This window comes from Kribbella sp. NBC_01510 (assembly GCF_045040325.1).
GTDB lineage: Bacteria > Actinomycetota > Actinomycetes > Propionibacteriales > Kribbellaceae > Kribbella.
In genome coordinates this window covers 5543843-5600155 of the sequence record NZ_CP109418.1, presented here as the reverse complement: position 1 = coordinate 5600155, position 56313 = coordinate 5543843, and the positions used below count along the sequence as shown (strand labels likewise).

General features: G+C 68.9%; 54 protein-coding genes (2 of these 54 only partly in view). 19 read left to right on the top strand and 35 right to left on the bottom strand.

Annotation, left to right across the window (positions count from 1 at the left end):
* Nucleotides 1–449: the end of a class I SAM-dependent methyltransferase gene (locus OG558_RS28060; RefSeq protein ID WP_405065678.1), read on the top strand. It extends 832 nt beyond the left edge of the window; 449 of the gene's 1281 nt are visible here — the last part of the coding sequence; its start codon lies off the left edge, out of view; the stop codon is at nt 447–449.
* Nucleotides 450–462: 13 nt separating this feature from the next.
* Complete coding sequence (locus tag OG558_RS28055; protein ID WP_405065677.1) at nt 463–894, top strand: GNAT family N-acetyltransferase; 432 nt, start codon at nt 463–465, stop codon at nt 892–894.
* 4 nt (nt 895–898) lie between these two features.
* On the opposite strand, the gene OG558_RS28050 is transcribed toward OG558_RS28055, so the two are convergent.
* Nucleotides 899–1366: an RDD family protein gene (locus OG558_RS28050; protein WP_405065676.1), complete on the bottom strand. Its 468-nt coding sequence runs from the start codon at nt 1364–1366 to the stop codon at nt 899–901.
* 189 nt (nt 1367–1555) lie between these two features.
* Here OG558_RS28050 and glnA (OG558_RS28045) point away from each other — a divergent pair, with 189 nt between their 5' ends.
* On the top strand, nt 1556–2980 hold the full coding sequence (glnA, locus tag OG558_RS28045) for a type I glutamate--ammonia ligase (protein WP_329475592.1): 1425 nt from the start codon (nt 1556–1558) through the stop codon (nt 2978–2980).
* Between the two features lie 55 nt (nt 2981–3035).
* Here glnA (OG558_RS28045) and OG558_RS28040 read toward each other — a convergent pair whose 3' ends face one another.
* The 3 genes from OG558_RS28040 to OG558_RS28030 form a co-directional block, all read right to left on the bottom strand.
* Complete coding sequence (locus OG558_RS28040; protein WP_405065675.1) at nt 3036–4034, bottom strand: RNA polymerase subunit sigma-70; 999 nt, start codon at nt 4032–4034, stop codon at nt 3036–3038.
* A gap of 46 nt (nt 4035–4080) precedes the next feature.
* Nucleotides 4081–5073, bottom strand: coding sequence for a zinc-binding dehydrogenase (locus OG558_RS28035; protein WP_405065674.1), 993 nt, complete (start codon nt 5071–5073; stop codon nt 4081–4083).
* A gap of 132 nt (nt 5074–5205) precedes the next feature.
* Nucleotides 5206–6174, bottom strand: a complete 969-nt coding sequence (locus OG558_RS28030; RefSeq protein ID WP_405065673.1) for an aldo/keto reductase — start codon at nt 6172–6174, stop codon at nt 5206–5208.
* Between the two features lie 214 nt (nt 6175–6388).
* Here OG558_RS28030 and OG558_RS28025 point away from each other — a divergent pair, with 214 nt between their 5' ends.
* On the top strand, nt 6389–7444 hold the full coding sequence (locus OG558_RS28025) for an LLM class flavin-dependent oxidoreductase (protein ID WP_405065672.1): 1056 nt from the start codon (nt 6389–6391) through the stop codon (nt 7442–7444).
* 352 nt (nt 7445–7796) lie between these two features.
* On the opposite strand, the gene OG558_RS28020 is transcribed toward OG558_RS28025, so the two are convergent.
* Nucleotides 7797–9692, bottom strand: coding sequence for a glycoside hydrolase family 76 protein (locus tag OG558_RS28020; protein ID WP_405065671.1), 1896 nt, complete (start codon nt 9690–9692; stop codon nt 7797–7799).
* 242 nt (nt 9693–9934) lie between these two features.
* On the opposite strand from OG558_RS28020, the gene OG558_RS28015 reads away from it, so the two are divergent.
* Complete coding sequence (locus OG558_RS28015; protein WP_405065670.1) at nt 9935–10708, top strand: peptidoglycan recognition family protein; 774 nt, start codon at nt 9935–9937, stop codon at nt 10706–10708.
* Nucleotides 10709–10783: 75 nt separating this feature from the next.
* Entirely contained in the window at nt 10784–11089 is a 306-nt protein-coding gene (locus OG558_RS28010) for a pyrophosphatase (RefSeq protein WP_405065669.1), read from the top strand.
* A gap of 699 nt (nt 11090–11788) precedes the next feature.
* Here OG558_RS28010 and OG558_RS28005 read toward each other — a convergent pair.
* The 4 genes from OG558_RS28005 to OG558_RS27990 form a co-directional block, all read right to left on the bottom strand.
* Nucleotides 11789–13996 (bottom strand): MMPL family transporter, encoded by a 2208-nt coding sequence (locus tag OG558_RS28005; RefSeq protein ID WP_405065668.1) that lies wholly within the window; start codon nt 13994–13996, stop codon nt 11789–11791.
* A 565-nt stretch (nt 13997–14561) separates the two neighbouring features.
* Nucleotides 14562–16151, bottom strand: coding sequence for a DUF6297 family protein (locus OG558_RS28000; RefSeq protein WP_405065667.1), 1590 nt, complete (start codon nt 16149–16151; stop codon nt 14562–14564).
* On the bottom strand, nt 16148–16801 hold the full coding sequence (locus tag OG558_RS27995) for an ATP-binding cassette domain-containing protein (RefSeq protein WP_405065666.1): 654 nt from the start codon (nt 16799–16801) through the stop codon (nt 16148–16150). The genes OG558_RS28000 and OG558_RS27995 overlap by 4 nt, the downstream gene beginning before the upstream one ends.
* The gene (locus OG558_RS27990; RefSeq protein ID WP_329475578.1) at nt 16798–17415 is read right to left on the bottom strand and encodes a class I SAM-dependent methyltransferase; all 618 of its coding nucleotides are present in this window, start codon (nt 17413–17415) and stop codon (nt 16798–16800) included. The genes OG558_RS27995 and OG558_RS27990 overlap by 4 nt, the downstream gene beginning before the upstream one ends.
* Before the next feature lie 112 nt (nt 17416–17527).
* On the opposite strand from OG558_RS27990, the gene OG558_RS27985 reads away from it, so the two are divergent.
* On the top strand, nt 17528–18505 hold the full coding sequence (locus OG558_RS27985; protein WP_405065665.1) for a carbohydrate kinase family protein: 978 nt from the start codon (nt 17528–17530) through the stop codon (nt 18503–18505).
* On the opposite strand, the gene OG558_RS27980 is transcribed toward OG558_RS27985, so the two are convergent.
* Complete coding sequence (locus OG558_RS27980; protein WP_405065664.1) at nt 18495–18950, bottom strand: ester cyclase; 456 nt, start codon at nt 18948–18950, stop codon at nt 18495–18497. The genes OG558_RS27985 and OG558_RS27980 overlap by 11 nt on opposite strands.
* A 79-nt stretch (nt 18951–19029) precedes the next feature.
* Here OG558_RS27980 and OG558_RS27975 point away from each other — a divergent pair, with 79 nt between their 5' ends.
* The gene (locus OG558_RS27975) at nt 19030–19623 is read left to right on the top strand and encodes a TetR/AcrR family transcriptional regulator (RefSeq protein WP_405065663.1); all 594 of its coding nucleotides are present in this window, start codon (nt 19030–19032) and stop codon (nt 19621–19623) included.
* Here OG558_RS27975 and OG558_RS27970 read toward each other — a convergent pair.
* The 10 genes from OG558_RS27970 to OG558_RS27925 all read right to left on the bottom strand — a co-directional run bounded on the left by OG558_RS27970 (nt 19611) and on the right by OG558_RS27925 (nt 32910).
* Nucleotides 19611–20327, bottom strand: coding sequence for a GntR family transcriptional regulator (locus tag OG558_RS27970; RefSeq protein WP_405065662.1), 717 nt, complete (start codon nt 20325–20327; stop codon nt 19611–19613). The two genes, OG558_RS27975 and OG558_RS27970, sit on opposite strands and share 13 nt — an antisense overlap.
* 52 nt (nt 20328–20379) lie before the next feature.
* Entirely contained in the window at nt 20380–21657 is a 1278-nt protein-coding gene (locus OG558_RS27965) for an alpha/beta fold hydrolase (RefSeq protein ID WP_405065661.1), read from the bottom strand.
* Entirely contained in the window at nt 21654–22478 is an 825-nt protein-coding gene (locus OG558_RS27960) for an ATP-binding cassette domain-containing protein (protein ID WP_329475572.1), read from the bottom strand. The genes OG558_RS27965 and OG558_RS27960 overlap by 4 nt, the downstream gene beginning before the upstream one ends.
* Entirely contained in the window at nt 22475–23281 is an 807-nt protein-coding gene (locus OG558_RS27955; protein ID WP_405065660.1) for an ABC transporter ATP-binding protein, read from the bottom strand. The genes OG558_RS27960 and OG558_RS27955 overlap by 4 nt, the downstream gene beginning before the upstream one ends.
* Nucleotides 23278–24261 carry an ABC transporter permease gene (locus OG558_RS27950; protein WP_329475570.1) on the bottom strand — a complete coding sequence of 328 codons (984 nt, stop codon included), beginning with the start codon at nt 24259–24261 and terminating at the stop codon, nt 23278–23280. The genes OG558_RS27955 and OG558_RS27950 overlap by 4 nt, the downstream gene beginning before the upstream one ends.
* Complete coding sequence (locus tag OG558_RS27945) at nt 24258–25226, bottom strand: ABC transporter permease (RefSeq protein WP_405065659.1); 969 nt, start codon at nt 25224–25226, stop codon at nt 24258–24260. The genes OG558_RS27950 and OG558_RS27945 overlap by 4 nt, the downstream gene beginning before the upstream one ends.
* 3 nt (nt 25227–25229) lie before the next feature.
* Nucleotides 25230–26924 (bottom strand): ABC transporter substrate-binding protein, encoded by a 1695-nt coding sequence (locus OG558_RS27940; protein ID WP_405065658.1) that lies wholly within the window; start codon nt 26922–26924, stop codon nt 25230–25232.
* A 10-nt stretch (nt 26925–26934) separates the two neighbouring features.
* The gene (locus tag OG558_RS27935) at nt 26935–28821 is read right to left on the bottom strand and encodes a glycoside hydrolase family 127 protein (RefSeq protein ID WP_405065657.1); all 1887 of its coding nucleotides are present in this window, start codon (nt 28819–28821) and stop codon (nt 26935–26937) included.
* 156 nt (nt 28822–28977) lie between these two features.
* A complete protein-coding gene (locus OG558_RS27930; RefSeq protein WP_405065656.1) occupies nt 28978–31503 on the bottom strand; it encodes a polynucleotide kinase-phosphatase in 2526 nt (841 codons plus the stop codon).
* Nucleotides 31504–31518: 15 nt separating this feature from the next.
* Nucleotides 31519–32910, bottom strand: a complete 1392-nt coding sequence (locus tag OG558_RS27925; protein ID WP_405065655.1) for a 3' terminal RNA ribose 2'-O-methyltransferase Hen1 — start codon at nt 32908–32910, stop codon at nt 31519–31521.
* 305 nt (nt 32911–33215) lie between these two features.
* On the opposite strand from OG558_RS27925, the gene OG558_RS27920 reads away from it, so the two are divergent.
* Nucleotides 33216–33542, top strand: coding sequence for a hypothetical protein (locus OG558_RS27920; RefSeq protein WP_329475564.1), 327 nt, complete (start codon nt 33216–33218; stop codon nt 33540–33542).
* Nucleotides 33543–33597: 55 nt separating this feature from the next.
* Here the strand turns inward: OG558_RS27920 and folE are convergent, their stop codons facing one another.
* On the bottom strand, nt 33598–34209 hold the full coding sequence (folE, locus tag OG558_RS27915) for a GTP cyclohydrolase I FolE (protein WP_329475563.1): 612 nt from the start codon (nt 34207–34209) through the stop codon (nt 33598–33600).
* 76 nt (nt 34210–34285) lie between these two features.
* Between folE and OG558_RS27910 the strand changes: the two genes are divergently transcribed.
* Together OG558_RS27910 and ybaK are read left to right on the top strand one after the other, a co-directional pair.
* On the top strand, nt 34286–34966 hold the full coding sequence (locus OG558_RS27910; RefSeq protein ID WP_405065654.1) for a helix-turn-helix transcriptional regulator: 681 nt from the start codon (nt 34286–34288) through the stop codon (nt 34964–34966).
* Entirely contained in the window at nt 34959–35447 is a 489-nt protein-coding gene (gene ybaK, locus OG558_RS27905) for a Cys-tRNA(Pro) deacylase (RefSeq protein WP_405065653.1), read from the top strand. Before OG558_RS27910 ends, ybaK begins: the two co-directional genes overlap by 8 nt.
* A gap of 64 nt (nt 35448–35511) precedes the next feature.
* On the opposite strand, the gene OG558_RS27900 is transcribed toward ybaK, so the two are convergent.
* Nucleotides 35512–37587 (bottom strand): phosphocholine-specific phospholipase C, encoded by a 2076-nt coding sequence (locus OG558_RS27900; RefSeq protein ID WP_405065652.1) that lies wholly within the window; start codon nt 37585–37587, stop codon nt 35512–35514.
* A 53-nt stretch (nt 37588–37640) separates the two neighbouring features.
* On the bottom strand, nt 37641–38720 hold the full coding sequence (locus OG558_RS27895) for a 3-deoxy-7-phosphoheptulonate synthase (RefSeq protein WP_405065651.1): 1080 nt from the start codon (nt 38718–38720) through the stop codon (nt 37641–37643).
* Between the two features lie 254 nt (nt 38721–38974).
* Between OG558_RS27895 and OG558_RS27890 the strand changes: the two genes are divergently transcribed.
* From OG558_RS27890 to OG558_RS27875, 4 genes are all read left to right on the top strand, one after another.
* A complete protein-coding gene (locus OG558_RS27890; RefSeq protein ID WP_405065650.1) occupies nt 38975–39490 on the top strand; it encodes a GNAT family N-acetyltransferase in 516 nt (171 codons plus the stop codon).
* A 66-nt stretch (nt 39491–39556) separates the two neighbouring features.
* Nucleotides 39557–39898 carry a hypothetical protein gene (locus tag OG558_RS27885; RefSeq protein WP_405072226.1) on the top strand — a complete coding sequence of 114 codons (342 nt, stop codon included), beginning with the start codon at nt 39557–39559 and terminating at the stop codon, nt 39896–39898.
* A gap of 9 nt (nt 39899–39907) precedes the next feature.
* Entirely contained in the window at nt 39908–40462 is a 555-nt protein-coding gene (locus tag OG558_RS27880; RefSeq protein WP_405065649.1) for a histidine phosphatase family protein, read from the top strand.
* 221 nt (nt 40463–40683) lie between these two features.
* On the top strand, nt 40684–40977 hold the full coding sequence (locus OG558_RS27875; protein ID WP_131350551.1) for a WhiB family transcriptional regulator: 294 nt from the start codon (nt 40684–40686) through the stop codon (nt 40975–40977).
* Nucleotides 40978–41047: 70 nt separating this feature from the next.
* Here the strand turns inward: OG558_RS27875 and OG558_RS27870 are convergent, their stop codons facing one another.
* The 5 genes from OG558_RS27870 to OG558_RS27850 form a co-directional block, all read right to left on the bottom strand.
* A complete protein-coding gene (locus tag OG558_RS27870; RefSeq protein ID WP_329475555.1) occupies nt 41048–41479 on the bottom strand; it encodes a PLD nuclease N-terminal domain-containing protein in 432 nt (143 codons plus the stop codon).
* Between the two features lie 83 nt (nt 41480–41562).
* Nucleotides 41563–42441, bottom strand: a complete 879-nt coding sequence (locus OG558_RS27865) for an ABC transporter permease (protein WP_405065648.1) — start codon at nt 42439–42441, stop codon at nt 41563–41565.
* The gene (locus OG558_RS27860) at nt 42428–43225 is read right to left on the bottom strand and encodes an ABC transporter ATP-binding protein (protein ID WP_329475553.1); all 798 of its coding nucleotides are present in this window, start codon (nt 43223–43225) and stop codon (nt 42428–42430) included. The genes OG558_RS27865 and OG558_RS27860 overlap by 14 nt, the downstream gene beginning before the upstream one ends.
* A gap of 26 nt (nt 43226–43251) precedes the next feature.
* A complete protein-coding gene (locus OG558_RS27855) occupies nt 43252–44334 on the bottom strand; it encodes an ABC transporter substrate-binding protein (protein ID WP_405065647.1) in 1083 nt (360 codons plus the stop codon).
* A 98-nt stretch (nt 44335–44432) separates the two neighbouring features.
* A complete protein-coding gene (locus tag OG558_RS27850) occupies nt 44433–44519 on the bottom strand; it encodes a putative leader peptide (RefSeq protein WP_363818422.1) in 87 nt (28 codons plus the stop codon).
* Nucleotides 44520–44706: 187 nt separating this feature from the next.
* Here OG558_RS27850 and OG558_RS27845 point away from each other — a divergent pair, with 187 nt between their 5' ends.
* Nucleotides 44707–47337, top strand: a complete 2631-nt coding sequence (locus OG558_RS27845; RefSeq protein ID WP_405065646.1) for a family 78 glycoside hydrolase catalytic domain — start codon at nt 44707–44709, stop codon at nt 47335–47337.
* Here the strand turns inward: OG558_RS27845 and trmB are convergent.
* Together trmB and OG558_RS27835 are read right to left on the bottom strand one after the other, a co-directional pair.
* Complete coding sequence (gene trmB / locus OG558_RS27840) at nt 47318–48028, bottom strand: tRNA (guanosine(46)-N7)-methyltransferase TrmB (protein WP_329475550.1); 711 nt, start codon at nt 48026–48028, stop codon at nt 47318–47320. The genes OG558_RS27845 and trmB overlap by 20 nt on opposite strands.
* A 131-nt stretch (nt 48029–48159) precedes the next feature.
* On the bottom strand, nt 48160–51159 hold the full coding sequence (locus tag OG558_RS27835) for a bifunctional [glutamine synthetase] adenylyltransferase/[glutamine synthetase]-adenylyl-L-tyrosine phosphorylase (protein ID WP_405065645.1): 3000 nt from the start codon (nt 51157–51159) through the stop codon (nt 48160–48162).
* 190 nt (nt 51160–51349) lie between these two features.
* Here OG558_RS27835 and OG558_RS27830 point away from each other — a divergent pair, with 190 nt between their 5' ends.
* Nucleotides 51350–51844: a hypothetical protein gene (locus tag OG558_RS27830; protein ID WP_405065644.1), complete on the top strand. Its 495-nt coding sequence runs from the start codon at nt 51350–51352 to the stop codon at nt 51842–51844.
* 92 nt (nt 51845–51936) lie between these two features.
* Here OG558_RS27830 and OG558_RS27825 read toward each other — a convergent pair whose 3' ends face one another.
* Together OG558_RS27825 and glnA (OG558_RS27820) are read right to left on the bottom strand one after the other, a co-directional pair.
* Nucleotides 51937–52158 carry a hypothetical protein gene (locus tag OG558_RS27825; protein ID WP_405065643.1) on the bottom strand — a complete coding sequence of 74 codons (222 nt, stop codon included), beginning with the start codon at nt 52156–52158 and terminating at the stop codon, nt 51937–51939.
* A gap of 41 nt (nt 52159–52199) precedes the next feature.
* Nucleotides 52200–53540: a type I glutamate--ammonia ligase gene (glnA, locus tag OG558_RS27820; protein WP_328522078.1), complete on the bottom strand. Its 1341-nt coding sequence runs from the start codon at nt 53538–53540 to the stop codon at nt 52200–52202.
* Between the two features lie 109 nt (nt 53541–53649).
* Here glnA (OG558_RS27820) and OG558_RS27815 point away from each other — a divergent pair, with 109 nt between their 5' ends.
* A complete protein-coding gene (locus tag OG558_RS27815) occupies nt 53650–54063 on the top strand; it encodes a hypothetical protein (protein ID WP_329475547.1) in 414 nt (137 codons plus the stop codon).
* On the opposite strand, the gene OG558_RS27810 is transcribed toward OG558_RS27815, so the two are convergent.
* Together OG558_RS27810 and OG558_RS27805 are read right to left on the bottom strand one after the other, a co-directional pair.
* The gene (locus tag OG558_RS27810; protein ID WP_405065642.1) at nt 53995–54936 is read right to left on the bottom strand and encodes a hypothetical protein; all 942 of its coding nucleotides are present in this window, start codon (nt 54934–54936) and stop codon (nt 53995–53997) included. The genes OG558_RS27815 and OG558_RS27810 overlap by 69 nt on opposite strands.
* Nucleotides 54933–55403, bottom strand: coding sequence for a hypothetical protein (locus OG558_RS27805; protein WP_405065641.1), 471 nt, complete (start codon nt 55401–55403; stop codon nt 54933–54935). Before OG558_RS27805 ends, OG558_RS27810 begins: the two co-directional genes overlap by 4 nt.
* 91 nt (nt 55404–55494) lie before the next feature.
* On the opposite strand from OG558_RS27805, the gene OG558_RS27800 reads away from it, so the two are divergent.
* Complete coding sequence (locus OG558_RS27800) at nt 55495–56133, top strand: peptidoglycan recognition family protein (RefSeq protein WP_405065640.1); 639 nt, start codon at nt 55495–55497, stop codon at nt 56131–56133.
* On the opposite strand, the gene OG558_RS27795 is transcribed toward OG558_RS27800, so the two are convergent.
* On the bottom strand, nt 56079–56313 hold the end of the coding sequence (locus tag OG558_RS27795) for a DUF418 domain-containing protein (protein WP_405065639.1). 941 nt of this gene lie beyond the right edge of the window; 235 of the gene's 1176 nt are visible here — the last part of the coding sequence; its start codon lies off the right edge, out of view — the gene reads right to left on this strand; its stop codon occupies nt 56079–56081. The two genes, OG558_RS27800 and OG558_RS27795, sit on opposite strands and share 55 nt — an antisense overlap.

Sequence of the window (56313 nt, the reverse complement as noted above, 5' to 3'; positions counted from 1 at the left end):
TACTGAGTGTGGAGATGATCGAGGCGGTCGGCGAGAAGTACTGGCCGGTCTACTTCGATGCGATCGAGCGGCGGCTGGCTCCGGGCGGGATCGGCGTGGTGCAGGCGATCGTGATGCCGCACGCGCGGATGCTCGCGACCCGGAACACGTTCACCTGGGTGCAGAAGTACATCTTCCCCGGCGGCCTGATCCCGTCGATCAAGGTGATCGACGACATCACCGCCCAGCACACCGGCCTGCGCACCGAGGTGATCCGCCACCTGGGCGCGGACTACGCCCGGACGCTGCGGATCTGGCGCAACCGCTTCATCGACCGGTGGCCGGCCATCGCCGACCTCGGCTTCGACCACACCTTCCGCCGCATGTGGGAGTTCTACCTGGCCTACTCCGAGGCCGGCTTCCGCACCGGCTACCTGGACGACGTCCAGCTCCGCCTGACCCGCCGCTGACCACAATGGGCGGATGCCGGAGATCGCCGTACTGACATCCGTCGAACCAGCCCGGTTGCCGGACCTGCTGCACCTCTTCGCCACTGCCTGGTGGATGAGCGACCGCACCCTCGACGAGACCGTGCGCATTCTGGCCGAGTCCGACCTTGTGCTCACGCTTCAAGACCAGGACACCGATCGCCTGGTCGGCTTCGCTCGCATCCTGACCGACTACGCCCACGTCGCCCTGGTGCTCGACGTGGTGGTCGCTGCCGAGCACCGCGGAGCCGGGTTGGGCGCCGCCCTGATGGACGCTGTCGTCTCGCATCCGAGGCTCGCTGATGTCCGGAGTATCGAGCTGGTCTGCCAGCCGGAGCTCGTGCCGTTCTACCGGCGGTGGGGATTCACCGACGAAGTCGGTCGCTCGCTGCTGATGCGTCGTACGGCGGATGCTCGGCTGGGGTGACCGGTCAGCGGCGTACGACGACTGTGTTGGCTGCGCGGTCGTGGAGGCCGCGGCGGTCGCGGTCGTAGACGACGGCGGGGATCAGGAGGCAGATCAGGAGGGCCCGGATGACGCCGCCGAGGGGGCCGACCTGGGCGGCGTAGCCGGTCTGGCCGCGGGCGTTGAGGTTGAGCACGCGGAGGCCGAGGACGCGGTGGCCGATCGTGCCGCCGGCCAGGCCGGTCAGGATCGCGGTCATGCCGAAGAAGGTGATCAGCTGGGCGGTGTTGAAGTCGTTCCCACCGGCCCAGATCGGTTTCGAGGTGACCGCGGACGCGATCAGGGCGGCGATCAGCCAGTCCAGGAGCAGTGCGAGGATCCGCCGGCCCCAGCTCGCGACCGAGCCCGGACCGTGCTCCGGCAGGCCGAGCCGGTTCCCCGGAAAGCGGAATTCTTCGGAGGGTCCTGTGCCCTGCCGCGCCGATGATGCCATGATGGCTAGCCTACGGACGCTGCCACGCCCCGCTCACAGCGGACCTGGAGATCTCAGGCCGTAGCCGACGTACACCAGTGGGTCAGCGCGGACACGCTGGGCGTAACATCCGCGAAACACCAGGGTCACGACCGAGTAATCCCGAGGCCCTACGTTCAGATCAATCTCTGAGCCACCCTAGGAGTACGTATGTTTTCCAGCGCTGAGGAGCTGCTCGCCTACGTCAAGGACGAGGGCGTCGAGATCATCGATGTCCGGTTCTCCGACCTGCCGGGCATCATGCAGCACTTCACCGTCCCGGTGTCGTCGTTCGGGCCCGAGGTCTTCGAAGAGGGCCTGATGTTCGACGGTTCGTCGGTCCGCGGGTTCCAGCAGATCCACGAATCGGACATGAAGCTGCTGCCCGACCCGACCACGGCCTTCCTCGACACGTTCCGCGGGACGAAGACGCTGGCCATCAACTTCTTCGTGCACGACCCGCTCACCGGCGAGGCCTACAGCCGCGACCCGCGCAACATCGCCCGGAAGGCGCAGGAGTACCTGAAGTCGACCGGCATCGCGGACACCGCGTTCTTCGCGCCGGAGGCCGAGTTCTACGTCTTCGACGACGTCCGGTTCGAGACCAAGCAGAACTCCGGCTACTACTCGATCGACTCGGTCGCCGGCGCCTGGAACACCGGCCGGGTCGAGGACGGCGGCAACCGTGGGTACAAGGTCCGCTACAAGGGCGGGTACTTCCCGGTCGCGCCGACCGACCACTTCGGCGACCTGCGGGACCAGATCACGCTGAACCTGGAGAAGGCCGGGCTGGTCGTCGAGCGCGCCCACCACGAGGTCGGCACCGCGGGCCAGGCGGAGATCAACTTCCGCTTCGACGAACTGCTGAAGACCGCGGACAACCTGCAGAAGTTCAAGTACATCGTCAAGAACACCGCCTGGGCGGCCGGCAAGACCGCGACCTTCATGCCGAAGCCGATCTTCGGTGACAACGGTTCGGGTATGCACGTGCACCAGTCGCTGTTCTCCGGCGGCGACGCGCTGTTCTACGACGAGTCCGGGTACGGCGGCCTGTCCGACATCGCCCGCTGGTACATCGGCGGCCTGCTCAAGCACGCCCCGTCACTGCTGGCCTTCACCAACCCGACGGTGAACTCCTACCACCGCCTGGTGCCGGGCTTCGAGGCGCCGGTCAACCTGGTCTACTCGCAGCGCAACCGCTCCGCCTGCATCCGGATCCCGATCACCGGCTCGAACCCGAAGGCGAAGCGGATCGAGTTCCGCTGCCCGGACCCGTCCGCCAACCCGTACCTGGCCTTCTCGGCCCAGCTGCTGGCCGGCCTGGACGGCATCCGCAACAAGATCGAGCCGGCCGACCCGGTCGACAAGGACCTCTACGAGCTGCCGCCGGAGGAGCACGCGGGCATCCCGCAGGTTCCCACCTCGCTGCCGGCCGTGATCGACTCGCTCGAGGCCGACCACGCCTTCCTGCTCGAGGGCGACGTCTTCACCTCCGACCTGATCGAGACCTGGGTCGACCTCAAGCGCGAGCAGGAGATCGCCCCGATCCAGCTCCGCCCCCACCCGCACGAGTTCGAGCTGTACTACGACGTGTGAGTCTGCTCACCTGATCGAGGCCCCCATCCGCTCCGGCGGGTGGGGGCCTCGGTCGTCAGGACGGGTACACATCCGGGAAGCCGAACAGCTCCACAAGGGCGGGCTGGTGGTGGAACGCGACCACCCGTGAGACGCCGGTGGCGGTGGTGGCCAGCACGACGGCACCGTTCGCCCGGAGCACGCCGTCCGGGGCCCGGTGGTACACGACGGCCGCGGGTTGGCCGTTGGCGGTGGTCGCGAGCATCCGCCAGTCGCCCGGGGTGCCCAGCACGTAGGCGTCGAGCACGTGGATGCACATCGCCCGGCCTGCCTGCCAGTCGCGGAATGGCGTCGCCTCCAGCGTGGCGTCCGTTCGCAACACCTTCTCCAGCAGGGCAGCGTCGGACCGCTCGAAGGCGGCGATGTACCCGTCCAGCAGCGCGCGTGCCCGCTGATCGGTCGGTTCGAGCAGCTCCGCGGGCTCCGTCTCCAGTTCGTTCAGCCGGGCGCGGGCGCGCTGCAGGCCGCTCTTCACCGCGGCAGTAGTGGTGTCGAGGACTTCCGCGGTCTCGGCCGCGGAGAAGGCCAGCACCTCGCGCAGGATGAGGATCGCGCGCTGACGGGCGGGCAGGTGCTGCAAGCTCGCGATGAGCGCCAGCCGCAGCGACTCCCGCGCGACCACCACCGCGGCCGGATCATCCAGGGGTGGGGCGATCCACGCGTCGGGGAACGGCTCCAGCCATGAGACCTCGCCCGGCGCATCAGGACTCGGCCCACGGTCGGGGTCGTCGCACGGGCCGGCCAGTCCCGACGGCAGGACCCGGATACGGCGCGGCTCCAACGCCGTCAGGCAGACGTTGGTGGCGATCTTGTACAGCCAGGATCGGATCGACGCACGGCGCTCGAATCCGGCGTACGACCGCCACGCCCGCAGGTACGTCTCCTGCACCAGGTCCTCGGCGTCGTACGCCGAACCCACCATGCGGTAGCAATGCGCCAACAGCTCCCGCCGAAACCGCTCCGTCTCGGCCGAGAACCGATCCTGATCCGGTGTCGCCCGCAACCGCGCCGTCATGCGGCGAGCTTAGGCCGACGATCCGCCAACCGCTCGATAGCCCGACTCACGGCAGCAAGGCCAGCTTGCCGATGGTGGCCCTGGCTTCCAGTTCCGCGAGCACTTTCGGGCCGTCGGCCAAGTCGTACGTGCTGGGCCGGCCGGGGGTGAGCACGCCGGCAGCGATCAGCGCGGACAACTCGGCCATGAGCTCACCGAAGACCTGCGGTGCGGCCTGGATCAGTACGCCGATGTTGAGGCCGATGATGTGGATCTGGTGCCTGTACACCAGTTCCCAGTTGGTGATCGTGGCTTCGCCGCCTGCTAGGCCGTAGACGACGACCCGCCCGGTCACCCGTTTGGCCGCGGCCAGGCTGGCCTCGAAGGTGGTTCCGCCTGCCGACTCCAGCACCAGGTCGGCACCGGCGCCGCTGGTCAGCCGCAGTACCTCGGCGACCAGGTCGCCGCCGACCGAGTCGAGCACGTGGTCAGCGCCGAGCGCGAGCACTGTCTCGTGCTTGCCCGCAGAGGCGGTGGCGATGACCGTGGCGCCGTAGTGCTTGGCCATTCTCACCGCGGCCTGACCGGTCGCGCCCGCCGCGGCGTGGATCAGCACGGTCTGCCCGGCGGCGATGCCGCCCAGAGGCTTGAGTGCGGCCAGCGCGGTGGGCCAGTTCACGACCAGGCCCAGCGTCTCCGGCTCCGTCCAGCCCGCGGGCACCGGTACCGCCGCGGCCGCAGGCAACACCATGTACTCGGCGAAAGCACCGTTCCCGACGCCGACGATGCGAGTCCCCGGGCACGGGCCGGTCACCTCCTTGCCGACCGCGACGACCTCGCCGGCTGCCTCGAAACCGGCCAGGTACGGCGGCCTGGGGCCATCCAGGAACGTGCCGTGAGCCTTCGAGATGTCGGCGAAGTTGATCCCGGCGGCGGCGACCCGGATCAGAACCTCCGCGCGGCCAGGGACCGGCACCGGCGCGTCGGTGATGAGACGCAGGTCCTGCGGACCATTGAGCGATGTCTGCTGCAGGGCGCGCATGGTGGCGGGGATGCTCATGGCGATCACCGTTCCTTCCTCGGCATGATCGAGACCGGCCCGTTCAGGGGGCCGGCCCTTCTACCAGGTAGACCCCCGCCACCGCGCAAAGGAATCGGCTGCCGCGGGGAAGCCGCGCGTTCGACCGAGCTGTTACCGAGTAAGGATCGTGCTCACCTCGGCGAGTTGGCCGGAGGTCAGCGGGCCGTGCGCCAAGGCGCCGGCGTTCTCCTCGACCTGGGCGACGGTCTTGAAGCCGGGGATCGGGATGAAGGCTTCGCTGCGGGCCCAGAGCCAGGCGAGGGCGCCCTGAGCCAGGGTGCGGCCGTCGGACGTCAGTACGTCGCGGACGGCGTCGAGGCGACGGAGCGACTCGGCCTGGTCGCCGGTGCGGAAGTTCCAGCCGTGCCGTACGTCGTCCGCCGGCAGACTGCTGTCCTGGTCGAACTTCCCGGTCAGCAACCCCATCCCGAGCGGACCGCGGACGATGCTCGCGAGTCCGTTTCGTTCACAGAGCTCCAGCACCTCGTCGTTGCCGCCGAACACGTTGAAGTGCTGCTGGATCGCCTTGCAGTGCTCACTCTTCGCGAACACCGCCGCCCGCTCCGGGCTGTCCGTGCTCCACCCGATCGCCCGGACCTTGCCTGCGGCAACGAGTTCCTCGAACGCCGCGAGTACGTCGTCCGCCTTCGCCAGGTCGTAGCCGCCCAGGTGGAACTGGTACAGGTCGATGTGATCCGTCCCGAGCCGCCGTAGCGATTCGTCGCACGCCCACCGGATGTAGTCGGGGTCGCCGTTCTCCCCCGGCGCCTCCCGGGTCTCCTCGACGTACGTGTAACCCGCCTTGGAGGCGATCACGATCTCGTCCCGGACGTCACCGAGCGCGGCCGCGATCAGCTTCTCGCTGTGCCCGCAGCCGTAGACGTCGGCGGTGTCGAAGAACGTGACCCCTAGGTCGTACGCGCGCCGCAGCGCCCGCTTCGACTCCGTGTCGTCGATCACCCCCCAGCCGACCGGACTCCCCTGCCGCGCGTGCGGGCCGCCGATCGCCCAGCACCCCATCCCGAGCGCGCTGACCACCGGTCCACCGTCGCCGAGCGAACGTTGTGCTGCCTTCGTCATCCGGTCCTCCGAACCGTAGCGGGAACGTTTCCAGCATCCTCATCACGTTCCCCTGTGTCCGTCCAACACGGAAACAAACTGACCTTCACAACTCGCAGTACTGAGTCAGACGCCGGGCTGCGCCTGCACGCGGCCGGTGGTGACGGCATCGGCAAGTGACCAGACCGCGAGACGATCGAAAGTCGACTAATCACGTAAACATAAACTGCTTTGCATGACCTTTCTCTGGTACATCCCGAACCAGGTCGCTCCCGGCCATCGCGGGGACGACACCGTCCAGGGACACAACAGCCTCGAGCGGTTGACCGAGCTGGCCCGGCTCGCCGAGGATCACGGCTGGGCCGGTGCGCTCCTCGGCACCGGGTGGGGCCGGCCGGACACGTTCACGGTCGCCACCGCGTTGGCCGCGCGTACGACGACCTTCCAGCCGCTGGTCGCGATCCGGCCGGGCTACTGGCAGCCCGCGCACTTCGCATCGGCGGCGGGGACGCTCGACCAGCTGAGCGGCGGGCGCCTGCTGATCAACATCGTGTCCGGTCAGGACAACCTGGCCGCGTACGGCGACTCCGAGGGCGACCAGGCCCAGCGGTACGCGCGGACCCGTGAGTTCCTGCAGTTGGTACGGCGCTTGTGGACCGAGGAGGACGTCACGTTCACCGGCGACCACTTCTCGGTCACCGGGTCGACGGTCGCGACGCGTCCCGTCGTACGCGAAGGCAGGCCGCATCCGCGGCTGTACTTCGGCGGTGCGTCAGAGGCAGCGCAGCGAGTGGCTGCGACGGACGCCGACGTGCAGCTGTTCTGGGGCGAGCCGCTGGACGGGATCGCCGAGCGGATCAGCCGACTGCGGGCGCTGGAGTCCGAGCTCGGTCGCGAGCACCCACCGCTCGAGTTCGGGCTGCGGATCACCACGCTCGTCCGCGACACCACCGAGGAGGCCTGGACGGACGCGGAGGCCAAGGTGGCGAGGATGGCCGAGGCCCAGGGCTCTCGCGATCGCCGGTGGTTCAAGGCGGTCGGCCAGCAGCGGCTGCTCGAACTCGCCGAGCGCGGCGAGGTCCTCGACGACAACCTCTACACCGCTCCCGGCAAGTACGGCGGAGGCGGCGCCGGTACGACGTGGCTCGTCGGGTCGGCCGACGACGTCGCCAAGTCCCTCCGCAAGTACCAGGACCTCGGACTCACCCACTTCATCCTGTCCGACACGCCGTACCGCGAGGAAACCGTCCGCGTCGGCGACCAGCTCCTCCCACTGCTGAAGACCGCTTAGGCGTACTCCGGCAGCAGGGTTGGCGGACGACAGCTCGGGGGCCGACCTGCCCGAGGTCAGGAGTACCGGTGGTGGGGCCCGACAGGGCAAGGTGCCGTGGCCTTGGACAGGAACCGGTCGGCAGACACACGTTATTTCCTGTCCAAGGCCACCAAGCAGGTGCCCCGCCCCCAGAGGAGTCGGCCAACTGCCCGCCGGCCAACTCTCGACCCGCGCCACAGAACCCAGAGTCGCTTTCCGGAACATCCCGGTCGCGTGGCGCCCTTTTGTTTCCGGAGATCGTCTGCGACGCCCGCCCCGGACAACCGGGACGGGCGCCTCACCCTGCCACGCGACAGGAAGTCACTCCATATCAGCTGTAGGCGGCGCTGACGTGGTAGACGCGGCCGCCCCAGCCGTCGGTCGGGAAGGAGTCAGAGACCCGGACATAGGCGGCCTTGTCCGGGCCGAGGTAGGGGGTCAGGTCGATGGTCTGGTCCGCCTTGTTCTCGCCGTCGTGGAGCTGGCGGGTCTCGGTCAGGACTGTGGTCCAGTTCTGACCGTCACCGCTGACCTGAACGACATACTCGTTGTCGATCGTCAGCACCGCGTGCGCCGCGGCGGTGTCGGCCGGGAACGGGAAGCGGTAGACGAAGTACGAGTTGCCGTCGGCGAACCGGTTCTGTACGCCGTTGCTCTGTGAGCCGTCGGCGTCCCACAACCAAGGCGTCTCGGCCGCCGTACCGGTGTCGAAGTCGACGGTGCGCGCAACCAGGATGTCGGCCTGCGCACTGAACGCCAGCCGGTCACCGGATGTCGCCGTCGCGGTCACCGCGTAGTGCCCGTCGGTCGCGCCCGCGGGAATCGTCACGTCCAGCTGGACACTCGATCGAGCGGGAACGGCGTTCCCGCGCGGATAGAGCGTGGTCGTCGCACGCGCCGGCGTCACGGCCCACCCCGCTGGCGCTGCCGCCTGCACCTCGACCTTGAGGGCACCAGCCGGCGCAGTCGCCTGTAGATCGACCTTGAGCTTGACATGGGTCGGGCCACCGCTAGCCGGCATCACCACCGGCTGGGCCGGACTCAGCGTCGCGGACAGCGATTGGTCAGGAGTCTGCTTCGGTACGGCGGCGATCAGGGCACTCAGCGCACTGGCCTGCGTGCGCCAGTCGAAAGCGTTCGGGTGAGCGGCACTGGTCAGACCCGACCAGCGCTCCCCCAGTCGGTTGGACGCGTCGCGGTCGTGGTCCCACACCCTGCTGGCTTGCTGCTGGACGAAGGCGACGTACCGCGCGTCGTGGGTGGTGTCGGCGAGATCCATCCAGTACCGCTGGAAGATGCCCTTGAACTGCTTGCCGTTGTCATCGCACTGCCGGTCCGGAGCATCGCAGTACTCGGTCAGTACGCCGTCCGACACCAGTCCGCCGGATCCGATCGACGCGTCCGCCAGCCGCCGTACGGTGGTCAGCAAGCCTGGGTCGCGGGTCGCCCGCCACAGCTCCAGGCCGGCGCCGATCGCCAGCCCCTGGTTGTAGCTCCACACCGTGCCGCCGTTGTTCTCGCAGCTGCTGTTCAGACCGTCGTTGACCAGACCGTCGGAGTTGATCATGCCGCTGCTATTGAGCCAGTTCCAGCCATCCTGCGCCCGGCCGAGCCAGCGGTGGTCGCCAGGCAGCCGATTGTGGAGCTCGGCCGTGAGCCGGATCCAGAGTCCATTGGTGACGGCGTTCTTGTACGTCCGCTCCCCGTCCCACCAGACGCCACCACCGCACGTGCTGGGATCCCAATACCCCTCGACGTACTCGGCGATCGTGACCGCCATGTCGAGGTACTTGCGATTCTTGGTGAGGTCGTAGGCCTGCACCCAGGTCAGACCCCACCACTCGGAATCGTCGATCGCGCGACTGGTGAAGTTGCCGAGCAGCGGATCGCCCGAGAGATATCCGGCCGGGAACGCTCCCTTGTCCTTCTCGAACGTGTTGTCCAGCTGGGACAGATAGCGCCGGTCGCCGGTGCGCTGCATGTAGTCGCCGATCGTCTGCAGCGCGACCGCCGAGTTCCACCAGCTCGACGGGAACCACGCCTTCACCGGCTCGTACGAACTCATCAGCACGTCGGCCGCGACCCAGGCCCGCGCGACGGCGGTCGAGCCCTCGGCGTCCCGGCCCGGATCGGCTCCGGCCGGCTGTGCCGAGGCCAACCCGAGGCCCAGCGCGACGGCTCCGGCCAGGACGGCGCGCAGGGCGCGCGCCGGACGATTCACGACCATGATCGATCTCCTCGAGTACCTCGGGCGGTGAGAATTGGAAACGTTTCACTGATTCCTGCGCGGAAGCTCATCAAGCCCAGACAACGATGTCAAGACCTCGACGCCACGCCCTCGACGTACTACTGCGCCCTCGCACTGAAAGGATGGCGTCACCGCTTGACGACCGCGCGCCCAGTGTGATCGGTTGATTACCGAGCGCCAGCGTTGGGTATGCGGTGCTGTGAGGCATGTGAGGAGCACTGATGGTCGAATATCTGCCCCGATCCGCGTGGAACGCGCGACCGCCGACCGCCGGACCGGGCAACCTGACCGTGTCCCGGGTCGAGGGCGCGGTCATCCACTGGCCCGGCACCGGGTCGACGAGCGTCATCCACACCAAGGCGGCAGTCGCCTCGGCGTTGCGCGGGTGGCAGGACTACCACATGGACACCCGCGGCTGGTCGGACATCGCGTACCAGGTCGCCGTCGACCAGTCCGGCCGGGCCTGGACGCTGCGCGGCCTGCGCACCCAGTCCGCCGCCAACGGCAACAACGACGTGAACGAGCGGTACGGCGCGATCCTGCTGGTGCTCGTGACCGGCGAGCAACCGACCGCGGCGATGAAGGCGACCACCAGGGCGGTGATCGCGGACTTCCGCCGGCTCTATCCCCGCGGCACGGCGATCAAGCCGCACTCCGCGGTCCGCCCCGACCCGACCGACTGCCCCGGTCCAGCAGCGCGGGCGGCGATCGCTCGCGGCGATTTCACCCCAGGCCACGTGGAGGACGACTTGCCGTACACACAAGCTCAGCTCAGGGCCATGATGCAGGCCGAGATCGAGGAGTACATGAGGCGGTTCTGGGCCGCACCCACCGGCACCGGCACCGCGCTCCGCCAACAGTTGAACCGCATCGAGGCCGCCGTCACCCACGCGGCGATCAGCGAGGACGCCGGTCTCGACCAGCCCCTCGTCCCCGATGCACCACCAGCACCCGATCCGGAGCAGCCGGCGGATCAGGAGCCCGCGACGCAGTAGGCGGTCCAGCGCCCTGCGGCCCGCAGCATCCGCAGGGCGCTGACGATTGTCGCTGGGACGTGGTTGGGTGCTCGCGTGGATCTCACGGAGTTGTCGGAGCGGTTGGAGAAACTGTCGGTCCGGTACGGCGAGACGCTCGGGTTCGAGCGCGATCCGGACTGGTTCCTGCTGAAGTTCCAGGAGGAAGCCGGCGAGTTGACCCAGGCCTACCTCCAGCACACCGGCCGAGCCCGGGCCAAAGGGCTTACGGCCGACGAGATCCGGGCCGGCTTCCACCAGGAGTTCGCCGACGTCTTCTGCCAGCTCCTCCTGTTCGCCCGCCAGCACGACGTCGACCTACCCCACGAGATCAACCAGAAATGGCTGGCGCGCGAGGTCTGATCCGCGTCAAGGAACGTTGGGGTCGAACTGTGCCGGGCTGACCGGTTCGGCGGTGCCAGCCGGCACGTGCGCCCTCCGAGGGTACTGCCGACCGCCGCCTCCCCTTTGAGGCCGTCCTGCTCGATGTGTGGGTGATCGTCGGCCGCGTGTGCTGGTCGGGATCGGGGGCGGTGCCAGGGTGGGCACAGTGGCGGGTGTGCCGAGGTTGGCTCGGGCGGTCCCGACGGGCATGTTGTCCGCGGATCGGTCCACGTCTGGTGACCTGGGACAGGTCATGGTGGGCCGAGACAGGCAATTCCTTGTCCCAGCCCACCGCTTCCGGTCCCTGCCCACCGCTTCCGGTCCCCGCCCGGCGCTGTGTGTCGGCGTACACAGGTCCCGACCGACCCATTCGGTGGGGTGACGTCCGAGATGGTGGGTTGGCGCCCCGGAATCCGATACGGCAACCCGCCGAATGGGACGTCAACCCACCACATGCGCAAGCAGGCCGCTGACCGCCAGGCCACCGCGTGCACCAGTTCAAGGCCCGTCACATCACCCACACATCAAGCAGAAGAGCCCCTACGTTGTTTGACGCCGAGCCAGTTGGCGCCCTGAGGTCACTGCGGCCGATCGTCGAAGCCGCCGACTTCGACGGTCCGGTCGGACGGCTGACGGGGCTCCGGTTGTTGCCGGAGCCCCGTTGCGGTACGCCGTACGTCAGTTCTTCGCCGAGGGTTCGAGCTCCCGGGCGTCGACGGTCTCCACGTCCGGGGGCGACTTCCGGTCCTGATGGCCTGGCCACCAGGCGGCGTGGCCGATCAGTGCGGTCAGACTCGGGGTGAAGAACATCGCCATCACGAACGCGGCGACGACGATGCCGAAGGAGACGGCGAATCCCATCTCGGTCAGCAGCGAGTTGCCTGCCAACATCAAGGTGGCGAAGGTGGCCGCCAGGATGAACCCGGCCGCGGCCACGGTCGGACCGGCGTGCCGCACCGCCCTGCTGGCGGCCTCGCGCGGATCGCGGCCCTCCCGCGCCTCCTCACGCAGCCGGGAGATCATCAGGATGTTGTAGTCCGTGCCGATGGCGACCACGAACAGGTACATGATCACCGGGAGCATGAACATCAGCCCCGAGTGTCCCTGACCCTTCTGGAAGATGAGCACCGTCGCACCGAGCGTGGCGCCGAAGCCCAGCCCGACCGAGGCCATCAGGTACCAGGGCGCCACCACGCTGCGCAGCAGCAGGCCGAGGATGATCATGATCAGCAGCGCGGCGAGTGGGAACACCGTGCGGTAGTCGTGGTTCACCGCGGCGTTGATGTCCTTGTAGATCGACGACATGCCGCCGACGAGCGCCTTCGTGCCGGGCGGTGCGTCGGCGTGTGCGACGTCGCGGACGTCGCCGACCGCGCTGATCGCCTGGTCGGTGGCCGACCCATACTTCAGCGTGACCGTGATGTTTGCGGTCCGGCCGTCCTTGCTGATCGCGGCGGGCTGGACGTCGGCGACACCCTGGACCGCGCTGAGCTTGCGCTCGTACGCGGGCAGCGCAGCCGTGTCGAGCCGGCCGTCGCCGGTCGAGGTGACCAGGACCGAGGTCGGTTCGGCGGCGCCGGCCGAATAGGCGTTCTGCATCTCGGTCTGGACGACCATCGACTCCTGGGTTTTCGGCATCGACCCGGACGCCAGGTCGAACGTCGCCTTGAAACCGAGCGTGCCCAGCGCCAGCGCGATCATCACCACGCCCGAGACGACCGCGAACAGGGCCGGGCGCCGCTGGACACCGCGGCCGAGTGCCGCGAACCGCGCGTTCGAGGGCTCCTTGAGCCACGCCTTCGACGGCCAGAACAGGGCGCGCGGCGGGATCAGCGAGCAGATCGCCGGGAACAGCGTCAGCGCGGCCAGCAGCGTCACCGCGACGGTGATGGCGAGCGCCGGGCCCATCTGCTTGAGGAAGCCGAGCGTCGACAGGAGGAGCGCGAGGAAGGAGATCATCACCGCACCGGCCGCCGAGGCGATCGCCTCACCGACCCGGCCAACCGCGTTGACCATCGCCACCTTCGGCTCGTCGCCGGCCCGCAACCGTTCGCGGTAGCGGAACATCAAGAACAGGTAGTAGTCGGTGCCGACCCCCAGCAGTACGACGATCAGCAGCGCCGAGGTCGAACTGTTCGCCTGCAGCCCGAAGAGCTTGCCGGCGTCGGCGATCAGCGCGTTGGCCGTCGAGAACACCAGCGCGATCAAGACGACCAGCGGCAACACCGCGAGGATCGGCGAGCGGAAGATGATCAGCAGCGTGATCAGGATGATCGCGAAGGTGCCGACGAACGTCAGCGTGTTGGCACGGCTGGAAGAGTCCTGCTGGTCGAGCCCCTGCGCCGCCGAACCACCGAGCTTGGCGTCGAGTTGCGTGCCCTTGGTGAGCTCTTTGGCGTCCGAACGCAACGTCTTCGCGGCGTCCAGCTGCGTCGGCTGACCAGCGTTCTTGGTGTCCATCGACACCAGCCCCAGCACATAGCGACCGTCCTTCGACGGCGGCCCGGGAACGACCTGCTGGACCTGGTCGATCTTCTTCGCACCCAACTCGCCGGTGATCCGCGCCGCGTCCTTCAGATCGTCCGGCGTCAGCTTGCCGCCGTCCGAACGCTGGTACAGCACGATCGCGGACGGCGTGAAGGCACTCGGGAACGCACTCTGCTGCAGATCCGCAGCCTGGATCGACTCATAACTCTTGGGCAAGAAGCTGCTCTGGTCGCTGTTGGACGGCAGGCTGGGTGCGGTGGCAACAATGCCGGCCGCGACGAAAATCCACGCCACAATCGTCCAGACGGGGTGACGGACGACAATGCGCCCGATCCGGTGAAACATGTCGATCTGCCTCCGGGCAGTGATGTGTAAAAGGTCAAGCCCACGCTGACCCACCTCCCTGACGCCACCCAGTCACCCCCCTGACACCACCCCTGACACGCCGCCCCGAAGCACCCATCCAGGCCCACCCCACCCACACCAACAGCCGCCCCGCGGCCGATCCCTCGAGCCACTCAGCCCGTCTTCTCGGACCCCACCCCGGCTACACCCCAAGCCCCACCCGCCGACAACCCCGGTGCCAACCACACCAGCCCGCGCACGTCGCCCAGGCGACACCAACAGCCGCCACCGAAGGCGGCCTCCTTTAGCCACTCCCCACGCCTGTTGGATCCCGACCACACGCCAGTCCCCCGCTGCCCACAGCCCTCACCGCCACCCACACCAGCCCGCGCCACCCGTTCGCGCGCGCCGCCGCGAAGCGCCGCGCCCCCTTCGTCGAGTCGTGGAACAGGGCTGCGGACACCAAGCAGTTCACAACCACAATCCGCGACTCGAGGTTTCGCTGCGCAGCCGTACGCCACGACTCGATGGGGGCTGTGGACCAGTGGGATAGCGAGGTGGGGACCCGGGAGCTGTCCTGGGCGCACCCAACCAACTGGGTGCAGTAAGCGGGTGAGGGTTACTCGGTTTTGGGACGTACGGCGAACATGATCATGAGCACGATGGAGGGGATGATCAGGACCCAGGTTGAGCTGATTCCCAGGAGGACCGGGGCCAGGCAGACCAGCAGCAGGTCGAAGCCGCGCATCGGTTGGGAGAACAGTCCCGGCGGGATGGCACCCATCGGCGAGGCGACCAGAGGCCCGGAGTACGACGGGGGCCGGGCAGACGCCTGACGTACGGCGCCGGCGAGCATGCCGGCCGCAACCGCGAAAGTGGCCGGCCCGTTCCCGATCGCCGGCGACGCCAGCAGCGACCACAGCGCCGCGAAGCCGGCCGGGACCACCGCCATGATGACGCGGAGATCGCGCAGGTCCATCCCCAACGCGCGCACCAACCCGGTCGAGCGGCACACCGACCGCAACCCGTCCATCAACGGACGGACGGCGACGAACCCGGCAAACCCCGCAGCGACAGGCACGAGTACGTCGAAGCCCGCGCCGGAAACCGCATACGGTACGACGAGCAGCGCGAAGCCGATCACGAGTCGCCGCGGCCACCTGAGGATCCGCAAGAACTCCCGATGTATCAGAGCCGACCCTCGCGACCCACGGCCGCGCCGCGAATGCACCCGCCCCTTCAACCGCCAGTGCCGACCGGACACCACGTCGGCCAGCATGCTGATATCCAGACTGCTCGCCGCTCCGGCGAGACCGGCCAGCAACTCCCCGCCCGCGATCACACTCGTTCGACTGAGCTTGTCGAGCGTCTGCGAGGTGACGACGACGAGCGCCACACACAGCACCAGCGCGACCGCACAGATCACCAACAGCCACGTCTGAGGCGAGCCGAGCAACAGCGCCGGCCCGGACGACGTCCAGTCGCCGCTGATCGGGGGAGAGCTGGAGCCGGTGAAGGTCGAGACGACGATGAGGTTCTCGAAGGTGTCCTGTTGGGAGCGAGGTTGCAGCGCGAGCGCCACCGCCGGAACCACCGCAGCAATCAGCAGAAGATCCGCGATCCGCAGCGCCCAGCGCGACCGCTGGGCGGTCTGCTGCGCCCAGACCGTCACCGTCCCGATGCAGACGAGCAGGGCCGCCATCAACGCAGACACCTCGGTCACGTCGGCGAACCTCGATCCCAGCAGCGCCCAGATGATCGCCGAGGCAACGAAACCGACCACCGCCACCACGCCCATCACCAGCCGGTACGTCGGCCGCAACAAGGACGCCCGATTCACCGGAGTGGCAAGCAGCCAGAAGCCGGTCGCCTGCGACGCGGAGACGGGACCCACGCTCAGCAGCACCCGGAGCGTGGTTGCCAGGAGCAACGGCACCACGATCCACGGCGTCCAGTGCGACAACTCACCACAGGTGAACGACCGGCAGCTGGCGGCGTTGGAGTTGAGGTGGTGGACCACGTTGCCGCCGGTCGCGCCGAGCATGGCCAGGGTGAAGATGACCAGGTAGGCGTCCTCGAACACCTGCCAGAACGACCGGTCCGCGTGCCGCCGCCGGGTGGTACGCATCCATTGGCGCAGTGCGCGGGATGTCGGGATCGCCCCGAAGTCGTTCGGGTCGAAGACGACCGGGCCTTCTGCTGAGCTCATGGCAGCGGGGTGAGGGTGACGACGGAGTCGGCGACGGCCTCCACCAGGGCCGGGTCGTGGCTGGCGAACAGGATCGACGTGCCGGACTTCTTCTCCTCGATCAGGCGGTCCGACAGCCACTGGACGCCGTTGGTGTCGAGGCGCGCCTCGGGCTCGTCGAGGACCATCAGCTTCCGGGGGCGAACCAGCGCCGTCGCCAGGGCGAGGCGGCGGCGCTGACCGGAGGACAACGAGCCGGGCAGCTGGTCGGCGGCGGGGAGCAGGCCGATGTCGTCGAGGAGCGTGTCGACCAGGTCTTCCGGCTCCGGGTTGCCGTGCGCGCGGGCGAGCAGGTCCAGGTGTTCGGCCGCGGTCAGGTCCGGGAAGAAGTCCAGGTCGTCGAGCAGTGTGGCGACATCACGCCGTACCGTCTCGGCTCGCTCGTCGATCGGCAGGCCGTCGAGCAGGATCTTGCCGGCCGCGGGCTCCGCCGAGCCGACGATGCACTTGAGCACGGTCGTCTTGCCAGCGCCGTTCGGACCGACCAGCGCGATCGCCTGGCCCGCGGACAGGGTGAACGTGAGTCCCTCGATCACCGGCCGGTCGCCGTACTTGTGCTGCAGATCCGTCACTGCCAGTCGCGCCGCGGCCCTGCTCCCCGCCTTGCTCACTTCTTGCGGACCAGGGTGAGTCCGTCGCCGATGCCGAGCATGACCACGTCGACCCGGTCGTCCTTGGCGATGTGCGCGTTGAACTCCTTGCGGTCCGCCGGGCCGTCCGCGTCGGCCACCCGGCCACCGGCCAGCGTGTTGTCGAACAGCAGCAACCCGTTCGCCCGGACCCGCGGCAGCACGGCCTCGAAGTACTGGATGTACCAGTCCTTGTCGGCGTCCACGAAGGCCAGGTCGAACTCGCCGTCCAGCTTGGTGACCGACTCGTGCGCGTCACCGATGCGCAGGTCGATCTTGTCCGCCACGCCGGCCCGCTCCCAGTACTTACGGCCGATCGACGTCCAGTCCTCGTCCACGTCCAGGCAGATCAGCTCGCCGTCGGCCGGCAGACCGCGCGAGATGGCCAGCGCGGAGAAACCGGTGAAGGTCCCGATCTCGACCGCCCGGCGGGCCGAGATCAGCCGCGTCAGCGTGGTCAGGAGCGCGGCCTGGTCGGGCGTGGTCAGCATCCGCGCGGGGCCGCCGAGCGCCTCGGTCTCGGCCACCAGCTCGGTCGCGATCTCGTCCAGCGGCATCCCGTGCGCGACCATGTAGTCGTGCAGTTCCTCGGTCACAGGTACCTGATGGCCCATGAATTCCCGCCCTCCATGTATTAGATCGGTCGCCTGTAGTCTCTATGGGTTGTCCGCACGTCGCACACCCACCCCACCTGAGGGAGCACCCCGTATGCGCATCGCCGTCGCCGGATCGATCGCGACCGACATCCTGATGACGTTCCCGGGCCGGTTCAAGGACCAGTTCCTCGAGGAACAGATGCACAAGGTCTCCCTCTCGTTCCTGGTCGACGAGCTGGTCGTCCACCGCGGCGGCGTCGCGGCGAACATCTGCTACGGGATGGCCCAGCTCGGGCAGCCGTCGCTGCTGGTCGGTTCGGTCGGTGCCGATTTCGCGGAGTACGGCGCGGTGCTGACGACCGCCGGCGTGGACGTCTCGCACGTGCGCGTCTGTGAGAACGTACACACCGCCCGGTTCACCTGTACGACGGACCTCGACGCGAACCAGATCGCCTCGTTCTACACCGGCGCGATGGCGCAGGCGCGGGAGCTGGACCTGGGCGCGATCCACGCGAAGTCCGGCGGGATCGACCTGGTGCTCATCGGTGCGGACGACCCCGACGGCATGCTCAAGCACACCGAATTGGCCAAGCAGCACGGGATCGCCGTGGCGGCGGACCCGTCGCAGCAGATGGCGCGGATGGACGGCGCCGATATCCGCCGACTCATCGACGGGGCGGCGTACCTGTTCAGCAACGAGTACGAAGCCGGCCTGATGGTGCAGAAGACCGGCTGGAGCCATGGCGAGATCCTGGAGCGCGTGGGCGTCCGGGTCACCACCCACGGCGGCGACGGCGTCGTGATCGAGGACACCAGCGGGATCCTGGCCAAGGTTCCGGCCGTCCCGGCGCCGGGTCTCGTGGACCCGACCGGCGGCGGCGACGCCTTCCGGGCCGGCTACCTGACCGGCCGCGCGGCCGGCCTCGACCACGAGGCGTCCGCCCACCTCGGCTGCACGCTGGCGACCACGGTCCTGGAGACGGTCGGCACCCAGGAGTACACGCTCGACCACCCCACCTTCCTGGACCGCCTGACCGCCACCTACGGCTCCCCCGCCGCCGCAACCGCCGCCGGAGCGCTTACGAAGTAAGCCGAGCAAGCCCACCCGTCTGGGCGAGCAGGGCAAACCGGTCCGGGCAGCCCCAGTGCTCGACGATGCGACCGTCGACGACGCGCGCCAGCTCGAAGATGGCGATGTCGATCGGCGCGTTGCTGGGCGGCCCGAAGAATCCGCCCGTCGCGGTGCCGCGTGCTCGTCCGCGCGCCCAGACCAGGTCGCCGACGACGACCGAGTCCTCCAGCGTGTAGACGATGTCCGGCATCATCGCGTGCACGTCCCGGATCGCCGCCTTCACCTGCTCGCGCGCCTGCTCACCCGTCCCCGCCAGCCCGAACTGATGCTCGACCAGGTCCGGCGCGCACACCTCGTCCACGATGCCGTCGTCCCCGGTCGCGAACCCCTCGTGCAGGATCCGCTCCAGCACCGCGAGCGGCCCAGCGTTCGTCGTACCGGCCAGCGCCTCGGAAGTAGCCATGTCCATCCCCCTCAGATAGTGCATTAGCAGTGCACTCGATGCAGTGTCACTGCACTGAACACAGTGATAGTGTGCCCACATGCCCGAGGCTGTCAAGTCCTATCGCCAGGTCCAGGCCGAGGAGACCCGGATCCGGATCGCGCAGGCCGGCCGCCGGCTCTTCGCCGCGCAGGGGTACGGCGCGACCAGCATCGACGCGATCGCGAAGGACGCCGGCGTGGCCACCCGGACCGTCTACTCGGCCTTCGGCACCAAGCGGGAGATCCTGTCGCTGATCTGCGACCTGTGGTTGACCGAGGCCGGGGCGATCGAGCGGGCGCAGCAGGTGCTGGCGATCGAGGACCCGGTCGAGCGGCTGCACGGCGCCGCGGCCTGGCTGACGAACCTGTACTCGGCGGGCTTCGACGTCGTGCTGATCTTCGAGGCCGCCACCGACGAGAGCGCCGAGACCAAGGCGTTGCTGCGCTCCAAGCTCCAAGGCCGCAACGAGGTGATGGACGCGATCATCGCGTCACTCGAGACCGAACTACGCATCCCACTGAAGCAGGCGCAGGCCGTCTACCGCGCGCTGGCCGCGCCCGGTGTCTACCAGGAACTGGTCGACGAGTCGGGCTGGACGCCGGCGGAGTTCGAGCAGTTCGTCGCCGACTCGCTCCAGCGTCAGCTGCTTTGAGACCCTGCCCACAGGCCCCGGACGTGGCCGATGTGGCGGCGCATCAACTGCTCGGCGCCGTCGCCGTCGCGCGCCTCGACCAGGTCCATCAGCTCGTGGTGCTCGGCCGCCGACTGTCCCAGCCGCCCGCTCTCGACCAGCGGCGTGAGCCCGAGCAGCCGCGTCTGCGACCGCAGGTCCGACACCAGGTCGACCAGCCTCTGGTTGCCGGAGTACGTGAGCAGCGTGACGTGGAAGACCCGATCCGCCTCGATGTACGCGATCAGGTCACCCGCCTCCGCCGCCACCACGATGTCCTCCGCCAGCGCACGCAGCCGCGGGAAGTCCGCGGCGGGAATCGCCGGTACGACGACCCGGATCGTCGGCGGCTCGATCAGCTGCCGCAGCGAGGCCAGGTCGTCCAGGTCCGCGTCGGACACCTCGGTGACCCGGAAGCCCTTGTTCCGCAGCGAGATCACCAGGCCCTCGCGGACCAGGTCGAGCATCGCCTCCCGCACCGGCGTCGCGGACACCCCGAACCGCGCGCCCAGCATCGGCGCGGAGTACACCTGCCCCGGCTCGAGCTCGCCGGAGATCACCGCCGCCCGCAGCGCGTTGGCCACGCTGTCGCGCAGGTTCTCCCGCTGCTTCAGCCGCCGCACGCTCGGCAGCGGCCCGGTCGAGCCGTCTACGGCGCGATGAGCCGCCGAAATCCCCTGAACCATCCGTTCACCTCCCTGGTCACCGCTCGCCGCCCATTGTGATGCACTCCACCCCTCAACTCGCGGGTACGCCACCCCCAACGGCTCGCACCAGCTCGGTCAGCCGGGCGAACACCCGCTCCACGCCGAGCCCGTCGTGCTCGTACTCGTTCGTCACCCACGCCTGCAGGTTGCCGACCCGGCTCGCGGTGTCCAGTTGCAGCCCGGAGTCGACGTACATGTCGTCGTAGTAGACCGCGGCGGCCACCGGTACGTCGTTCGCCGCGAGCCGCTCGAGGTCGTACAGCTCCGACCACCGCGGCCGGCCGGCCAGCACCTCGACGGCACCCTGGAACGGCCGCAGTCCCCGGATCTCCTCGAACATCCAGGGGTACATCATCTCGCCGGTGAACAGCAGCGGCCGCGCCTCCTCGGCGAACTCCGGCCGCAGTTTCCGCTCCGCCTCGGACGCCCAGCCCGTGGGGCCCTCGCCGGATCCGTAGATGCTCTCCTGCAGCGCCGCGAACAACGGGTTCGAGCTGTACGACGACAACGCCATCGCTTGACCGAGGAACGTGTCCGACAACGAATCCCCGTCGAAGGCCTCGTCGAGCAGCCAGTGGATCCGCTCGTACCCGGGCTTCATCCCGAAGTCGATCCCGAGCGACTGGAACCGCCGTACCGTCAGCCGATCACCATCCGGCAGCCGTACGTCGGAATCCGCCAACCGGTCCGCGATCCGGCCGACCAGCTCCACGTTGTGGGGATAGCGCTGGTAGAACTCACGGTTCTTCGCCGCCGCCCGCGGATACGTCCGCCGATACACCTCGGCCGCCGACGGATCGATCGAGGCCAGCCCGCCGGTCACATAGCAGGCCGTCAGTCCGTCCGGAGCCTTCGACAAGTAGGTGAGCGTGAGGAACCCGCCGTAGCTCTGGCCCAGCGTCGACCACTTGCGGCCGCCGAAGACCGTCGTACGGAGGTGCTCGGCATCGGCGATGATCGAGTCCGCCCGGAAGCAGGCGAGGTAGTCAGCACCTTCCTCGGCGGACATCGCGGCCATCCGCTGCCCGGAGGCCGGCGTACTGCGACCGGTCCCCCGCTGGTCGAGCAGGATCACGCGGTAGTTCTTCAGCGCCTGGTCGATCCATCCCGTCCGCCCGGGCGGCCGCGGTGCCTTCCCGCCCGGGCCGCCCTGCAGGAAGAGCAGACACGGCAGGTCCTCGTCCTTGCGCACCGGGTCGACGAGCTCCCGGGCGAAGACCGTGATCGTCTCTGCGGGATTGGACCAGTCCAGTGGCACCTCGACGGCGTGCTCCCGCACATGCATTCCAGGAATCGTGTAGCTGGTCATGAAGCCTCCTTCGCCCGGCGTCTGGCGTCCCACTCCGGATTGATCCGCGGCACTGCGGCCAGCAGCGCCTTCGTGTAATCGTCCTGGGGATCCCCGAACACCTGGTCGCGTGACCCCAGCTCCACGATTCTGCCCTGGTTCATCACCGCGACCCGCTGCGAGATCTGCCGGACCACGGCCAGGTCGTGCGCGATGAAGATGTAGCTGAACCCGCTCTCGCGCTGCAATCGCATCAACAGCTCCAGCACCTGCGCCTGGATCGACACGTCGAGCGCGGACACCGCCTCGTCGCAGATCACCAGCTTCGGGTTCACCGCGAGGGCCCGGGCGATGCCGATCCGCTGCGCCTGCCCGCCGGAGAACTGCGCCGGATACCGCTGGCAGTGGTCCGGGTTCAGCCCGACCCGTGCCATCAGCTCCTGCGCGAACGCCCGCCGCCCACCGGCTGGCGTGATCCCTTGATAGGTCAGCGGCGCGGTGACGATCCGCTCGACCGTGTACCGCGGGTTCAGCGACGAGAACGGATCCTGGAACACCACCTGCACGTTGTTCCGGAACGACGCCAACTCGTTCCCGGTCGCCCGCGTCACGTCCTGCCCGTCGAACTCGACCGACCCGCTCGTCGGCTCCAGCAATCGCGCGGCGATCCGCGCAGTGGTCGACTTCCCGCTGCCCGACTCCCCCACGATCGCCAGCGTCTCACCCAGCTCCACCTCGAAGCTGACGTCGTCGACCGCGGTGAACGTGGACTTCCGGGCCATCGCGCCTTCGCCGCGGGTGACGAACTGCTTCGTCACCCCACGCACCTTCAGCAACGTCACGACACCACCACCTCGTCATCGATTCGCGGTACGGCGTCCAGCAGCGTGCGCGTGTACTCGTGCCGAGGATCCGAGAACACCTGCTCGGCCGTGCCGTACTCGACCGGCTCACCCGCGCACATCACCAGCACCCGTTGAGCGATCGAGCTGATCACCGCCAGGTCATGCGTGATGAAGACCATCCCGGTCCCGGTGGTCGACTGCAGCTCAGCCATCAGCTCCAGGATCTGCGCCTGGACGGTGACATCGAGCGCGGTCGTCGGCTCGTCCGCGATCAGCAATGCCGGCGAGCAGCACAGCGCCATCGCGATCATGACTCGTTGCCGCTGGCCACCGGAGAACTGATGCGGATAGTGGTCGACCCGCCGGCCCGGATCGGGGATCCCGACCTGGTCCAGCGCGTCGATCGCCACCTGCCGGGCCGCGCGCCGCGACCCACCACGGTGTGCCCGGTACATCTCCTCGATCTGCAAACCCACGGTGTAGTAGGGATTCAGCGACGACAACGGATCCTGGAACACCATCGAGATCGCGTTCCCGCGCACCGACTGCAGCTCCCGCTCCGACCGCCCGAGCAACTCGGAGCCATCCAGGCGGATGCTCCCCTTCGTTTCCGCACCGCGTGGCAGCAGCCCGAGTACGGCGAGGGCCGTCATCGACTTGCCCGACCCGGACTCGCCGACGATCCCGAGCGTGTCGTCCCGGCCGACGGTGAACGACACGTTCTTCACCACATCCACCGGCCCACGACTGGTCGGCAATGTGACGGTCAGGTCTTCCACCACGAACAACTCGTCCGTCATGCCGATGTCACCCTCACTCGTGGATCCAGCGCGGTGTAGACAAGGTCCACCACGACGTTGCCGATGACAACGAAGAACGCGGCGAGCAAGGTGACCGCCATGATCACCGGCTGGTCGTTCTTCGCGATCGAGTCGGCTGCCATCTTGCCGATCCCGTTCAGCCCGAACACGGTCTCGGTGATCAGCGCGCCGCCGAGCAGGCCGGCGAAGTCCATCCCGAAGATCGTGGTGATCGGGGTCAACGCCGGTCGCAGTGCGTGCCGGCGCAGGATCAGCGGGCGACTCAGTCCCTTGGCCCGCGCGGTCCGGAAGTAGTTCTCCGACAACGTGTCGATCACGTTGCTCCGGGTCAACCGCGCGTACAGACAGGCGTAGCCGACAGCCAGCACGGTCCACGGCATCAGGTACGACTCGAACCACAGCACGGGGTCGTCCGCGAACGCAGGCGCCGACGGGAACGGCAACACCTGCAGCTTCACGACCAGGACGTACTGCAGGACGAGCGCGAGGACGTAGTTCGGCACGCTCACGCCACCGAGGGCAAGTGCCATCGCCGTACGGTCCCACCACGTTCCTTGCTTGATCGCGCTGACCAGACCGCCGATCACGCCGGCGAGCAGCCACAGTACGGCGGCGCCGACCGCAACCGTCACGCTGACCGGGAGCCGGGTGGTGATCATGCTCCACACCGACTCGTTGGTCTGGAAGCTGTACCCCAGACACGGCGCCGGGCAGTGCACCGAGCCGTAGTCGCGCCCGGCGAAGATGCCCCGGAGGAACTCCCAGAACTGGGTGAAGATCGGCTGGTTCAGCCCCAGCACGTCGCGAATCGAATTGATCCGGTCCGGCGTACAGGTCTTGCCGCAGATCATCACCGCGGGATCCGGCGACAGCTTGAAGAAGATCAGATAGGTGAACAGGCAAACGGCCAGCAAGATCACGACGACCCCGCCCAGCCGCCCCAGCACGTAGCGCGTCATGCGGCTTCTCCCTGGTCGATCACCGAGCGGATCTTGTCGCCCAGGACTGTCAGGGACAGCACGGTGAGGAACAGGAAGGCGCCCGGGATCGCGAAGAACATCGGGTCCACCGAGTACCAGCTGACCGAGCTCGCGATCATCTGTCCCCAGGACGCGGTCGGCGGTGAGACGCCGACGCCGAGGAACGACAGGCCGGCCTCGGTGCCGATGTAGCCCGGGATCGCCAGCGTCGTCATCACGATGACCGAGCCGCGCAGATTCGGCAGGATCTCCCGGAACACGACCTGCACGTCCTTCGCCCCGGACGCCCGCGCCGCCTCGACGAACTCCCGGTTCGCCAGCGTCATCGTCTGACCGCGGATCACCCGGGCCAGGTACGGCCAGCCGAACGCGCTGATCACCACGACCAGCAGGACCGGGCGATTGCCGGCCGGCAGCGAGGACAGGATCGCGATCATGAAGATCAGCGCCGGGAACGCCATCAGGAAGTCCATCAACCGCGAGATCACCTGGTCGACCCAGCCGCGGTAGAACCCCGCCAGCATGCCGAGGACGACACCGAGGATCCCGGTCAGCAGCGTCGCCGACAGCGAGATCGTGATCGACACCCGCGCGCCGTACACGATCCGGGCGAACAGGTCGCGGCCGTTCTGCGGCTCGACGCCGAACCAGTGCTCCCGGCTGATCCCGCCGAGCGCGCCGTTCGGTACGCCGCCCAGCGCGGAGTTGATCGCCGCCGAGTCGAACTCGTACGGCCCCCAGCCGCTGAGCTTGGTGATCAGCGGCGCGGCCACCGCCATCAGGACCACGATCGCCAGGAACATCACGCACAGTACGGCGCCCTTGTCCCGGGCCAGCGTGGTGAGGATCCGCCGGGTCGAGGTCGGGGGACCGCCGGCCGCGACCGGGGTCCCCACCACTTCCTCGACCAGTGCTGTGCTAGTCCCCCCGATGGTCGTCGTCATCGGCTACTTCCCGGCGTCCGCGAGGCCGACCGAGACCAGGTCGATCCCACCGGAGAACCCGTCGTGCAGGTACGCGCCGGCGATGTTGCTGCCGACCAGCATCAGCACCTTCTCGTACAGCAGCGGGACGACCGGCGCGAGTTCCATGATCTGCTTGTCGAGGTCGCCGTACGCCGCGTTCGCCGCGGTGACGTCGGTCAGCTTGGCGATCTCGTCGATCTTCGCGTTCACGCCCGGGTCGTTCAGCTGGGCCAGGTTCGAGTTGCCCTTGGTGGTGATGTTGCGGCCGTCGAACAGCGGCGGCAGGAAGGTCGCACCGGACGGCCAGTCCGGGCACCAGCCGGTGATCGCGGCGTCGTGCTGCTGCGACGTCGTCCCGATCACCTCGTAGTACGTCGCGGTGTCGATGGTGTTGATCTTCACGGTGATCTTCAGCGGCTCCAGCGCCTGCTGGATCGCGACCGCCATCGCCTGCATCTTCGGTTGCGCCCGGGTGTCGAGGGTCATCGTGAAGCCGCCTGCCAGACCGGCCTCGGTGAGCAGCTTGCGGGCCGCCTCGACGTCACCCTTGTGGTCCGGGCTCGGGTACGGGTCGTAGTCCACCCGGCCGGCCACCGTCGGCGGTTGGATGCTGGTCCCGATGTCGGCGAGCGCCGACCCGCCGTCCGCGTCCCGCACGGTCTGCTTGTTCACCGCGAGGTTGATCGCCTGCCGGACCTTGACGTCGTTCAGCGGCTTCTTCGTGGTGTTCAGGCCCATGTACGTCGTACAGCCGCCGAGGCCGGTCATCGTGCGCTGCTTGAGCTGCGGGGTCTGGATCCGGGCCACGGAGGCGGCCTGGACCGTGCCCGCGATCGCGTCGGCATCGGCGCCCTGGCCGGCGATCATCCGCTCGTCGATGGTGGCGCCGTCGAGCCCGAACGTCCATTGGAACGCGTCCGGGTTCGCCGTCCGGACGTCGTCGCTCTTCTTGTCCCACTTGTCGTTGCGGACCAGCTTGAGCGAAGCGCCGGGCTTGTACTCGGACACCTTGTACGGGCCGGACGAGATCGGCTTGCTGTCCAGCTGGTTGCCCGCGCCCTGGCCCTTCGGTACCGGGGTGAAGGTGTTCTGCGCGACGACGCTGCCGAAGTCGGCGTACGGCTTCTTCAGGTGGAACACGATCGTCTTCGCGTCCGGCGTGGCGATTGTCGACAGGTCACCCGATTTGTACGGGCCCTGGTACGACGCCGGCGCCTCGATCAACTGCTTCGCGTACGGCGAGCCGATGCCGATCTCGGGATCCCAGGCCCGGGACACGCCCCACTTCACGTCCGCGCTGGTGATCGGCGCACCGGTCTCGAAGAACAGGCCGTCCTTCAGCGTGAACGTCCAGGTCTTCCCGCCGTCGGACGGCTTGCCGGTGTCGGTCGCCAGATCGGGGACGATCTTGGTGCCCTCGGCACCGGGCGCGGCGCCCTGCGTCGTGAGCGTCCGGTAGATCAGCCGGTAGAAGTTGTTGACACCGCCGTCGAAGCCGCGGGCCGGATCGAGGTGGGAGTAAGCCGCGTTCTGGAGCACCTGCAGCGTGCCGCCCTGCACCGCCTTGCCGCCGGGCCCGCCCGACTCGCCCTTGGCCCCGGTCGTGCCGCCGCCGCAGGCGCTCAGCGCCAGCGCACCGGACGCCACGAGCCCCACCAGCATGGTCGTTCTCTTCATTTGCCTACTTTCAGTTCGCGGCGCGCAGCCATACACGCATGGCCAGGGCCTGACGGTTCCCCCAGAGGAAGTACGGGACGAAAGTCGCCGGTACCTCGCTGATGGCGGTCTGGGTCTGTTGATCTGTGATCACCGGATACAGCTCTGCTGCCGGCGTCGGTGCGACACCCGCGGTCAGCTCGAGCACGACGCCGTCGTCCTGCCGGCGCGCTGTCGCCGCCGCAACTGCCGTTGGCGTCAGCAACAGGTCGTCGACGGGCGCGTCGACATCCTGTTGCTCGACGCAATAGACAAGCGGGCCCCGGGCAACGGCAAGGGCATCCCGGGTCGCATCGAGATACGGATGCGATCCGTGGGCTCGCGCAGACATCGGCAGCTGCAGCCGAACGATGTCGCCGGCAACAAACCGCCACCGCACCACAACCCACCCGTCGTCCGCCACGACAGGGCCCTCCACCCCACCGGGTGCGGTGAGCTTGGCTTCAGCGGCCCACGATGGGATGCGGAGCGCGAGCGCCTGCTCCCCCTCCGGTGCGCGCTCCACCATGATCGTCACCTCGCCGTCCCACGGGTAGTCGGTGGTGATGGTCAGGGCGAGATCGCCGGTGGTGATGTGGGCGTCGGCGTACAGGCCGACGTAGAGGGTGTCGTCGCGGACGGCGGCAACGTGGTCCTGGAGTTCGGACATCCAGCGGATGATGTTCGGCGGGCAGCAGGGGCAGCCGAACCACGGACGACGCAGCGGATCGCCACCGGCCTCAGCGCCGGAGCGCTGCTCGTGATCCGGCCGCCGCTGCAACGGATTGTCGTAGAAGAACGCCGTTCCATCGGCCGAAAGCCCAACAGCATAAGCGTTGTAGAGCACCGTCTCGAACACGTCGACGTACGACGATCTGCCGGTGGCAAGGAACATCCGCCACGCCCACTGCATCACCGCGATCGCCGCACACGTCTCGGCGTACGCGCGCTCGGACGGCAACTCGTACCGGTCGCCGATCGCCTCGTCCGAGTGTCGACTTCCCAGTCCACCGGTGAGGTAGAGCTTCGTCGCGACCATGTCGTCCCACAGCCGCTCCAACGCCTTCAGCAGCGTCGGATCGCCGGTCTCCAGGTGCACGTCCGCGGCCCCGGCCGCGAGATACGCCATCCGTACGGCGTGCCCGGTGACGGACGGCAGCTCCCGGAACGGCGCGTTGTCCTGGAAGTACTCGGCCGGGAAGATCGTGTGCTTCAGCTTCCCCTGCCCACGGCGATCGACGAACAGCCGTGCCTGCGTCAGATAGTCCGCGTTCCCGGTTTCTCGATAAAGCTCGACCAGCGCCATCTCCACCTCGGGATGCCCGTCGACGACCTCCTCGCCGTCCACCCCGAACTTCCGGACGACGAGATCCGCGAAGCGGCAGGCGATTGTCAACAATCGACCGTCGTCCAGCCGGCGGTTCGCCGCGACGGCAGCCTGGATCAGGTGGCCGAGGTTGTAGAGCTCATGTCCCCAGCCGAGGTCCGACCACGGCTGCTTGGGCTGATCCGGGTCCTGGAAGTACGAGTTAAGGTAGCCGTCGCCGGCCTGCGCCTGTTCGAGCAGTCCGACGACCTCGTCGAAGAACTCCCGTGCCCCGGCCGGCGCATCCTCCCGGCCGACCTCGTACGCGAGCCCTTCGAGCGTCTTGTACAGATCCGTGTCGAGGAACGGGTACCGCCCGCGGTACGGCCCGACCGAAGGATCCGCCAGCCGGCGCAGGTTCTCCAGGTTGCCGGCCATCCGCAGCTCGCCGATCGAGTGCGGGATCGTCGCCACCCGATTGCGCTGCTGCCAGGCACGCAACAGCCCTCCGGTCAGCTCCACCTCCCCCACCGGAACCACCGCTCCGGCGCTCGTCCGCACCGCTCCACTCATTCGTGCACTCCAGTACCGTGTGACATTGCACTGACCCTAAGGTGCTTCCCCACGCCTTGCCAAGCGATTCCGAAAGACGTTTACCTACCGGAGACAACTCGCCCCTCGCCGCGGCGCACCACCGTCGACGTCCGCCTCCCGTGGGGACTGGCTGCGTCAGAGCCGTGGGTCGACGGGCTCCGACTCGAGTGCGAGGACTGCGAAGACGCACTCGTGGATGCGCCAGAGCGGCTCGCCGCGGGCGGCGCGCTCGAGCGACTCCAGGCCGATGGCGTACTCGCGGAGGGCCAGCGACCACTTGTGACCGAGGTTGCGGTCACGGAGGCGCTCGAAGTTGGCCGGCTCGGTGTAGTCGGGACCGTAGATCAGGCGCAGGTACTCCTGCCCGCGCACCTTCAGTCCCGGCTGCGCGAGTCCCTTCGCCGTCCGCGTCAGGTTGGCCGCCGGCTTGACCACCATGCCTTCGCCACCGGCACCCGTGAGCTCTTGCCACCAAGAGATCCCGGCGTCCCAGTTGTCGGCGTCGACGAACAGCCGCCGGGTCGGCGTGATCAGTTCCGCCCCTGCCGCAACCATCCGGTCCGCGATCCCGAGATGCCAGGTGTGCGGCCTTTCGTGGTACGTCGCGCCCTCCGACGCCAGCACCTGGAACGGCGCGATCCGGACCCCGTCCAGCCCATCCGTCGGCCAGCAGTATCGCCGGTACGCCTCCGTGAACTTCGCGGCGTTCGCAGTACGGCGTTCCGTCGCGGCCAGCAGCCCACCCACGTCGAGACCGGCCGCGACGGCCGACCGCAGCGCCTCAGTGGCTGCTGGCAGCGACGTACGCGCGGCCGCGCCGACGGCGGCGTACTGGTTGCGCAGCAGGTCCTCGGCCTTCGCGCTCCACGGCAGCAGTTCCGCGTCGAGCAGCAGCCACGACGTGTCCAGCTCCGCGAAGACGCCGGCCTCCTCGGCGACGGCGCGAAGACGGAGCAGCAGCTCGTCGGTCAGCGCCGCGTCGAAGAAGGACCGCCCGGTGCGGGTGTGGATCGCGCCGCGACCAGCCAGGCCGAAGCGCTTCTCGGCCACGTCGTCGTCCCGGGTCAGCAGGACGACGGCGCGCGAGCCCATGTGCTTCTCCTCGCACACCAACTCGGTCACGCCCTGCCTCCGATACGTCTCGAAGGCCTGTCGCGGGTGCTCCAGCAAACCTGGTTCCGGCGAGGTCGCGACCGGGCTCATCGTCGGTGGCAGGTACAGCAGGAAGCGCGGGTCGATCGCGAACCGGCTCATCACCTCCAGCGCCGCACCGGCCTGCTCGGCCCGGATGCTGAGCCGTCCGTGGGTCGAGGTCTCGATCACCCGGCGACCGGTGACGTCGGTCAGCTCGAGTACGTCGGGCTCGCGCGCCGGTGCGGTTGCCACATGCAACGGCTTCGCGGGCGCGTAGTACTCCTGGGCGGCCTGGACCGCGACCAGCTCGCGGTCCGGGTAGCGCAGCGCGGTGAGTGCGCCGCCGAACACGCAGCCGGTGTCGAGGCAGATCGTGTTGTTGATCCACTCCGGTTCGGGGGTCGGGGTGTGGCCGTAGACGACCGTCGCGCGGCCGCGGTACTCGTTCGCCCACGGATAGCGAACCGGGAGGCCGAACTCGTCGGTCTCGCCGGTCGTCTCGCCGTACAGGCAGAAGGATCGGACGCGGCCGGACGCGCGGCCGTGCATCCGCTCGACCAGGCCGGCGTGCGAGACCACCAGCTTGCCGCTGTCGAAGACGTAGTGCGAGATCAGGCCGTCGATGAAACGCTCCACGGCGTCGCGGAACTCGGGCGGCTCCGCGGCGAGTTGCTCCAAGGTGGTTTCGAGACCGTGGCTGATCTTCACGTTGCGGCCTCTGAGTGCCTTGAGCAACTTGTCCTCATGGTTGCCGGGGACACAGAAAGCGTGGCCGTTGGCAACCATTCCCATGACGAGGCGGAGCACGCCGGGCGTGTCCGGGCCGCGGTCGACCAGGTCACCGACGAACACGGTTCGACGGTCCGGGTGTACGGCGTCGACCGGGCGGCCGGCGTCGTCGCGGGTGAGCGTGTAGCCGAGGTCGGTGAGCAGCCGCTCGAGCTCGGACCGGCAGCCGTGCACGTCGCCGACGATGTCGAACGGACCGGTCTGATCGGTCAGGTCGCTGAACAGCTTGGTGCGTTCGATGCTGACGGCATCGATCTCGTCGACGGAGGTCAGCACGTGAACCGTCCGGAAGCCTTCACGTTTGAGGCTCCGCAGCCCACGCTTCAGCTGCGACCGCTGCCGGGCGATCACCTTCGTCCCGAACTGCCGATCGGCTCGCTGCTCGTTGCGCTCGACACACACCCGCTCCGGCGGGTCCAGCACGATCGCCACGGGCAGGACGTCGTGCTCCCGCGCGAGGTTCACCAACTCCTTCCGCGCCTCCGGCTGCACGTTGGTCGCGTCGATCACCGTCAACCGCCCCGCGGCCAGGCGTTTCCCGGCGATGAAGTTCAGGACGTCGAACGCGTCTTTGGTGGCCGCCTGATCATTCTCGTCATCAGAAACCAGCCCTCGGCAGAAGTCGCTCGAAATCACCTCGGTGCGCAGAAAATGCCGCCGGGCGAACGTCGACTTCCCCGACCCACTGGCCCCCACCAGAACCACCAAACAGAGCGCTGGTACGTCGATGGTCGTCATCGAGCGCTCACCTCCTCACGCAGGCGGAAGAGGGCGAGCTGAGTCGGTGAGCCTACGTCCGGGTCGTCGGGGCCGACTGGACGGAACTCCACGGTGTAGCCGTGCACGTCCGCGACACCGGTAGCCCAGGTTTGGAACTCCGCGCGGGTCCACTCGAAGCGGTGGTCGGGGTGGCGGTAGCGGCCGGCTGGGAGGGCGGGGTAGCGGATGTTGTATTCGCTGTTGGGGGGTGGTGACGATGACGGCTCCGGGGTGCGCGGTGTGGAAGACGGAGTGGGCGAGGGCGGGCAGGCGCGGCGGGTCGACGTGCTCGATGACCTCCATCAGAACAACGGCATCCAGGCCGGCCAACCGCTGGTCGGCGTACGTCACCGACGACTGCAGGAAACGGAGACGTTCGCGTTGACGGTCCGGGAGGTCGTTGTAGTGAAGGCGTCGTTCGGCGGCGGTAAGGGCACGGGCGGACACGTCCGTTGCGATCAGCTCGCCGATCATCGGGTCCTTCAGAAGTTCGCCGACGAGCGCGCCCTCACCACAGCCCAGGTCGGCGATGCGCCGCGCCCCGAGCTCCCGCAGTACGCCGGCAACCGCCGTACGACGCTCGACCGCGAGTGAGACCGAGCCTTCGTCGGAGGCCTCTTCGACGAGTTCCACACCGTCCGCCTCGGCCAGGCGCTCCAGGGCACTGTCGGCGAGGTAGCGGCGGTGGGCCAGGTAGCGATGGGAGATCAGGTCCTTCTCGGGGTGCGCGCCGAGCCAGCCCTCGCCGGCGCGGACCAGTTTGTCGACCTCGTCCGAGCCGACCCAGTAGTGCTTGGCGTCGTCCAGCACGGGCAGCATCACGTACAGGTGATTGAGTGCGTCGGCCAGCCGCAGTACGCCCCTCAGCCGCAGGTCGACGTACCGCGACGAACCCCACGCCGGGATCTCGGGATCGAGCCGCACCGGGCGGGCGTCGACGGTCCAGCCGAGCGGGCCGAACAGGCGCTCGGCCAACTCGGCGCCGCCGCTGCACGGGAGCGCCGGGACATGGACATCGAGTGGGATCGGGCGGGCCGCCAGTTCGGGACGGGCGTCGCAGCGGCCGTTCATCGCGGTCCGGAACAGCTTGCCGATCGCAACGGCCAGCAGGCTGGAGGCTGCGTACGGGCGGTCGTTCACGTACTGCCCGAGGGTGAATCCTTCCGCTGCCTTGCCGCGCCCGGACCGGACCAGGGCGATCGGGTCGATCTCGAGCAGGACGGCCGCCGTACAGCGTTGGTTCGTCGCCTCGGGATAGAAGACGTGCGCCGAACCGCCGGTGACCTCGATCGCCTGCGGTCGCGCCGGGTTCTTGTGCAGCAGGAACCCGAAATCGCTCGCGGGAGCGTCAATTCCGGCCAGGTCGGTGCCAAACGTCAGGAACACCGCTGTATTCGATCACGCAACGCGTCCAGAACGACATTCAATTCGCCGGGTTTGTCAGGAGTTTCAGGCGTCGAACGCGTCGAGGAATGAGACACGCTGCGGGAGCTCTGGCGCATCAGGCCAGTTTGGATCTAGCTTGTCTTGAGAAGAAGAGTCGCTACAGACCGTCCTTCCCCGCTGACAGTCGGTAATGTCCCCGGTTTGTGGCGAGCGCCCAGCCACGCCGACTATGGGGAAAGGACCATGGCAGCTCTCCCAGGCCACACCGGCCACGACGACCCGATAAGACCCGGCGAGGTCCGCCGGTGAAACCCCAGACATTCGAACTCGTGCGCTACACCGACATCAGCGGAGTCTCCGGGACCGGCGTCGTCGCCGAAGGTTGTGTCTTCACCGACGGCTCGGTCGCGCTCCGCTGGCACGGCGCCAATCCGTCCACGGCCGTCTGGCCGGACCTCGACTCCATCCTCGCCGTCCACGGCCACGACGGCGCGACCGTCGTCCGCTGGCTCGACGTCTCCGAGATGGAGCCCGTCCCCGGCACCGACCTGCTCCCCGGCGAGGTGGCCCACATCCTGGCCACCGGCCGGCACACCCATCACCGCCCATCGGTGGTGGTCGCCTCGGCCTAGGGCGGGACCACCAGCCTCGCCCTAACCGGTCACGCTTGGCCTGTGACCGTCGTACCTACGGGGTGAGGCCGGTCAGGGCGAAGAACTCCTGGCGGGAGCTCTGGTTGTCGCGGAGGATGCCCTGCAGCGACGACGTGACCGTCCGGGAGCCCACTGCGCGGACGCCGCGCAACGACATGCACTGGTGCTCGGCCTCGATCACCACGCCGACGCCCTTCGGGTCGAGGTGGTCCTGGAGCCAGTCTGCGACCTGCTTGGTCAGCCGCTCCTGCACCTGGAGGTCGCGGGCGAACAACTCGACCACGCGGGCCAGCTTCGACAGCCCGAGGATCCGCTGGCCCGGCAGGTACCCGACGTGGGCGACACCCTGGAACGGCAGCAGGTGGTGCTCACACAGCGACTGCACCGGGATGTCCTTGGCCAGAACGAGTTCGTCGTACCCCTCGTCGTTCGGGAACGTGGTCAGCTCGAACTCGCGGGGCGTGAGCATCTCCGCGTACGCATGCGCGACCCGGCGCGGGGTGTCCGCGAGATGCGCGCTGTGGGGGTCCCGTCCGAGCGCGGTCAGCAGATCCGCGACAGCGCGCTGGGCGGCGGGAAGATCGATCTCCGCGCGGCCGGCGACGATGTGAAGGGGGACGGACTCGAGGTCGGCCGAGATCGCCATCTGCACACTCCCTGAGAGTTCAACGAACTGCCATCATAGCTGTTACATCAACCAATGTTGTCGATAGAATCATTCCGTGGACACTTCCTGGGACGCGAGCGTGCAGGCGGTCGCCGCTCTGGAGGAACCGACCCGGCGCCGCCTCTACGAGTACGTCGTCGGCCGGCCGGAGCCGGTGAGCCGTGACGACGCGGCCAATGCGCTGGGTCTCCCGCGGACGACCGCGGCGTTCCACCTGGACAAGCTGGCCGAAGAAGGCTTGCTCGCGACGTGCTACGAGCGCCGGACCGGCCGCACCGGCCCCGGCGCCGGACGGCCCGCGAAGCTCTACCACCGCTCCGACCGCGAGATCGAGATCTCCCTGCCCGAACGCCAGTACGCCGTCGCGGGTCGCCTGCTGGCCGCCGCGGTCGAAGACGCCGAGACGACCGGCAGCTCCCCGCGCGACGCGGTCAACCGCCGGGCCCGCGAGTACGGCGAGGCCCTCGGCCGCGCGGCGGGCGGCGCTCCCCTGACCGAGATCCTGGCCGCGCACGGCTTCGAGCCCCGCCCGGACAAGGACGGCATCGCGCTGGCGAACTGCCCGTTCCAGCGCATCGCCCGGGAGCAGCCTCAGCTGGTCTGCGGGATGAATCTGCACCTTCTCGCGGGCCTCGTCAGCACCCTCGACATCCCCTACGAAGCCCGCCTCGTCCCGACCCCCGGCCACTGCTGCGTCCGGCTCTTCCCGGCCGGATTAAGCTCGGCTGGTGGCTAAGGGCAAGCAGAGTCAGGGGACGCCGGCGACGGTGGCGTTGACGAAGGCGAAGGTCGCGTTCACGACGCATGCGTACGAACACGACGCGGCAGCGAAGTCCTACGGGCTGGAGGCGGCCGAGGCGTTGGGGCTCGCGCCGGAGCAGGTGTTCAAGACGTTGCTGGTCGAGGTCGACGGCAAGCTCGCGGTCGGCGTCGTACCAGTGGACAAGCAGCTCGACCTGAAGGCGATCGCGGCCGCGGCCGGCGGGAAGAAGGCGGTGATGGCCGACCCGGCCGCCGCCGAACGCACCACCGGGTACGTCGTCGGCGGCATCAGCCCGATCGGCCAGAAGCGCGCGCTGCCCACAGTCGTCGACAGCACCGCCACCGACCACCCGACGGTCTACGTCTCCGGCGGCCGCCGCGGCCTCGACATCGGCCTGTCCCCCGCCGACCTGATCACCGTCACCAACGCCCGCACCGCACCCATCGCCCGCTGACCACTCCCTTACGTCCGAAGAGCGAGGGCTATCGGCCACACATCTTCGGACGCAACGAGGTGGGTCAGCCGGTGATGCTGGGGGTGCCGGTTTCTAGGTGGCCGGTTAGGCGGCGGCGGTACGACGTGTCGTCGGTCGTGGTGACCTCGACGTCGTACCAGCCGTGGTCGGTCGGCCAGGACAACGAGCGGGTCTGCTTGCCGCGCAGCTCGATCGTCACCGTCTTGCTGCCGTACCCGAGGGCGTTCACCTTGACGGTCAGCGGCTTGCGCGAGGTGTTCACCAACTCCAGTTCCAGCGAGTCACCGTGCCGATCGGCGCGGACGTCGAGTCCGGCGGCCGCGCCGTCGACCGAGCCGGCCAGCTCGACCCAGAACCGGTTCGGCCCCTGCACGGCCACCTCGAACGGGCCGTCCACCGGGATCTTCTCGACCTGGGACCGTTTGACGTCGACATGCGCCGGCGCCGGCAGCTCACCGCCGTACGGGTAGATCGCGAAGTGTGCGGGCTCGGCGCCCTCGTTGCCGAGGGCCAACATCAACTTGCCATCAGCAACCAGGCCGGAAGCCGACGGCTGGTAAGGGATCGCACGGGCCGGACGGCGGCCGGGCTCCTGCTGCGGCACCACCTGGTCGGCCGGCGGCGTCGGCTTCCAGCGCGCGATCGGCGCCGGCACCGGGCCGGGCTTGTCGACCGACGGCTGCCGATAGGAGCGATCGAAATCGAACGCCGTGGTGAGGTCGCCACACGCGGTCCGTCGCCAGCTGCTGATGTTCGGCTCCCGTACGCCGGTCCACAGCTCGAGGAAGCGGATCACCGAGGTGTGGTCGAACACCTGCGAGTCCACGTGCCCGCCGACCGACCACGGCGACACCACCGTCATCGGTACTCGCGGGCCGAGCCCGATCGGCTGACCGGCGTACCAGTCGTCGCCCTCACCCGTGGCAGGCCGCGGCGCGACCGGCGGCGGGACGTGGTCGAAGTACCCGTCGTTCTCGTCGAAGTTGATCAGCAGCACGGTCTTCGACCAGGTCTCCGGGTCGGACGCGATCGCGTCGAGCAGGTCGTAGACGAGGTTCGCGCTGCCCACCGGCGTGGACGATCCGGGGTGCTCGGAGTCGACCGCGGACGGCACCAGCCAGCTGACCTGCGGCAGCGTCCCGGCCTTGATGTCGGCCCGGAGCCGCGGGATCAACGACTCCGGCTCGGACCGGTACATCGCCTTGCGGAACAGCTTCTGGTCTTTGATCGGCAGCTTCTCGACCGCCGTGTCCAGCTCCTTCAACGCAGTGGCCCGCTCATCCGGCAACTTCGCAAGGAGCTTGTCGTAGAACTCCTCGGTGGTCCGGTAGCCACCCGGCACTCCTGCCAGGATCCGGTGCCCGAGCTCCTTGAAAGTCTTGAAGTACTCGACCGCGTTGTCGGTGAAGTTGTCCCACTCCTGGTAGATCTGCCAGGAGACACCGGCCTTCTCCAGCCGTTCCGGGTACGACGTCCAGTCGTAGCCGGCGTGGTCGTAGGAGTACGCCGCGTTCGTGACCGCGCGCTGCGTCGTACCGGGCTCGTAGCCGGTGGTGCCGGACCACAGGTAGTTGCGGTTCGGATTCGTCGAGCCGTTGACGGAGCAGTGGTACGCGTCGCAGATCGTGAAGGTCTCGGCGAGCTCGTACTGCAACGGGATGTCGCGGCGCTCGTAGTGGGTCATCGTGGCCGACGTCTTGGCCTGGACCCAGTTGTCGTACCAGCCGTTGGCCCAGGCCTGGGTGGCGTCGCTGTAGCCATGGGCCAGCGCGCCCAGGTACTGGATGTCGTCGGGGTTGCGGCCCGCGTCCGCGGCGGCCTTGCGGATCGAGAACGGCAGCACCTCGCCGCCACCGGTCACCGGCTGGTGGAACACGCTCTTGCCGTCGCGCAATCGCAGTGGCTGCCGGTCGCCGTACCCGCGGACTCCGCGGAGCGTCCCGTAGTAGTGGTCGAACGAGCGGTTCTCCTGCATCAGCACGATGACGTGCTCGATCGCGCGCAGACCACCGCGCCGCAAAGGTTGCGCCATCGCGGTGTGCAGCGAGGGTGGGAGCAGCGAGACCGCTGCCCCACCCACCGCTGAACCGAGCACCAGGCGCCGGGAGATCTCACTCATGGTCGAGACCCTAGGGTCGCCCTGTAGCCGCTGCGAGACCTCCAGATGAACAGCTAGCCCCTCCGCGCGAGCACCGCATCCCTCAATGTCGAGAGGACTGTTTCAGTGGTTTCCCAGCCCATGCAGGCGTCGGTGATCGACTGTCCGTAGGTCAGTTCGCGGGTCGGGTCGAGGTCTTGCCGGCCCTCTTGGAGGAACGACTCCAGCATCACGCCGACGATCGCGCGGTTGCCCGCCGCGACCTGCGCGCCGATCTCCTCGGCCACCACCGGCTGCCGGCGGTGGTCCTTGCGGCTGTTGCCGTGGCTCGCGTCGATGACCACCCGCTCCGGCAGACCGGCCTTGCGGAGGAGTTCCTGCGCACCCGCGACGGAGTCCGCGTCGTAGTTCGGTCCACTGTCCGATCCGCGCAGTACCAGGTGGCAGTCCGGGTTGCCGCGGGTGTGCAGGATGGCCGGCGCGCCGTCGTGGTCGATGCCGGTGAAGACGTGCGGTACGGCGGCGGCCTTGATCGCGTCGACCGCCGTAGCGATCGAGCCGTCGGGGCGGTTCTTCATCCCGATCGGCATCGACAGGCCGGACGACAACTGGCGGTGCACCTGGCTCTCGACGGTCCGCGCGCCGATCGCACCCCATCCGACGGTGTCGGCGATGTACTGCGGCGTGATCGGGTCGAGGAACTCACAGCCGACCGGGAGGCCGAGCTCGAGCACCTGCACGAGCAGCTGACGAGCGGTCCGCAGACCACGGTTCACGTCGCCGGAGCCGTCCAGGCCCGGGTCGTTGATCAGACCCTTCCAGCCCAGGGTCGAGCGCGGCTTCTCGAAGTACACGCGCATGACCACGAGCAGACCGTCGGAGAGTCGCTCGGCGACCGGCCGGAGGCGTTCGGCGTACTCGTGGGCCGCCTTCGCGTCGTGCACCGAGCACGGACCGACGACGACCAGCAGGCGGTCGTCGACGCCGTTCAGTACGTCGGCGACCGCCTGGCGACCGTCGACCACGGTCCGGACCAGGGCGTCGCTCAGCGGCAGTTCGTCGTGCAGGGCCTGCGGCGTGATCAGCGGGACGGTCTTCTCGATCCGTCGATCGACGACCGCCGCCTGATCGGCCTGCTGCGGGAGGGTGTTCATGTGTGGGGACCTTTCCGCCGGATGACCCGCGGAAGGTCGCAGGCAGCCGGCTGGGAACGAGAAAAGGCAAGGACGGATGTCCTTGCCTTCGGGCCGGCTCTGGTGTCTGCGGTTGGGCGTCAGCGATCGGCTGAGTCGCCCGGCACCAAGGCCGGCCACTCAAAAAATCGCCAATAGCTGCGCTTCACGTGACAGAGGCTACCACTGCCGGAAACTCCGTGGCGTCCGCTCCTCGGTCATGGTTGTCTCGTCCGGTGACCATCCGTGCCGCGCGCCAGGACGAGCTGGAGCTCCTGCGCACCCTGGAGTCCGCCGCCGGCGTGCTCTTCCGCCGCATCGGGATGATGGACATTGCCGAGCACCCGCCGCCACCGCTCCAGCTCTTCGAGCAGGCCCGTCAGGCCGGCCGCCTCTGGGTGACGGTCGACGCCGACGATCACCCGACCGGCTTCGTCCTCATCACGCTGGTGGACGGCGCGGCCCACATCGAGCAGATCAGCGTCCACCCGGATCACCAGGGTCAGGGACTCGGCCGCCGGATGATCGGCCACGTCGACGCCTGGGCCGCGGAGCAGGGGCTGCCGGCCCTGACCCTCAGCACATTCCGCAGCGTGCCGTGGAACGGGCCGTACTACGCCCGCCTCGGCTTCCAGGAGCTGTCGCCGCAGGAGCTGACCTCCGGGCTGACCGACCTGCTGGCGGCGGAGACGGCGTTCGGACTCGACCCCGCCGAGCGGATCTTCATGCGTCGTTCGGTCGCCGGTCAGTAACCACGAGCGGTGTGGACTCGTTGAGGGCTGCAAGACGGGTCGAGACAACGGGGAGTGCAGCAGGTGGTGAGGCCGCGGACCTTCGAGCTGGTGCGGTACCGGGATCCAAGTGGGGTGTCAGGCACGGGTGTGGTCGCCGAGGGCTGTGAGTTCACCGACGGCTCGGTGGCGCTGCGCTGGCGGGGTGACAACCCCGCGACGGCGGTCTGGCCGGACCTCGACTCGGTCCTCGCGGTGCACGGCCACCAGGGTGCGACCGAGGTCCGCTGGATCGGGTCGCCGGCCGAGCCGGCCGGCATCGACGACCTCTTCGACGAGCTGCATCAGGTTCGGCCACCGGCCGCGCTGAGCGATCCGGTCCAGCCCGGCCACGGCCGGGGATGGGCAGGCGCCCGCCATCTCAGGTAGAACATGCCCGTGACGCAGATCTACCTGGTCCGGCACGGTGAGCCGGACTACGCGCCGATCGATTCCCGGGGCTGGCCCGGGATGGCGGCCGACTCCGCCCCTCTCACCGCCCTCGGCGTCAAGCAGGCCGAGGAGCTCGCTGACCTGCTCAGCGGCATCCAGGCGACATACCTGGTCAGCTCCCCGTTCACCCGGGCGCTGCACAGCGCCGCGATCATCGGTCACCGGCTGGCTCTCGGCGTCCGGGTCGACTACGACCTGCGCGACTGGCTCCCGGACCATACCGGGTCCTGGCGCGGTGTGGCCGACGTACGGGCGGTCCACGCCGAGTTGGAGGCGTACGACGGCGAGTGGCCGGAAGGCCTCCAGCGGCCCTGGGAGCCACTCTCCCGGGTCCGGGAGCGAGCCCGGGCGGCACTGGCCCGTCACACGGCCAGCACGGACGGACCGGTGCTCGCGATCACGCACGCGATGGTGATCCGTGCGCTGACCGGCGAGACGGGTACGCCGTACGGCGGGCACGAGTACTACCGGTACGACCCGGCCGACGACGGCCCGCTCTGAACTTGCTTGAAGCAACCGAGTGACCCATGTCACACCTGGTGATGACGTGAACACCGGCTCCGCGTGAAAACCCCTGATCACGGCCCGCGACGGCGTCGCGCGGCCACTTCGCGATAACAAATGAACCGAAGTTCGAGACAACGAGGGTTGAACTCGGTGTGAGTTGAGCATAGTTTTCACCGAGCGCCCGTCCGCGCTCACGGTGAGTCAAGGAGGTTGCCATGTCGAGAGGGATGCCTCGCCTACCCCGCCCGCTCATGGATCTGTGGGACTGGCAGTCGCAGGCCGCGTGCCGCGATGTCAACCCAGAGCTGTTCTTCTCGCCCGAATCGGAGCGTGGCGTCCGCAAACGAGCCCGCGAGATGGTGGCCAAGTCGCTCTGCGGCACCTGCCCGGTCCAGCCCGAATGCCGTCAGCACGCGCTCTCCGTCGGAGAGCCGTACGGCGTCTGGGGCGGCACCACGGAGTCCGAACGCGACAACACCCTCCTGCCCGAACACCGAAAGTCCGCGTAGCCCGCGGGGAGCTGCTTCTCCACCACCCACAGCCGCAGATCGTCCGGCCCGGTGAGGCCTGCGCGAAAGCTCAGGCCTTACCGTCGTCGGGCTCTGCTGTGGTCTCCTCCGGCGCGGCCGGCGGCTTCTTGTCCTTGGGTCTCTTCTTGTCCTCGGGCTTGTCCTGCTTCGGCGGCTCGGGCGGCTTGGTGTCCTCCGGCGGCTTCACCGTCGTCCGCGGGTCCCGGTAGCGATCCAGTGACTTGAGGAAGTCCGGATCGTCATCGGGCGCCACCGGGCGCAGACCCGGCTTCGACGGCCGGACGCCGGCGTCGCGACGGCCGCTCGCGGTGCGCGACATGAGCAGCCAGACGATCGGCCCGACGAACGGGACGAACACGATCAGGACGATCCACACCAGCTTGGGCAGATGCGGCACGTCCTCATCGGGTGTCTGGATGCAGGAGAACAGCGCGTAGACGCTGAGCACCAGGCTGATCAGGAACGGCAGAAATCGGACCACGGTCCAACAGTACGGCGCTTCGGGCAACACGCCCGCGCCACGACGGCCAAGTCGCTAACCCGTAACCAGCCGGGCCCCGAAGCTCAACTGGCCGAGGCGGTCAGCCCCCGCGCGCGCAGCACCGAGTTCTCCAGCGGCCGGAACACCAGCAGTTCGATGCCGACCCCGACCACGAAGATCAGCAGGATGCCGGCGAACACCGTCGAGATGTCCGACAGCGACATCCCGTTGTGCAGGAACTGCCCCAGGCCTTCGCCGAGCTCGGGCGAGGTCGCGATCAGCTCGGCCGCCATCAGCGACCGCCACGAGAACGCCCAGCCCTGCTTGAGTCCGCCGAGGAACCCGGGCAACGCGGCCGGCAGCAGGATGTACCGGATCCCGCCCCACCGACCGGCGCCGAGCGCCTTGCCGACCCGCGGCAGGATCGGCGGCACCTGGTCCAGCCCGGACACCAGCCCGTTCGCGATCGACGGCACCGCACCCAGCAGCACGACCCAGTAGATCGCCCGGTCGTTCAACCCGAACCACAGGATCGCGGCCGGCACCCAGGCCACCGACGGCAGGCTCTGCAACCCCGAGACGAGTGGCCCGATCCCCCGCCGTACGACGGTGATGTTGGCGATCGCCAGCCCGAGCGGTACGGCGATCAGCAGCGAGAGCGCGAAGCCGATCACGGCCCGGTGCACCGACACCCAGAACAGCTCGACGATCTTGCCGGTCGTCACCAGCTGCCAGATCTGACCCCAGACGTCAGCCGGCGCGGGCAGCTTGAACTCGGGCCAGAACGCGGCCGCCCACAACACCTGCCACACCACGACCATCACCACGATCGCACCCACGGGCGGCAGCACCCGGGCCGCGATCCGCCGCGCGCGCGAGCCCTCGGGCGCGTTGACCGGCGTGTCCAGCGCGTCCAGACCGGCTTCGACCGATCCCGCTTCCAGAAGCTCAGGCTGCGGCATGGCTACTGATCACCTTGCGCAGCGCGGCATTGATCTCGTCGACCGAGTCAGCCTCGGGTAGCTTGCCGGCGTCCCATTCGCGGACGACGCGACCCGGCCGCGACGACAGCAGGACGACGCGCTGACCGAGCCGGACGGCCTCGCGGACGTCGTGCGTCACGAACAGGATCGCCGTACCGGTCGCACGCCAGATCCGCAGCAGCTCGCCCTGCAGGACGTCGCGCGTGATCGCGTCGAGCGCCGAGAACGGCTCGTCCATCAGCAGCAGCGACGGCTTGCCCGCGCCGCTACCGGTGTTGTCCGTCGTCGAGGCCAGAGCGCGCGCCAACGCGACGCGCTGCCGCATGCCACCTGACAGCTCATGCGGCCGCTTGTCACCCAACCCGGCCAGCCTGACCAGCTCCAGCAGTTCGGCGGCCTTCGCGCGCCGCTGCGACTTCGGTACGCCGGCCATCCGCAGCGGGAGCTCGACGTTCCCGGCGGCCGTCAGCCACGGCATCAGCGCGGCCTCCTGGAACACGACGGCCGGCCGCGACGAGTTGAGTTCGATCCGCCCGCTGGTCGGCTGGTCCAGGCCGGCGACCAGGTTGAGCAACGTGGTCTTCCCGCAGCCCGAGGCGCCGAGCAGGCAGACGAACTCACCCGCCCCGACCTCGAGATCGACGCCGTCCAGCGCCACGACCGCCTTCCGGCCGGTCCCGAACGCCTTGCCGACCTGGTGGAACCGCACCGGACTGATCACGCTGTCCGACACGGTCTGATCGAGCTCGACTATCGCGGTCATGGGGCCTCCCTCGGATACTTCGTGAACTACTTGCTGTCCAGGCCGGCGGCGTCGACGGCCGGCTTGCCTGCCTTGCTCAGTACGTCGTTCAGCGGGCCGAGGTCGGCGAACCCGGCGACGGCCGGTGCCGTCTTGGCGATACCCGCGGTGACCTGGTCCTTGGCCAGCTGCGGGAACGTGGACGCGATCGGGTCCGCGGTGATCTCGATGTGCTCGAACGCGCGGTCGATGACGGCCGGCTTCAGTGCCTTGCCGGTCGCCTCCTTCAACTGGTCGTTCACCACGGTCTTGGCGGCCGCCTTGTCGGTGTTCGCGAAGTCGATCGAGGCGACCAGGCCGGTGAGCAGCGCCTTCACCGTCTCCGGGTGCTCCTGCAGGAACTGGGTCCGGACGATCAGCACGGTGGTCGGGAACTTGCCGTCCGGCCACAGCGACGCCTCGTCCAGCAGCACCTTCGCGCCGGCGTCGAGGACGAGCCGCGACGACCAGGGCTCGGGCAACCAGGCGGCGTCGACGTCGCCCTTCTTGAAGGCGTCCAGGGTCTGGGCGTTCTCCAGGTTGGTGACCTTGACCTTGCCGGTCAGGTTCTTCTCGGCCAGCCACTTCTTCAGCGAGACGTCCTGGGTGTTGCCGAGCTGCGGGGTGACGACGGTCTTGCCGACCAGGTCCTCCGGCTTGGTGATCGTCGACCGGACCACGAGCTGTGCGCCGCCGGACGTCGTACCGGCGATCAGGCGGACCGCCTCGCCGTTGGACTTCGCGTAGGCGTTGATCGCGGGACCCGAGCCGATGAAGGACGCGTCCAGCGAGCCGCCGAGCAGCGCGCCGACGGCTTCCGGGCCGGCGTTGAACTTGGTCGGCACGAGCTTGGTGCTGCCGAGCTCCTTGGTGAACAGGCCCTTGCCCACGCCGACCAGCGCGGCGGCGTGGGTGACGTTCGGGAAGTAGCCGAGCCGGAGCTCGGTGGCCGGGCCCTTGTCGGACAAGGCGGCCGGGGCGGCGTCGCGGTCGGCCCGCGAGCAACCGGCGGCGGCGACGAGCAGGGCCAAGGCAGCCGCGGAGGCGGCGAACAGGCGACGGCGGGCAGGACGAATGCTGGGAATGCTCACAGGAAGACCTTTGATTGTGCGGGCGGCGGAGACTCACCGCGGGCGGGCGTGGTTCAGAGCGGGCTGGAACGGCAGCGGGCTGAGGACGGCGCCGAAGGTCAACAGGTCGCGGAGGCGACGCGGAGCAGGTCGACGTGCCGACGGCGGGTGAGCGCGTCGGCGGGCCGGTTTGCGGTGACCTGCATGAGTCCATGAAAGCGGACAAAGTCGAGTAACATGCTCAGGTTTCGCGATGTGAGACGACGAATCGCGAAGTGAGACAAACGATCAATTTCGATCACCCACGGCCGGATCTGGTCACAGTGTTGAAAGCAAGCCGCCCGGCTGCCTACGGTCCTCGAGGTGCCTAGCCCCATCCCGAGGAGCCGCCTGATGCCAGATCTGCCGGACGGTTGGACGCCTGGTGGTCCGCTGACCGCCCGATCCCTCAAGACCGAGTACGCCGTCCGGCCGCTGGGGACCGAGGTGACCAGGCCCCGGCTGAGCTGGATCGCCACGGCTCCCGGGTACGGCGCGACCCAGACGGCGTACCAGATCCTCGTCGCCACCGCGCCGGAGCTGTTGACACCGGAGGATGCTGACGTCTGGGACTCGGGCAAGGTGAGCTCGGCGCGGACCTTCGGCGTCGAGCACGAGGGCCTGGTGGCGCCGCGCACCCGCTACCACTGGACGGTGCGCCTGTGGGACGGACTCGAGCGGGCCGGCGAGTGGGCCGCGCCCGAATGGTTCGAGACCGCTCTCCTCGACGAGGGGTTCGCCGCCGCGCGCTGGATCGGTGGCGAGGTGGACAGCGCTCCGCTCCTGCGCCGGGGCTTTGCGGTCGACGGGACCGTACGCCGAGCGCGGCTGTATGCGAGCGGCCTCGGGTACGCCGACCTCCGGCTCAACGGCCAAGCAGTGAGTGACTCGGTCCTCGACCCTGGCTTCACCGCCTACGACCACACCGTCCTGTACGTGACCCACGACGTCACCGACCTCCTGCAGCCCGGTGACAACGTGGTCGGCGCGGAGCTCGGCCGTGGGTTCTTCGGTCTGACCAGCCCGAACGTCTGGCGCTGGCACCAGACACCATGGTCCGCCGAGCCACGCCTGATCGCCCGTTTGGTGATCGAGTACGACAACGGCCGCACGGCCGAGGTGGTCACGGACGAGTCATGGCGCATCACCGGCGGCCCGACCCTTTCCGACTCCCTCTACACCGGCGAGACCTACGACGCCCGCCGCGCACTGCCCGGCTGGGACGCGCCCGGCTTCGACGACTCGACCTGGTCGACCGCTGCGCAGGTGGATGCACCGAAGGGACAGGTGCGAGCCCAGGAGCACGAGCCGATCCGTGTCATCGAGACCGTCCCCCCGGCGGACGTGACCGAGACCCGGCCCGGTGTTTGGATCGTCGACTTCGGCCGGACCACGGCCGGCTGGACCAAGCTCCGGGCCACCGCCGACGCCGGCGCCACCATCAGCCTGACCCACGGCGAGACGGTGACCGATGGCAACGTGGTGGCGGCCAACGGGCATGTCGAGGGCGACCGCATCCAGCGCGACGAATACATTGCCGCCGGCAACGGCGTCGAGGAGTGGGAACCGCGCTTCTCCTACAAGGGCTTCCGCTACGTCCAGGTCGAGGGCGTCACCGAGCGTCCCGACGTGCTGATGCGGGTCGTCCACTCCGACGTGCGCCCGGTGACCCGGTTCACGTCGACCCAGCCGTCGTACGAGCAGTTCGATCAGGCGATGCGCCGGACGATCCTGAGCAATCTGCACGGGATCCCGACCGATACGCCGTTCTTCGAGAAGAACGGCTGGACGGGTGACGCGCAAGTGGGCGGGCCGACGATGCTGGCCACGCTCGACCTGGCGCGGTTCTTCACCAAGTGGCTCGGCGACATCCGGGACAGCCAGGCGGAGTCCGGGCAGTTGCCGGTGATCGTCCCGTCCAGCGGCTGGGGATTCACCGACCTCTCCCCCGCGACCGAGTGGCCGACGGTCTATCCGTTCCTGCTGCGCGAGCTGTACCGCTGGTACGGCGACGAGCGACTGCTGCGCGAGCACTGGGATTCGCTCACCCGCTACCTCGCCTGGGAGCTCGACCGGGTCGAGGACGGCTTGTCCGTCAGCGTGCTCGGCGACTGGCTCCCGCCGGGCTACGGCAGCGGCCCGGCGCCGGAGGACCGGCGGCTCACGGGTACGGCCTACCTGTACCGGGCCGTGGTCGCGGCCGCCGAGATCGGCGACATCATTGGCCAGCCCAACGACTATCGCAAAGCGGCGGCCGAGCTCGCCGACGGCTTGAACCGCGCGTTCCTGGATCGTGATGCGGGCCGCTATCGCTCGGCCGACGATCCGGACTACCGGCAGACGTCCAACGCCGTGCCGCTGGCGTTCGGCATCGTGCCCGATGAGCTGGTCGAGCGGGTCGCGGCCAACCTGGCCGCCGACGTCGAAGCGCGCGGCTTCCATCTCAACACCGGCTGCCTCGGTGTCGGCGTACTGCTGCCGGTGCTCACCGCGCACGGGTACGGCGACGCGGCGACGAAGGTCGCGTTGCAGCGGACGTACCCGAGCTGGGGCTACTGGTTCGAGCTCGGCGCGGACACGATGTGGGAGAAGTGGGAGGACGACTCGCGGTCGCGGAACCACTACTTCCAGGGCACGGTCGTGGAGTGGATCTTCGAGAACGTGGCCGGCCTCCGCAACGTCGACGCTGGCTGGGAGCGGATGGTCGTCCGGCCGGACGCGCGCGGCGAAGTGGACTCCGCGAGCATCCGGACCGAGACGATCCGCGGCCGGGTGTCGGTGGTGTGGAAGAAGACGAGCCGGGTGCTGTCACTGGACGTGCAGGTCCCGGTCGGTACGACGGCCGAGGTCCACGTACCGTCCGCGGCCGCGTCGGACGTCACCGCCGTACCGGCTCCGCTGGCGGGCGAGGCGTTGTACCAGGACGGGTTCACGATCTACACGGTGCCGGCCGGGCAGTGGAGCTTCACGAGCCGGTCGGCGTGACCTTGGTGTAGAGAAGGTCACGGCACGCGCGGCCCTCGGCCTGGGCGCGGGACTCGAACTTGGTGACCGGCCGCCATTCGGGTCGCGGGGCCCAGCCGTCGTACTGGTTGCGCAAGGCCGGCTCGGCCTCGCAAACGTCGCGCATCTGCTCCGCGTAGTCCGCCCAGTCGGTTGCCAGATGCAACGTCCCGCCGGGCTGCAACCGGGACGCCACCAGCCGCACGAACGGCGGCGTGACCAGCCGGCGCTTGTGGTGCCGCTTCTTCGGCCACGGGTCCGGGAAGTAGATCCGTACGCCGGCCAGCCCGCCGGGAGCCACGTGGTCGCGGAGGAAGTCGAGCGCGTCGCCGTGCAGCAGCCGGACGTTGTCGAGGTCGTACTTCTCCATCCACAGCATCAGCTGGCCAAGGCCGGCCGGATACACCTCGGCGGCCAGGTGGTTGACCTCCGGCGCCGCGACCGCGAGCTGGGCGGTCGCGTCGCCCATTCCCGTCCCGATCTCCAGCACGGTCGGCGCGTCGCGCCCGAACCACTCGGCCAGATCGACCGCTCCCGGCGGCAGGTCCTCGAGCTTGTGGCCCAGCTCGGACCAGCGTGTCTCCCACACGCGCCGCTGCCCAGCCGTCATCCGCACACTCCGCCGGACGTGGCTGAACACACCTTCCTGCCTGACCTGATCCACCGCATCCACCAGCACGAGTCTAGGAAACCCGGGAAACGTACCGAAGAACGGGTAGTAGTCCCCGCCGGCAGGTCCTGCGCGAGGTGGCCAGGCGGGCTTGGGGTGGGTGGGGTCGACCACTACCCGTTCTTCGGTACCACTCAGTCGTCCCAGAACAGGCGGGCGACGGTGTTGTGGGCGTGGCGGGTCAGGCGGAGGTAGTCGTCGGAGAAACGGCTGGATTCGCCGGGTGGGTAGCCGCAGATCTGGGCGACCGCGGCCAGGTCGCGGGGGTCGCGCGGGAGGGAGTCGCTGGGACGGCCGCGGACCAGCATGATCGCGTTGCGGATGCGGGAGGCCATCGTCCACGCGGCCCGCAGCGTGTTCGCTTCGGCCGGTTCCACCAGGCCGGCCTCGACGGCCGCGTCCAGTGCACCGAGCGTGCGCGTCGTCCGGAGGCCGGGGACCCGGTGCGCCTCGCGGAGCTGGAGGAGCTGGACCGTCCACTCGATGTCGGCGAGACCGCCGCGACCGAGCTTGGTGTGGGTGCTCGGGTCCGCGCCGCGCGGCAGACGTTCGGCGTCCACGCGCGCCTTGATACGGCGGATCTCCATCACGTCGCGCTCGCTGACCCCGTTCGCCGGGTAGCGCAGCGGGTCGATCAGCTCCCGGAACGACTGGCACAGATCGGCGTCACCACACAGCGGATCGGCGCGCAGCAACGCCTGCGCCTCCCACACCGCGGACCAGCGCGCGTAGTAGGACGCGTACGACGCCAACGTCCGGACCAACGCGCCCTGCCGGCCCTCGGGACGCAGGTCGGCATCGACCGCGACGGCCGGGTCCGCGCCCGGCAGCGCCAGCAACCGGCGGAACTCCGTCGCCGCCTGCGTGGCGAAGTCGGTCGCCGCCTTCTCGTCCGCACCCGGCTTCGGGTCGTGGACGAACATCACGTCCGCGTCGCTGCCGTACCCGAGCTCGTGCCCGCCGAACCGGCCCATCGCGACGATCGCCATCCGGGTCGGCTCGGGCTCACCCTCTGCAATCAAGCGCTGTGCGACAGCCCGCCGCGCGACGTCCAGGGCGGTGGTCAGTGTCCCGACCGAGATCACGGTCAGCGCCTCCCCGACCGCCTCGATGTCGAGCAGCCCGGACAGATCCGCCGCGGCCACCCGGAACAGCTCGCGCCGCCGGACCGCCCGGATCGCGGCCACCGCGGCCTCGGGCTCGTCGTGCCGGCGGGCGGCGGCGGACATCTCGCTCAGCAGGGCTTCCTGCGTCCGTGGCACGAGTTCGCGTTCGTCGGCGAGCATCGCGGTCGCTTCGGGCGCGCGCTGCAACAGGTCCACGGCGTACCGGCCGCTCGCGAGCAGGTGGGCGAGCCGCTCGGCCGACGCGCCCTCGTCGCGAAGCTGGCGTAGGTACCACGGCGTGGACCCGAGCGCGTCGGAGATGGTCCGGAAGGCAAGCAGCCCCGCGTCGGGATCCGGCGACTCCGCGAACCACCCGAGCATCGCGGGCAGCAACGCCTTCTGGATCGACGATCGCCTCGACACCCCCTCGGACAGGGCCTCGATGTGCCGCAGCGCCGAGGCGGGGTCGGCGTACCCGAGCGCGGTCAGGCGCTGCTTGGCGGCCTCCGGCGTCAGCCGCACCTCGCCGCCGGGGATGCGGGCGACGGCCGCGAGTAGTGGCCGGTAGAACAGCTTCTCGTGCAGCCGTCGTACCTCGAGCGCGTGCTTCTTCCAGGCGGCGGTCAGATCGCCGACCGGGTTCTTCGTGAATCCGAGCGAACGGCCGAGCCGGCGCAGGTCGGCTTCGTCGTCCGGCACCTGATGTGTACGACGCAACCGGTACAGCTGGATGCGATGCTCCATCGACCGGAGGAAGCGATACGCGTCGGCGAGGACGGCGCCGTCCGTGCGGCCGACGTACCCGGTCTTGGTGAGCGCCTCCAGCGCGACGAGCGTCGTACCGCTGCGGACCGCGTCGTCGCTGCGGCCGTGGACGAGCTGCAGGAGTTGTACGGCGAACTCCACGTCTCGCAGACCGCCGGGGCCGAGCTTGAGCTGGCGATCGACGTCGGCCGCGGGGAGGTGGTCGACGACCCGACGCCGCATCGCCTGGACGTCGTCGACGAACCCCTCGCGATCGGCCGCCGACCACACCAGCTCCGCGGTCTTCTCGGCGTACTGCTGACCGAGCTTGGCGTCGCCCGCGACCGGGCGAGCCTTGAGCAGGGCCTGGAATTCCCAGGTCTTGGCCCAGCGCTGGTAGTACGCGAGGTGGCTGTCGAGGGTGCGAACGAGCGGGCCGGCCTTGCCTTCCGGGCGCAGCGCGGCGTCGACCGGCCAGAGCGTGCCCTCGCCGGTGTGGGCCGAGCAGATCCGCATCGCGGCGGCGGCCAGCTGGGTCGCGGTCTTCAGCGCGGGTGCCTCCGGCTCACCGTCGAGCGGCTCGGCGACAAACAACACGTCGACATCGCTGACGTAGTTGAGTTCGCGGCCGCCACACTTGCCCATGGCAATGATCGCGAGCCGGCAGTCGGCCGCGCCGGGGTGCGCGGCGAAGTACTCGTTGCGGGCGATGTGCAGGGCGGTCTCGAGCGCTCCCCCGGCCAGGTCGGCCAGTACGGCGGCCACCTCGTCGACCAGCAGACCCTCGGCGAGGTCACGTGCGGCGAGCCTCAGCAGCAACCGCCGATACTCGATGCGCAAGGCATCGACCGGGTTGTCGGCGTCGACAGCGGTCGCAAGCTTGGCCGCGACGTCCTCGACCGACGGGCGCGCGCCGGCCAGCGCGGGATCGGCCAGGTCGTACCAGTGCCGCGGATGTACGCCGAGATGCCGCCCGAGAGCCTCGCTCGCGCCCAGGACGTACACCAGCCGGCGCCGGAAGCCGTCGTCCATCTCGAGCGTGCGCGTGAAGGCGGCGACGTCGTACTGATGCCGCTGCAGCGCCTCGACCATGCCGCACAGCCCGTGCAGCGCGAGGTCCGGATCCGCCGACTCCGAGAGAGTGGTGATCAGCTGCTCGGTGGCCATCGGGCTACGGGTGTCCAGCGCGTCCAGTTGCTCCAGCATCACCCCGGCCCGGTGCGGATCCCCGAAGCCCAGCCGGGCCAGCCGTCCTTCCCACGAACCCCTCCGAGCCTCAGCCACGTCTGCAGGCTACCCAAGCGCACCCACCCGCCAACCCCCGGGCGTCAGCTCTACCAGGCCCCTCACATCTGCCGCGCGGGCTCCCGCGTGACACAATCTCGATGAGCGCGCGACCTGATTGCGAGGGGATTGCGATCAACACACGGAGTTGCCTGGCATATTCGGGCTGTAGTCGGCATGATGGCTTCTCATGGTCATGATGACGGGGTCGCTCGCTGTTCGGGGCACGGTGGTCTGGTTGACGCCCCAGCAGGGCGGGCGAGTGTCCGGGCCGCCTGAGCCGGATTACGACTACGACTACACAGCCACCGCGTACCTGCCACCACGGACGGCCGAGGACGGTCAGGCAGGGATCGCGCTGCGCCGGTTCGCGCCCGGCGCCTGGCGGACGCAGGCCGAGGGCATTCTCGTGCCGGCCAAGGGAAATCGGGCCCAGCAGGTGATTCCCGGCTGCCTGGTGGTGATCACCGAGGGAGTTCGCCCGGTCGGCCTGCTCACGGTCGAGGAAGTGCACGCCCTGGCCCCCGACGGCACGCCGGTGATCCCGGCCGTGGAAGAGCCGCCGATCCAGACCCTCACACAGCCGTCTGCGGGCGAGCCGCCGTACCGGCACTCCACGGCCGCATCCCGGTGGACCTCGCAACACGCCTCGGACGACGCACCACCGCAGCCCGCCAACGTCTGACCGCCCGCCGTTGCAGGTCGTCGGCAATGGGCTACCGGATCGCGGCCTCGCCCCGGCAGCCCGTGCGGATCATCGAGATCCTGGTGGGCTGATCAGTCGGCGAACTGGTTCAGCACCGCGAACTTGCCTGTCGCGCCCACGTGGACCGGCACGTCGCTGGCGTCGTACGCGTTCAGCTGGCTTCCGCACGGGACAACATCAAGGGAGAACCTCGCAACTGCACCCTTCACCCCACCGCATACCAGGTGTGAAGGGATCAGATCAGGGGTGAACCCCGCACGTGCCGCCGGGGCCGGCTTCGGGGAGGTGGCCATTCCAGATCATCTTCCCCACCTTGCTTGACGCGGCACCAGCTCTACAGGACAGGGAGGAGTTTGTTCAGCTCGAACGGGGTGACCTGGCGGCGGTAGTCCTGCCATTCGGCGCGCTTGTTGCGGAGGAAGAAGTCGAAGACGTGCTCGCCGAGGGTCTCGGCGACCAGTTCGCTGTCCTCCATCGCCTGGATGGCTTCGGCGAGACTGCTGGGGAGCGGTTTGATGCCGAGGGCCTTGCGTTCGCGGGCGGTCAGCGACCAGACGTCGTCCTCGGCCTCACGCGGCAGCTCGTACCCCTCCTCGATGCCCTTGAGCCCGGCCGCCAGCATCAGCGCGAAGGCGAGGTACGGGTTCGCCGCGGAGTCGAGCGAGCGGAACTCGACGCGGCTCGACTGCCCCTTGTGCGGCTTGTACATCGGCACCCGGACCAGCGCGGACCGGTTGTTGTGCCCCCAGGAGATGAACGACGGCGCCTCGTCACCGACCGCGAGCCGCTTGTACGAGTTCACCCACTGGTTCGTCACCGCGGTGATCTCGGCCGCGTGGTGCAGCAGCCCGGCGATGAACGCGCGCCCGGTCTTGGACAGCTGGTACTGCGCGCCGCCCTCGAAGAACGCATTCCGGTCACCCTCGAACAGCGACATGTGGGTGTGCATGCCGGACCCGGGCTGGTCACTCAGCGGCTTCGGCATGAAGGACGCGTAGATGCCCTGCGACAGCGCGACCTCCTTCACCACCACCCGGAACGTCATGATGTTGTCCGCGGTCGACAGTGCGTCGGCGTACCGCAGGTCGATCTCCTGCTGGCCCGGCCCGCCCTCGTGGTGACTGAACTCGACCGAGATGCCCATCGACTCGAGCATCGTGATCGCCTCACGGCGGAAATCGTTCCCGATCCCCTGCGGCGTGTGGTCGAAGTACCCGGACGAGTCGACCGGCTCCGGCGTCGTCCCGGGCGCGCCGACGAGCGACTTGAACAGGTAGAACTCGATCTCGGGGTGCGTGTAGAAGGTGAATCCGAGGTCGGCCGCCTTCGACAACGTCCGCTTCAGCACGTGCCGCGGGTCGGCGAACGACGCGGACCCGTCCGGCATGTTGATGTCGCAGAACATCCGCGCGGTGCCCATCGTCTCGCCCCGCCAGGGCAGGATCTGGAACGTCGACGGGTCCGGCTTGGCCAGCATGTCCGCCTCGGTCACCCGGGCGAACCCCTCGATCGCGGATCCGTCGAAGCCGATCCCCTCGGCGAACGCGCCCTCCAGCTCGGCCGGCGCCACCGCCACCGACTTCAGGAACCCGAGCACGTCGGTGAACCAGAGCCGCACGAAGCGTACGTCGCGCTCCTCCAGCGCGCGCAGCACGAACTCCTGCTGCTTGTCCATCAGTCCACCTCCAGATGTGAAGCCCGCACACAGTGTGCCCCGGCTCTGTTAAGCAGACGTTACGTGCTGCGGGCGACATCCACCCCGTCAGGGCCTAGCGTGTTCCCTTGTGCAGACGATCTTCGGCGCCGGGTACCAGGTGGCGCTGATCGTGGCCGCGCTGCTGTGCCTGAGTGACCTGCTGCTCAGCACGGCCCGATTCGTCCAGTCGATCCGGAAGAAGCGGCCCGCCGAGCGCGACGTCCTCGGCCGGCGCTGGCTGCCGGTCCCGGAGCTCGGGTTCGGCATGTTCGCGTTCTGCTGCCCGGGACTGGTCACGCTCGGGCTGACCCACCACGAGGCCGACAACCTGCCGACCAAGCAGATCCTGCTCGCCGCACTGGTCTTCGGGTACGCCGGGGCCGTGCTGTCCCGGGTCGTCCGGACACCGGGTCCCGGCGGCCGCCGGTTCCGGCTACGCGCCGGCCTGCTCCTTGGCCTCCCAGCTCTCTTCGGCCTGGTCTTCGGGCTCTCCGCCTTCTGACGCCCGCCGCCGCTGGAACCACGGCACCACCCGCTCGAGCGGCGCGAACGCGAGCCAGCAGACCACCGTCGGCAGGAAGTGGATCAGCAGGATCGCCGTGTTCGCCGCGTGGAACCCGAGGAAGAACAGGGCCCCGAGCAACTGCCACCGGCCCTTCAGGAACAGGATCACCGGCGAGAGGAACTCCGCGATGATGCCGACCCACTGCATCACGTGCAGCATCCATGGGTGATGCAGCAACCACTCCCCGACCGGGTGCGGCCGCCGTACGATCGCCCAGGTCAGGATCGCGCTGTTCGGCCACGCGAGCGTCCATCCGGCACCACGGAGCTTGGCGATCGAGGACAGGAAGTAGGTCGCGATCACCGAGATCTGGATGCACTTGATCGCCCAGCCGGCGGCCTCGGATCTGGTCTGATCGCCGTACGACGCTCGGCCGCGGCGGCCGGCCTTCACGGTCGGGAGGACCCAGAGGGCGACCACCAAGGCAAGGTGGTCGTGGTCGACCTTGCCGTCGCTCATCCCGATCAACACCCACCAGGTGAACGCGGGCGCCACGATCCAGCCCGCGATCCGCGGGAAGTAGTTGGTCGCGCCGACCAGGCAGGCCACGATCAGGACGACGTACAGGGCGGTCGTGTTGGCGACCGACGGCTTGGGCAGATCGAGCATGCGCGCCAGCAGCAACGGCTGGTACAGGCCGGGGTGCTCGCCCTTGTCGCGGGTGTCGCGGACGAACGCGTGCATGTCGAGGATGACGAACAGATAGAAGACCGTCCGCAGGTACGCGACCCGGGCGAGGGCGATCTTCGGCGTGAACCAGTCGGCGACCCGGCTGGCCGTGGTCCGCCCGGCGGTCTCGGAGGTGCTCACTTGCGCACCTCCCAGGTGGCGAGGACCTCGGAGGTCGGCGGGCCCTCGACCCGGCCCTTGACCAACTGGGTGGTGTCCCGGATCAGTTCGAGCTTCACGTACTTCGGCTTGTCCGGATGCTTGCGCGCCCACCCGTCCGCGACCTGCTGCAGCAGCGAGGGGTCCTTGACGATCTCGCCGGTCCGGGCCTCGATCTCGGCCCGGGCGACGCCGGCGCCCTCGATGTTCAGCGGTACGTCGACCGTCGTACCGGCATCGGTGAGCGCGCTGATCCGGGTGAACGTGATCGCGGCGTCGTCGGCGACCGATCCGGCGTACTGCGACATCGGGCCGAACGGCCAGGCGTCGTCGGAGGCCCGCACCGAACCGTTGATCAGCAGGCCGATCCCGGCCAGGGCGACTGCCACCCGTACGCCCTTGCCGATCCGGCCCAGCCGGACGTCCCCCGCCCGTACACCTTCTGTCACGCCCGTCATTAGACCATCCCCGGTTTCGAGGGGTCACTGGTAGGGGATTTTCTGAAGTATGACCGCCCCAGAAAATTTCCAACGCGTTCGGATGTCCCGGCGTACCCTGCTGCGCGGCGCTGCCGCCGGCGGCGTACTGATCGGCTGCGTCTCCCTCCCGGCCACAGCAGCCCAGGCAGCCCCCGCGCCGCGCTGCTACACGCGCACGGAATGGTCCGCGCGTCCACCCAAGTCCGCCACCTCCGTGATCGGCGCGCCCGACCACATCGTCATCCACCACACCGCGAGCCCGAACGTCACCGACTACTCGCTCGCGGCGGCGTACAAGGTCCAGCACTGGATCCAGGACCTGCACATGGACACCAACGGCTGGATCGACATCGGCAACCAGCTGACGATCAGCCGCGGCGGGTTCCTGATGGAGGGCCGGAGCAAGTCGCTGTCCTCGATCAACAACGGGCAGAACGTGCTCGGCGCCCAGACGGCGAACAACAACAGCCACACGATCGGCATCGAGCACGAGGGCATCTACGTCACCGAGAACGTGCCGACCGCGCTGTTCGACATGTCGGTGCTGACGTGCGCCTGGCTGTGCACGAAGTACGGCCTGGATCCGCACGCGGCGATCGTCGGGCACCGGGACTACAACACGACCCAGTGCCCCGGTGACGTCTTCTACGCGAGGCTGCCCGAGCTGCGCGACCGGGTGGCCGCGGTCGTCCTCGGCTGATAAGTGATCCGACGGATCAGGAGCTCGAACGGTCCGCGGTAGCCGACGCGTCGCATCTGGTCGGCTATCACCACGGTCGCCAGCCAGGTCGCGACGGCGAGCAATGCCGTCGTGGTTGGGGTGAGCGTGCGCGACAGGTCGAGCAGGTACGGCGTGAAGACGACAGCCCACATCACGGAC

Excerpts from the sequence above, each read along its gene's own strand:
- OG558_RS28055 (WP_405065677.1), top strand. The coding sequence starts at position 463 with ATGCCGGAGATCGCCGTACTGACATCCGTCGAACCAGCCCGGTTGCCG.
- OG558_RS27940 (WP_405065658.1), bottom strand. The coding sequence starts at position 26,924 with ATGAAGAGAACGACCATGCTGGTGGGGCTCGTGGCGTCCGGTGCGCTG.
- OG558_RS28025 (WP_405065672.1), top strand. The coding sequence starts at position 6,389 with ATGACCTTTCTCTGGTACATCCCGAACCAGGTCGCTCCCGGCCATCGC.
- folE (WP_329475563.1), bottom strand. The coding sequence starts at position 34,209 with ATGGCGATCTCGGCCGACCTCGAGTCCGTCCCCCTTCACATCGTCGCC.
- OG558_RS28000 (WP_405065667.1), bottom strand. The coding sequence starts at position 16,151 with ATGAGCTCAGCAGAAGGCCCGGTCGTCTTCGACCCGAACGACTTCGGG.
- OG558_RS27965 (WP_405065661.1), bottom strand. The coding sequence starts at position 21,657 with ATGACCAGCTACACGATTCCTGGAATGCATGTGCGGGAGCACGCCGTC.
- OG558_RS27800 (WP_405065640.1), top strand. The coding sequence starts at position 55,495 with ATGTCCCGGCGTACCCTGCTGCGCGGCGCTGCCGCCGGCGGCGTACTG.
- OG558_RS27850 (WP_363818422.1), bottom strand. The coding sequence starts at position 44,519 with ATGCAGGTCACCGCAAACCGGCCCGCCGACGCGCTCACCCGCCGTCGG.
- OG558_RS27950 (WP_329475570.1), bottom strand. The coding sequence starts at position 24,261 with ATGACGCGCTACGTGCTGGGGCGGCTGGGCGGGGTCGTCGTGATCTTG.
- OG558_RS27875 (WP_131350551.1), top strand. The coding sequence starts at position 40,684 with ATGTCGAGAGGGATGCCTCGCCTACCCCGCCCGCTCATGGATCTGTGG.
- OG558_RS27900 (WP_405065652.1), bottom strand. The coding sequence starts at position 37,587 with ATGAGTGAGATCTCCCGGCGCCTGGTGCTCGGTTCAGCGGTGGGTGGG.
- OG558_RS27895 (WP_405065651.1), bottom strand. The coding sequence starts at position 38,720 with ATGAACACCCTCCCGCAGCAGGCCGATCAGGCGGCGGTCGTCGATCGA.
- OG558_RS27945 (WP_405065659.1), bottom strand. The coding sequence starts at position 25,226 with ATGACGACGACCATCGGGGGGACTAGCACAGCACTGGTCGAGGAAGTG.
- OG558_RS28035 (WP_405065674.1), bottom strand. The coding sequence starts at position 5,073 with ATGAGCATCCCCGCCACCATGCGCGCCCTGCAGCAGACATCGCTCAAT.
- OG558_RS28020 (WP_405065671.1), bottom strand. The coding sequence starts at position 9,692 with ATGGTCGTGAATCGTCCGGCGCGCGCCCTGCGCGCCGTCCTGGCCGGA.
- OG558_RS27980 (WP_405065664.1), bottom strand. The coding sequence starts at position 18,950 with ATGGCTACTTCCGAGGCGCTGGCCGGTACGACGAACGCTGGGCCGCTC.
- OG558_RS27930 (WP_405065656.1), bottom strand. The coding sequence starts at position 31,503 with ATGACGACCATCGACGTACCAGCGCTCTGTTTGGTGGTTCTGGTGGGG.
- OG558_RS28015 (WP_405065670.1), top strand. The coding sequence starts at position 9,935 with ATGGTCGAATATCTGCCCCGATCCGCGTGGAACGCGCGACCGCCGACC.
- OG558_RS27970 (WP_405065662.1), bottom strand. The coding sequence starts at position 20,327 with ATGGTTCAGGGGATTTCGGCGGCTCATCGCGCCGTAGACGGCTCGACC.
- glnA (WP_328522078.1), bottom strand. The coding sequence starts at position 53,540 with ATGGACAAGCAGCAGGAGTTCGTGCTGCGCGCGCTGGAGGAGCGCGAC.
- glnA (WP_329475592.1), top strand. The coding sequence starts at position 1,556 with ATGTTTTCCAGCGCTGAGGAGCTGCTCGCCTACGTCAAGGACGAGGGC.
- OG558_RS27935 (WP_405065657.1), bottom strand. The coding sequence starts at position 28,821 with ATGAGTGGAGCGGTGCGGACGAGCGCCGGAGCGGTGGTTCCGGTGGGG.
- OG558_RS27975 (WP_405065663.1), top strand. The coding sequence starts at position 19,030 with ATGCCCGAGGCTGTCAAGTCCTATCGCCAGGTCCAGGCCGAGGAGACC.
- OG558_RS27985 (WP_405065665.1), top strand. The coding sequence starts at position 17,528 with ATGCGCATCGCCGTCGCCGGATCGATCGCGACCGACATCCTGATGACG.
- OG558_RS27865 (WP_405065648.1), bottom strand. The coding sequence starts at position 42,441 with ATGCCGCAGCCTGAGCTTCTGGAAGCGGGATCGGTCGAAGCCGGTCTG.
- OG558_RS27825 (WP_405065643.1), bottom strand. The coding sequence starts at position 52,158 with ATGGCCACCTCCCCGAAGCCGGCCCCGGCGGCACGTGCGGGGTTCACC.
- OG558_RS27830 (WP_405065644.1), top strand. The coding sequence starts at position 51,350 with ATGGTCATGATGACGGGGTCGCTCGCTGTTCGGGGCACGGTGGTCTGG.
- OG558_RS28040 (WP_405065675.1), bottom strand. The coding sequence starts at position 4,034 with ATGACGGCGCGGTTGCGGGCGACACCGGATCAGGATCGGTTCTCGGCC.
- OG558_RS27845 (WP_405065646.1), top strand. The coding sequence starts at position 44,707 with ATGCCAGATCTGCCGGACGGTTGGACGCCTGGTGGTCCGCTGACCGCC.
- OG558_RS27860 (WP_329475553.1), bottom strand. The coding sequence starts at position 43,225 with ATGACCGCGATAGTCGAGCTCGATCAGACCGTGTCGGACAGCGTGATC.
- OG558_RS28030 (WP_405065673.1), bottom strand. The coding sequence starts at position 6,174 with ATGACGAAGGCAGCACAACGTTCGCTCGGCGACGGTGGACCGGTGGTC.
- OG558_RS27955 (WP_405065660.1), bottom strand. The coding sequence starts at position 23,281 with ATGACGGACGAGTTGTTCGTGGTGGAAGACCTGACCGTCACATTGCCG.
- OG558_RS28050 (WP_405065676.1), bottom strand. The coding sequence starts at position 1,366 with ATGGCATCATCGGCGCGGCAGGGCACAGGACCCTCCGAAGAATTCCGC.